The organism is Saccharothrix sp. CB00851 (assembly GCF_001905065.1).
Taxonomy (GTDB): Bacteria; Actinomycetota; Actinomycetes; order Mycobacteriales; family Pseudonocardiaceae; genus Actinosynnema.
In genome coordinates, this window is the sequence record NZ_LWLC01000064.1 from 9,942 (window position 1) to 67,612 (window position 57,671).

Genomic DNA, 57,671 nt, shown 5'->3' on the forward strand with positions numbered 1-57,671 from the left:
GGAGGGCGGGCAGTGCGGGGCGGGCCGTGGGGTGCGGGCGGAGGTGGGCGGGGTGGTGTGGGCGGTCGGGGGTGGTTCGGGGTTCCGCTGGTTTTCAACCGAGGTGGGGTAACGGTGTTTCCGTACAATTCCGGGCGATGATCACCCGATGGTGTGAGTGGTAGGTGTGCGGACCTGGTGGCGGAGGAGGGTGACGCCGTTGCCGAAGGTCCTGGTCTCGATCAGGTCCAAGTCCGTCTTCTCCTCCTCCGGGCTGAACCACGGCCGGCCTTGCCCGAGCAGGACCGGGTGGATGTAGAGGCGGTACTCGTCGATCAGGCCCAAGCGGCGGAAGGTGGTGGCCAGGTCGGGGCCGCCGACGACCAGATCACCGCGCGCCGATGCCTTCAGCGCCAGCACTTCCTCCCGCACCACCGAGCGCACGAGCGTCGCGTTCGGCCCCACCGACTCCGACGTCCGCGAGTACACGACCTTCGGCATCCCCCGCCAGATCCGCGCGAACTCGACCGTCGGCCCCGAAGCAGCGGGGTCCTGGTCGGCCGTCGGCCAGTACTCCTCCATCAACGCGTAAGTGCGCCGCCCCTCCAGGAACGCGCCCATCACCGCCAGGTCCGCGTTCATGTGCGAGTGCAGCTCGTCGTCCACCACGTGCCAGTCGATCGACCCGTCCACGCCCTCGAAGAAGCCGTCCAACGACACCGACAGCCAGAACACGATTTTCCCCACCGAACCCGCCTCACCAGTCGTGGAGTGTGCCGTCCGCCAGTCGGTTCACCGGCAGGTACGCGGCACGGTAGGGGAATCGGCCCGCCGCGTCCACGTCCAGCTCCACCCCCAACCCCGGCGACTCGGACGGGTGAAGCAGACCGTCCACGAACGTGTAAGACGTCCGGAACACCTCCAGCGTCTCCACCGTGTGCGGCATGTACTCCTGGATGCCGAAGTTGTGCACGGCCAGGTCGAGGTGCAGCGCGGCGGCCATGCCGACCGGCGAGATGTCCGTCGGCCCGTGCATCCCCGACTTGATCCCGTACACCGCGGCGAAGTCCAGCACCTTCTTCAACGCCGTCACCCCACCCGTGTGGGTGACCGCCGAACGCACGTAGTCGATCAACCGCTCGCTCAGCAACGTCGTGTAGTCGTGAATGGAGTTGAACACCTCGCCGATCGCCAACGGCGTGGTCGTGTGCTGCCGGATCAGCCGCAACGCCGCCTGGTCCTCACCGGGCGTGGCGTCCTCCAACCAGAACAAGTCGTACGGCTCCAACGCCTTGCCCAACCGCGCCGCCTCGATCGGGGTCATCCGGTGGTGGCCGTCGTGCAGCAACGGCAACGCCGGCCCGAACTCCGACCGCACCGCCTCGAACACCGAAGGCACGTGCCGCAGGTAAGCCCGCGTGTCCCAGCTCTCCTCCACCGGCAACGCCGTCGGCCGCGCCGGCTCGTAGTCGTACCGGTCACCGCCACCGGCCGCCGACGCCGCCACCCCGTACACCGTCTCCAGCCCCGGAATGCCGGTCTGCACCCGGATCGCCCGGAACCCGCGCTCCAGGTGCGCCCGGATCGAGTCGAACAGCTCCGGCAGGTCACGCCCGGACGCGTGCCCGTACGCCAACGCGCCGACCCGGCACGCCCCACCGAGCAACTGGTACAGCGGCATCCCCGCCGCCCGCGCCTTGATGTCCCACAAGGCCGTGTCGACGGCGGCGATCGCGGCCATCGTCACCGGACCGCGTCGCCAGTACGCGCCCGGTACAGGTACTGCCAGGTGTCCTCGATGGCTGACGCGTCCCTCCCGACCAGCAGCGGCACGACGTGCTCGCGCAGGTACGCCTCCACCGCCAGCTCACGTCCGTTGAGCGTCGCGTCACCCAGACCGGTGATCCCGTCCTCCGTGGTGATCCGGAGCGTGACGAAGTTCCGCCCCGGGCACGTCACCACGACCTCCACCGCCGCGATCCTCACGCCACGACCTCCCCGACCAGCACGCCGAACGCACCCAGCTCCACCGCGTCCCACGGCGAGCCGTCCAACCCCACCAACGATCCGCCGGTCACCAGCGGCGTCACCACGACAGGTGACGCGTGCTGGCTGACGAACCACGCGAACACCCGCCCGTCGACGGAGTGCTCCATCAACCCCGTCATCACCAACGGGTCGTCCACCCGCACCCGAGGCGGCACACCGGCCTCAAGAGCCAGCGCCGCGTACAACCGCCACGTCGGCTCCGGGTTCACCCGAGGGGTCCGCGCGGCCAGGTGCTCCAACGGGTACGTGCACAGCACCATCCACCCGTCACCCACCCGGTGGCGCAGCAACGCGGGCCGCCCACGCCCGTCCACCGCCAGCACCTCCGCGCCATCGGGCACCACCGGCAGGAACGCCCGCGACTCGGCCGTCCCACCGACCCGGAACACCAGCTCCTCCCCGGCCGCGATGCCGCCGAAGCCCAGCACGAACACCATCCGCACCACGTCGTCCTCGATCGGGTCGACCAGCCCGTACCGCGACTGCTTCACCACGCCGAACGTCTCGTCCAGCTTCGGCCACCACGGTCCGCGCTGCGTCCGGTGCTCGCCGACGAAGTACGACGCGTACACCACCGCACCCGCCGCCGCCCGCTCCACCAACGTCCGCCACGTCGGCGCGGTGAGCTGCTTGACCGACGGCACCAGGTACAGCGCGCAGTCGTCCGGCACGCCGTCCAGCTCGCGCGCCACACCCGCCGGCAGATCCGCCTCCCGTGCCGCGATGTAGGCCTGCCGCGCGTGGTCCGCCACGCTCGTCGCGTCCTCGGGCTGCGTAAACGGGTACCGCGCCTCCAGGAACGACGACACCACCAGGGCGATCCGCGTGTCCGGCCGCCGCAACCGCGCGAAATCCGTGCGCCGCAACACTTCCGTGAACGCGCGCACCTCCCGCAGCTGCGCCTTCGGCCGTCCCGCCGAATCCGTCAGCCCGAAGTGCATCTCGAACGGGTGGTGCCGGTACGGCTCCTGGTCGGCCAGGTCGTCGTAGTCGGTGTTGTTCCACGGTATCCAGCCGGTCGCGCCGGCCAGCAACGTCGTGTGCAGCACCTGCCGGTAGTAGTGCGCGGCGTTCTCCTCCGACACGTAGTCCGACGTCACGCCGAACTCCTCCACGATCACCGGCTTGCCGCCGAGGTCGAGCAGCTCGCAGACGAACGCCGCACCGAGGTGCAGCCGCACCTGGTCGTCCTCCATCCGGTACACGTGCGGCCCGTGGAAGTCGATCAGCGGCGTCAGGTCGCGGACCCGGAAACCGTTGTCCAGCCCGGTGATCTCCACGCCCCACGCGCCGTCGCCGACCGACACCGGCTGCGTCGCGCCCGCCGCGCGGATCTCGCCGATCAACGCCGCCGCCCACGCCGTCACCGCGTCCGCGTCCAGCGTGCCGATGCCGCGCGACCGCCAGTCGGCGTAGATCGGGATCTCGTTGCTCAGCAGCCACCCGGCCACGGCCGGGTGGTCCTTCCACCGGCCGGTCAGCTCGCGCACGTACCAGCGCTGCCGGTCCAGGAACGACTCGTCGGTGAAGATGTCCCGGCCGTCGCGCCAGGCCGGGTCCCAGTTCTGGCCGGACATGTGCCCGACCACGAACGTCGGGATCGTCCGCATCCCCACCGCGTGGTGCCGGTCGAGGAAGTCGTCGTAGCGGGCCAGCAGCACCGGGTCCAGCGAGTCCTCGGTCGGCATGAAGTCCGGCCAGAAGAAGAAGCTGCGGGTCAGGCCGATCCCGTGCGCGCGCATCACCCGCAGCTCCTCGTCCACCACGGACGGGTCGTAGTGGCGCCACATCAGCGGGCCGCCGGTCCGCGACCAGTAGTTGACCCCCACCCACACGTCGGGGCCGGTGAGCTTGGCGGAGTTGCGCTGCATGCAGCCAGGTATATCGTTTAACCACCGGTCTGTCGAGGCCCCCGGATCGACCGGTGTAACGTTTACCGAGTGGTGAGCCGCAAGCCCACGATCGCCGACGTCGCCGCCCTCGCGGGTGTGTCGGTGGCGGCCGTGTCGAAGGTCGTCAACGGCAAGGGCGGCATCTCCGCGCCCACCCGCGAACGTGTCCTCACCGCCGCGAGCAAGCTCCAGTGGACGCCGTCCGCCGCCGCCGTCGCCCTGCGCTCGGCCAAGACCCGCGCCATCGGCATGGTCGCCAAGCGGTCACCGGACCTGCTCAGCGCCGACCCGCACTTCACCCTGCTGATCTCCGGCATCGAGAGCGAGCTGTCCCCCCTCGGCTACGGCCTGCTGCACATCGTCGGCGAGGAGCCCAGCGCCGAGGAGGCCGCCTACCGCAGGCTCGCCGACGAACGCCGGGTCGACGGCGTGGTGCTCACCGAGAGCCGGATCGGCGACACCCGGTTCGAGCTGCTGCGGACCCTCGGCGTGAACACCGTGCTGATCGGCACGCCGTGGCGCGCCGACCCGGTGCCCTCGGTGCAGGCCACCGGCCCGGACCACGGCATCCGCGCCGCCGTCGACCACCTCGTCGGCCACGGCCACCGGCGCGTCGCCTACGTGTCCGGCCCCGAGGACCGCGTCCACACCCTCTACCGGCGGCGGGTGTTCGAAGACGCGTTGGCCGCGCACGACCTCGCCCCGAGCCACTCGGTCGTGTCCGACTTCACCGCCGCCGGCGCGGTCGACGCGATCGGCGGGCTGCTGGCGGACCGCCGCCGCCCCACCGCCGTGCTGTTCGCCAACGACTCCATGGCCGTGGCCGGGATGAGCGCGGCCCGCCGGCTCGGCGTGGACGTGCCCGGAGAGCTGTCCGTGGTCGGCCACGACGACCTGCCGCTCGGTGAACTCGTCTACCCGCAGCTCACCACCGTGCGCCAGGACCTGGTCGGGCTCGGACGCGCGGCGGCCAGGGTTCTGCTGGCGTCCTTGGGCGAGGTCGAGGGTGCTCCGGTCGACATCCGCCCGCCCGAGCTGGTGGTCCGCGAGTCCACGGGTCCGGCGCCCGACCGCACGTAAAGTGGAGGGCATGCGCACACGGCCGACGTTGAGCTGGACGCCGACCGGTGCGCCGCTGCCGCGCACCACCAGCCTGGACGAGGTCGTGCGGGTCGTCGCCGGAGGTCGGGTGCTGGTGCTCAGCGGCGCCGGGCTGTCCACCGAGTCGGGCATCCCGGACTACCGCGGCGCGTCCGGCAGCCTGCGCAAGCACACCCCGATGACCTACGACGAGTTCGTGAGCAGCGTCGAGGGCAGGCGCCGGTACTGGGCGCGCAGCCACCTGGGCTGGCGGACCATCGCCCGCGCCGCGCCCAACACGGGTCACCACGCCGTCGCCGAGCTGCACGCCCGCGGCCACCTGTCGGGCGTCATCACGCAGAACGTCGACGGCCTGCACCAGGCCGCCGGCACACCCGACGTGGTCGAGTTGCACGGTGGCCTCGACCGGGTGGTCTGCCTGGACTGCGGGGCGGTCAGCGCTCGCGAGGACCTCGACCACCGGTTCCGCGCCGCCAACCCCGGGTTCGAGGCCACCGCCACCCGGATCAACCCCGACGGCGACGTGGACCTGCCCGAGCCCGCGGTGCGCTCGTTCCGGCTGGTCGGCTGCGCCGCCTGCGGCACCGGCGTGCTCAAGCCGGACGTGGTGTTCTTCGGCGAGAACGTGCCCCGGCCCCGCGTGCGGCGGTGTTACGGGCTGGTGGACTCCGCCGACGCGCTGCTCGTCCTCGGCTCGTCGCTGACCGTCATGTCCGGCTTGCGGTTCGTCCGCCACGCCGCCACCGCCGGCAAACCGGTCCTGATCGTCAACCAGGGCGAGACCAGGGGCGACGTCCACGCCACCGTGCGCGTCGACCTGCCCCTGGGGCAGGCCCTGACCTCGCTGCTCGACCGGCTCTGACCGCCTAACCCCGCCTGAGCCGCAGCACGATGTCCGACCGCGTGCCGTGCTCGCCCTCCGGGCTCGTCAGCTCCCGCTCGACCGACTCGTCCACCTCCACGACCCAGCCCTTGCCCAGGTCCAGCGACGCCAGCACGTCGGCGTTGGTCGGGAACACGTAGTCCACCGGCGGGTTGTCGCGCAGCCACGTCGGCCAGCCCGCGTGCCCCACGACCAGCAGCACACCACCCGGCGCGACCGCCTCGGCCGCCCGCGCCAGGATGCCCTCCCGCTCACCCTCCGCGGCCACCGACGAGTGCAGGAACTGGGCCGAGACCAGGTCGAACACCCCCGTCGGGAACGAGCGCGCCAAGTCGTGCCGCTGCCAGTCGATGCGCGCGGCCAGGCCCAGTCCGGTGGCCCGGGCCGCGCCCCTGGCCAGGGCCACCGTCGACACGTCGACCGCCGTCACCTGCCAGCCCTGCTCGGCCAGCCACAACGCGTCACCGCCCTCGCCGCACCCCAGGTCCAGCGCGGTGCCCGGCGCCAGGTGGGCGACCTCGCGCACCAGCAGCTCGTTGGCCTTGCCGGTCCACACCTGGTCCCGGTCGCGGTAGAAGGTCTCCCAGTACTCCTCGGTTGCGTTCATGCCACGATCCTGCGGACCACCCCGGCGGATCGGCAAAGAAAGTTGCCGATCCGGCAACACCCGGGTCAGGCCTCGCCGACCTTGACCGCCGTCTCGTGCACCCCGATGTCCTCGCGGTCCACGCGCCACCGCGTCCGGCGTGAGCACCGCGGTGAACGGCCGCTTGTCGACCGTCACGCCGTTGTCGCGCGCGTACGCGTCCAACGCGTCGGAACGCGTCCCGCCGGCCACCGGGTCGCCACCGTCCAAGCCGGGCGCGCGGTCCACGACGCGCGGTGGCCGGGGCACGTCCCCACCTGACACGGCCGGCGTCGTGGCGAGCTGCCCCACCAGGGACTGGAGCACGGACGCCATCCGGCTCAGCAGCCGCTGCCGCTCAGCCACCAGCTCGGCCCGTTCCCGGTCGAGCCCGCGCTTTCGCTCGTCCAGGCGCCGTTGCTGGTCCTTGATCGCGTCGCCCTCGCTCGCGATCGCCTCCACCTCGGCCAGCAGTTGCTGCTTGGTCGAGTTCAGCGCGGTGGCCTGGGCGTTCAGGGCATCGGCGACCGCCGGCGGCGCGCCGTTGGGGTACCCGGCGACGGTGGCGTTGTGCTAGGCGATCCGGCGGGAGTTCTCGTCCAGCCGGGACAGCACACCGCGCGACCGCTCGTTGTAGGACTTGACCCGCCCGTCCAGCGCGGCCTGCCGGTCGGCGAGCTCGGCCTCCCGCTTCGGCCACGACTCGATCCGCGCGCCCAACTCGGTGATCCGGGCGTTCAGCGACGAGGAGTAGTCGCTGCTCGGGCTGAGCGGACCCGGTGCGACCGCGTCGGCGAGCGACACGCCCGGAGAACCGAACGCCAGGACCGCCACCACGACCAGGCACGCGGCCCGCCACGCCACCCCGCGCGCCATCACGACCGCACCCGGGCCACGACCCGGTCGGCGATGTCGGTCGCCGCCCGCCTGCCGTCACCCGCCTGGCACACCGCGACCTGGACGACCACGTCGTCCAGCACCCGCACCCGGCGGTGGCACGCCCACGCGTCACCGGTCTGCTGCACGGCCGTCCACGCCACGGTGTCGGAGGTCCGCGCGTCCACCGCGTAGAACCACTTCGGCGAGGTGTGCTCGTCACTCCCGACGCGCACGGCGGACCGGCATTCGGTGACGCCGGTGCCGAGCGTCCGGAACACCGCTTCGGCCTGTCCCCGATCGGGGTACCGGGCCACCACCTGGGTCACCACGTGGTCGGCGACGGCCTCGGACTCCTGGTGCGACACCGCCCAGAACGCCGTCCACCCGTCGCCGTACACCGAGCGCGTCATCGGACCGACCACCGCCGCGCACCCCGCGGGTTCCGCCCTCAACGCGGGCGGCGGTTCGCTCACGCCCTCCTCGGACCCCAGCGTGGTGCCGACGATCGTGCTCACCTCGTCCGCGGCCAGCACACCGGCCTGCAGCGTGCCGGGAACCAGCCGTGCCGCGTCGGGCCACACGAGGACACCGCCGAGCACCAGCGCCAGGCACCCCGCGACCGCCACCACGACCCACCGGCGTCTCCTCGTCGCGAACGGCCACGACACCGCCCGGCCCCAGCGCTCGGGGCGGGGCTCGTCGGTGGGCAGGGCGAACTCCCGGGTGTCCGGTTCAGCCACGGGTCCTCCGTCAGGTCACGGGACGCGGCACGGGCGCGGAGCACCGCCATGATCGGGGCGGTCACCCGAGGCTCCCACGACAGCCCGGCGCCCTGACCGTAAATGGGCGGAGAGCCGGAGACTGCCCGCGACACCGCGAAAAATCGTTGCGTAGTCGAAGGATTCCCTCGATCGGGTAATCACCTATCGCTCGAACGAGTCGAGGGTTTTCGGGTTCTACGCTGCCGTTCCGATATCCGGATCACACCGACCGCATTCGCGCGCCGGCTGTCTCCACGGGCTGTTGTCTGTCTGGGAAGGGTCGCGTGACTGGTTACCTCGAACTCGCCGCGTCCGCGGTGCTGTACGCGCTGGGCATCGTCGCCCAGTCGATCGCCTCCCGGCGCGCCGAGGGCGGTGTCGGCGTGCTCGGGCTGCTCGCCCGGCTCGCCCGCGACCGGCTCTACCTGCTCGGCTTCGCGGGCCAGGTGGGCGGGTTCGCGCTGGCGTTCCTGGCCCGCGCCGAACTGCCGCTCTACCTGGTGCAGGCCGGGTCGTCGTGCGCGGTCGGGCTGGCCACCCTGTTCGGCATCGCCGTGCTCGGCTGGCGCGTCCGCGCGATCGAGGTCGTGGTGCTCGTGGTGATGGCGGCCGGGCTGGTGCTGCTCGTCGCGGCGGCCACCCCGTCCGCCGCGCACGACGTGCCCCAAGGGCTCGGGATCGTCCTGTTCGGACTCCCGGTCGTCGCGCTCGTCCTCCTCCAGCGCCGGATCGGCGGCGTCGTGCCGCTGGCCGCGGCCGCGGGCGTCACGTTCGCCGTGGTCGCCATGACCAGCCGCACCCTCGCCGACGAACCGCTGCTCACCCTCCCGCTGTACCCGTTGGCGTGGCTGATGATCGCCGCCGCCGTGGTCGGCCAGTCCTACCTCGCGCTGGCCCTGCGCCGCGGCTCGGCCACCTCGACCGTGGCCACCATGGACGCCACCACCGTCGTGCTCACCTCGATCGTCGGCATCGCCGCCCTCGGCGACCGGATCACCCCCGGCCGCGAGTGGTGGGTGGCGCTCGGCGTCGCGCTCGTCGTGTCCGGCGTGCTCCTGCTCGGCTACGCCGACCGCTTCACCAAGGCGCCGGCGGAGGTGGCCCGGTGAACACCGCCAGCGTCTCCCTCGACCTCGACAACCTCTGGGCCTACCTCAAGACCCACGGTGACCCCGAGTGGGAACGCCGACCCAGCTACCTGCGCACCGCCGTGCCGCGACTGCTGGAGGTCTTCGGCACGCACGGCCTCACCACCACCGTGTTCGTCGTCGGCGCGGACGCCGAACGCGACGACGGCGCACAGGCCGTCGCCGACATCACCGCCGCCGGGCACGAGGTCGGCAACCACTCCTACCACCACGAACCCTGGCTGCACCGCTACACCCGCGACCGGCTCGAAGCCGAACTCGCCCGCACCGAGGACGCCATCGTCGCGGCCGGCGCGCCCCGGCCGACCGGCTTCCGCGGTCCCGGCTACAGCGTCACCCGCGACCTGCTGGAACTGCTCGCCGAACGCGGCTACCGCTACGACGCCAGCACCCTGCCCACCTGGATCGGACCGCTCGCCCGCGCCTACCACAACCGCACCGCGCCCACCGGCGGCGAACGCGACCTGTTCGGCGGCTTCGCCCGCGTCCGCGCGCCGAACGCCGCCTACCGCTGGCGCGTCGGCGCGGGCCTGGTCGAGCTGCCGGTCACCACCATGCCGCTGCTGCGCGTCCCGATCCACGGTTCCTACCTGCTCCAGCTGCACCAGCTCTCACCGCGGCTGGCCCGTGCGTATTTCAGTGCAGCCTTGCGTTTGTGCCGGGCGCGGTGCGTGCAGCCGTCGCTGCTGCTGCACCCCACCGACGTGCTCGGCGCGGCCGAGGCGCCCGGCCTGGAGTTCTTCCCCGGCATGGCGGTGCCCGGCGCGCGGAAGGTCGAGTTCCTGGGCTGGGTGCTCGGCGCGCTGCGCGACCACCACTTCGACGTGATCGGCACCGGCGCGCACGTCGACCGGCTCGACGCGGGCCTGCGCGAGCACGACACGGGACTGCTGGCGCGGTGCGGCGGATGACCTGGCTGGTGCGTGCCCTGACGTGCGCGACGGTGTTCGCCGCGCCACTGGAGGGCTACCTCCAGCAGGTCCACGGCCACCTGGCCAAGCTGCCGCCCGCGTTGCTGGTCGTCACCTGGGCCGTGGTGCGGGCGCGGCAACGCCGGGTACCCGAGCCGCACCCCGCGCACCTGGTCCTCGCCGCGCTCGCCGTCGTGCTGCTGGCGTCCTGGGCGGCGCACGCGGGTGGTGAGTACACGGCGACGTACGCCCTGCGCTGGCTGCCGTTCCTGCTGGTCACGGTCGTGCTGATCGACGTCGTCGCGCGGGAGGTGCCGATCCGTGCCGTACTCGCGGCGACCGTGGCGGGAGCCGTGCCGGCCGCCGTCGGAGCGCTGCACGGCATGGTCACCGAAGGGCAGACGCGGGCCGCCGGGCCGCTGGAGGACCCGAACGACCTGGCCTACTTCCTGGTCGCCGCACTGCCGCTGCTGCTCGCGACCCGGCACCGCGTGCTGCCCGCCGTGGCGGCCGTGGTCCTCGTCGCGGGCGCCGCGGCGACGTTCTCCCGGGGCGGCGCGCTCGCCCTCACCGCCGCCGTCGCCTGGCTGCTGGCCCGCCGCGCGCTGCCGCTCAAGGCGCTGGCGGGCGGGGTGGCGGCGCTGGCCGTGCTCGGCGTGGCCGCAGTCCTGCTCGCCGGACCGGAACTCGACCGGGCGCTGCGGGAGAAGTCCTACATCGCCGGGACCAATGTGGACACCCGCGAGCTGCGCTGGCAGGCCGCCGCGCGCATGGTCGCCGACCACCCCGCCCTCGGCGTCGGGCCCGGTGGGTTCCGCGCGGGCTACCCCGCCGCGTCGAACAACGCCGAGATCGACGAGCAGACCCCGGTGGCGCACAACATGTACCTGGAGGTCGCCGCCGAACTCGGCGTGCCCGGCTTCGCGTTGTTCGTCGCGCTGCTCGCGCTCACCGCGGTCGTCAGCGAACGCGTGCGCCGAACGACCCCCGATCCGGTGCCGATCCTCGCCGTGCAGGCGTCCCTGATCGCGGTCGTGGTCGCCTCCACCTTCCTGTCCCAGCAGTACTACCTGCCGTTGTGGTCGCTGGTCGCGGTCGTGGCCGCGGCCGACCTGCGTCTGAGGAGAGCGAGCGACGTTGCGTGTGCTCCACGTGATCAGTGAGATGGGAACCGGTGGCGCCGAAGCACTCGTCGCCGGGATGGCCAGGTCGGGCGCGCAGTTCGGCTGGCAGTCGGCGGTGGCCAGCGGCGGCGGGCACCGGGCCGAGGCGTTGCGCGCGTGCGGCGTGCCGACGTTCACCGTGCCGGTCGCCCGGCGCAAGGCGACCGGCGTGCTGCGCGCGACCACCGCCACCAAGGCCGCGATCCGCAGCTTCCGGCCGCAGGTCGTGCTGGCGCACAACGTGTCGGCCAGCCTGGTCGCGCGGCTGGCCGTGCTGCCGCGTCGGCTGCCGCTGCTGACCGTGTTCCACGGCGTCGCGGAAACCGACTACACCGGCGCGGCCCGCATCCTCAAACGCACCTCGCGCACGGTCGTCGCGGTCGCCGACGCCACGGCCGACCGGCTGCGGGCCGCGGGCGTGCCCGACCCGGTGGTGATCCCGAACGCGGTGTTCCCGCAACCCGAACGGGTGGACCGGGACGCGGTGCGCGCGGTGCACGGCGTCTCCCGCGACGTGCCGGTGGCGTTGTGCCCGGCCCGGCTGGAACCGCAGAAGCGGCACGACGTGCTGCTGGAGGCGTGGGCGAAGCTCGACGGCGACGCGGTGCTGTGGCTGGCGGGCGACGGCAGCCTCCGCGACGAGCTGCGGCTGCGTGCCGCCGAACTGGGCATCGCCGACCGGGTCCGGTTCCTGGGCAACCGCTGCGACGTGCCCGACCTGCTGGCCGCCGCCGACGTCACCGTGCTCACCAGCGACTGGGAGGGCATGCCGATCGCGGTGCTGGAGTCGCTGGCCGCCGGGCGTCCCGTGGTGGCGACCGATGTGGACGGTGTGCGGCAGGCGCTGGCCGGTGGCGGCGGCGTGGTCGTGCCGCGCCGCGACCCGGGCGCGACCGCCGAGGCGTTGCGGTCGCTGCTGTTCGACCCGCGAGCGCGCGCCGACCTGGCCGACGAGGGCCTCGCGTCCGTGCGGCGCGAGCACGACCCGCGTCTGCTGATGCGGTCCTACGACGAACTGCTGCGCACCGCGATCGGAGCTTCATGATGGACCTGAGCGTGTTGCGGTACCCGCGCGTCCCGGCCGCCCTGAAGCGCCCGCTGGCGCTCAGCCTCGGGATCGCCCTGCTCGTCGGGACCGCCGTGGTGGTCGCCGTCGAGGTGGCGGGCAAGGAGTACGCGAGCCGCGTCGGCGTGCTCGCGGTGCCGACCGTCGGCGAGCCCGACGAGCCGCCCGAGGCGAGCTTCGGAGAGGTCGTCGCGCTGTCGCTGCCCGCGCTGGTCGAACTCGCCCGGACACCGACGGTGCTGCGCGCGACCGCCGACGAGCTGGGCACCACCACCGACGACCTGGCCGGTCGCGTGTCCGTGGAACTGGTGCCCGCCTCCGGCCTGGCCCGGCTGTCGGTGCGCGCCGAGACCGCGGACCGCGCCGCGCAAGCCGCGACGCGGATCGCGCAGACCGTGGTGGAGGCCGACCTGCTCGCGCCCGTCGCCCGGCTGCGGCTGCTCGACCGGCCCGAGACCACTCAGGTCGCGCCGGACCGGCCGCTGGCGTACGGGCTGGCGCTGATCGCCGGGGTGCTGGCGGGCCTGGCCGCGCACGCCGTCGGCCACCTGCGCCGGACCCGGCCCCGTGACCGGGTGCGTGCCGCACTGATCGCCGGCGGCGTCCGGCACCCGGTGGCCGTGCTGCCGGACGACGGACCCGACCTGGCGCAGCGGTTGGCGCTGCTGTGCGAGGCGGCGGCACGGCCCGCGCGCGTGGTCGCCGTCGCGCCGGCGCTGGCCGACCGCGCGGAGGACCTGGCCGCCGAACTGCCGGACAAGACCGGTGAACCCGCCGACGGTGACGCGGTGATCGCCGTCGTCCCGGGCGGCGGCCCGCAGGACGAGCTGGCGACCGTGGTCGGCGCGCTGCCGTCCGCGTCGACCCTGGTGGCGGTGGTGACGTGCTGAAGACCGTGGCGGTGAAGGACAAGGCGCGGCTGTTGACCGCGCTGGTGGCGGTGGTCGGCGCCGTGGCGGCGTGGCGCGCGCTGCGGCCGTCGTGGCAGGTGCCGCTGCCGACGTGGGCGACCCTGCCCGAGGAACGCCTGCAGGACTTCCGGGACGCGCTGTACTTCCCCGTCCGCGAGTTCCTGGCGGGCGGCAACCCGTACCACCCGGCGGCGATGTTCGAGCACTGGCCGGTGCGGCAGGCGTTCAACCTCTACCAGCCCTACCACCTGCTACTGCACGCGCCGTTCGCGTTGCCGGAGTACCGGGTCGGCGCGGTGGCGTTCACGGTGGCCTCCCTGGTGCTGCTGGTGGTCCTGGCGCTGCTCGCGGCCGGACGGCTGCGCCCGCACGTGCCGTTGGCGCTGGGCACGGCGGTGATCGCGACCCTGCTGGTGCTCAGCCAGGTGGGCAAGGCTCAGCTGTACGTCGGCCAGGTGAACCCGCTGATCGCGGTCGGCGCGGCGGGCGCGTTGCTGGCCAGGCGGGACGCGCCGAAGTGGGCGTCGGTCGCGTTGGCGCTGGCGTGGCTCAAGCCGCAGTTCGGCCTGCCGCTGGCGGTGCTGCTGTTCGTCCGCGGGTCGCGGCGGGTGGCGTTGACCGGCACGGCGGTCGCGGCGGCGGCCAGCCTGGTCGTGGTGGTGCCGCTGGTGCTGCGCGGCGGCGGTGTCGGGCCGTTCCTGGACGTCGTCGCGGCGAACCTGGCGCACGCCGGGGAGACGGCGTACGGCGCGGTGGACTCGATGACGGCGCAGCGGGTCGACCTCGCGGCCGTGCTCTACCGCGTCACGGGCTGGCTGCCGGGCGGCGCGGAACCGCTGGCGCTGGTGGCCGTGCTGGTGGCGAGCGCGGTGCTGGTGCGCCGGCTGGACCGGATGGGCCAGCCCGCCGCGGCGGACCTGCTGACGTGCCTGGCGGTGGTGGCCGCGATGGTCCACCAGCCGGGTGATGTGCTGATCGCTGTGCCGTCGCTGGTCGCGGTCGGTGTGGTGTGGTGGCAGCGCCGGTGCGAGCGGGACTGGCGGCTCGGGCTGTCCGTCCTGCTGCTCCTGGTCCCCTTCGCGCACCTGCACTTCGTCAGCCAGGCCATCCGGGCGGTGGCCGGCGCGCGGGTCGACGTGACGGTCGACGGTGTCGCCGTCGTGGCGGCGTGGGTGCTGGCGACCGTGTTCGCCGCCACCCGCCGCTGCTCGGCCGTCGGCACGGTCCGGACGTGACACCCGTCGGGCAGCGGGCCGTGCGGGGCTCGCTGTGGCTGTTCGGGGTCAACCTGGTCAGCAAGGGCAGCCAGATGGCCGTCACGCTGGTGCTGGCCGCCTTCCTCACCGAGGAAGGGCTGGGGCTGGTGGCGCTGGCCGTGGCGCTGGTGAACATCGGCCAGGTCGTCCAGTCGATGGGCGTGTACGACGTGGTCAGCCGGACCGACCGCGACCCGCGCCGGGTGGCGGGCACGCTGCTCGTGCTCAGCGCGGGCGCCGGGGTGCTGCTGGCGGCGGTGCTGGTGCTCGCGGCGAACCCGATCGCGCAAGCGTTGGACGCGCCGTCGGCCGCACCGCTGGTGCGGCTGGCCGCGGTGAGCCTGCCGTTCTCGGCGGTCGCCGGCGTGCAGATGGGGTTGCTGCACCGCGCGTTGGACTTCAGGCGTCGGATGTTGCCCGACGCCGGTGGCGCGCTGCTCGGCGCGGCGGTGACGATCGCGCTGGCGGTGACCGGCGCCGGGCCGTACTCGCTGGTGATCGGCCTGCTGTGCACGGCGGTCGCGCAACCCGTGCTCGGTGTGGCGGTCGGCGTGCGGGTGCGGCCGGTGTGGGACGCGGAGGCGGTGGCCGAGGCGTCGCGGTGGATCGCGGTGGTCGGGCCGGGCGCGCTGGTGGCCGTGCTGCTGATCAACCTGGACTACCTGGCGATCGCCCGGGTGCACGGCCCGGAGGCGGTCGGCGTGTACTCGCTGGCGTACCGGATCGCGTGGGTGCCCTACATCCTGGTCGCGGTGGTGCTCGGCGGGGTCGTGCTGCCCTTGTGCGCCGAGCTGGTCCGCGCCGGGGAAGGACTGTCCGAAGTGGTCGGACGGTTCACCTCGGCCGCGCTGGCGGTGACCGGCGCCCTGTACGCGGTGACGGCCGTGCTGGCCGACCGGGTCGTGGTGTTCGGCGCCCGGTGGGCGGAGGCGGCCGTGCCGCTGGCCCTGCTGTGCCTGTACGGCCTGGGGATCAGCCTGCTGCACGTCTGGTACCAGGTGCTCAAGGCCGCCGGGCACGCCCGCCGCTACCTGGCGCTGGAGGTCACCCACCTGGTGCTGCTGGTCGGCGGGCTGCTGCTGTTCACCCGGCACGGCGTGGTGGCGGTCGCGCTGGTCCAGCTCACGGCGGCGTGGCTGGTGGTGCCGTGCACGTGGTGGGCGTTGGCCCGCCGGGGGATGGGGCCGCCGTGGCCCGCGCTCGCCCGCGGTGCTCTCGGCGTGGTCGCGGCGGCGGGGTGCGGCGCGGCGGTGGCGTTCGGAGTCGGTGACGTGTTCGGGCCGCCCGGTTCGGTGGTGGCCGCGCTCGGTGAAGGGGTCGTGGTGGCGGTGGTGTGCGGCGTGGTCGTGCTGGCGGCGAACCGGGAGGTGGTGCGCCGGTGAGGGTGGTGCACGTGAGCCAGCCCGTGACGGCGGGCGTGGCGGCGGTGGTGGTGGACCTGGCCCGTGCGCAACGGGACCTCGGCTGGTCGGTGACCGTGGTGTGCCCGCCGGGGCCGCTCGCCGACCGGGCGGGTGAGCTCGGCGTCGAGGTGCGCACCTGGCACGCCCGCCGGCACCCCGGGCCCGGGACGATCGCGGAGGTGGTGCGGCTGCGGCGCGTGCTGCGCGGGCTCGCGGCGGACGTCGTGCACCTGCACAGCTCCAAGGCCGGGCTGGTCGGGCGGCTGGTGGTGCGCGGACGGCGGCCGACGCTGTTCCAGCCGCACATGTGGTCGTTCCAGAGCGCCGGCGGGCCGGTGGGACGTGCCGCCAGGGCCTGGGAGCGGGTGGCGGCGCGGTGGACGCACCAGCTCGTGTGCGTGAGCGACGACGAACTGGCCGCCGGGCGTGCCGCCGGGGTGGGCGGTCCGGCGGAGGTCGTGTGCAACGGCGTGGACGTCGAGCGGTTCCGGCCCGACGACCGGGTGGCCGCGCGGTGGCGGCTGGGGCTGCCGGACGTGCCCACGGCGGTGTGCGTCGGCCGGCTGGTGCCGTACAAGGGGCAGGACCAGCTGCTGGCGGCGTGGCCCGCGGTGCGGGCGCAGGTGCCGGACGCGCGGCTGGTGCTCGTCGGCGACGGGCCGATGGCCGAGCGGTGGCGGGCGTCGTGCGACGACGAGTCGGTGCGCTGGTGGGGGCACGACGACGCGGTCGCCGACTTCTACGCCGCGGCGGACGTGGTCGTGCTGCCGTCGCGGGAGGAGGGGATGGCGCTGGTGCCGTTGGAGGCGATGGCGTGCGGGCGGTCCGTGGTGGCGTTCGACGTCAGCGGCGTGCGGCAGAGCGTCGGCGAGGCGGGTGCGGTGCTGCCCGCCGGTGACGTCGCCGGGCTGGCCGAGGCGGTCGCGGTGCGGCTCGCCGACCCGTCCGCGGCCGACCTGGAGGGCGCGCACGGCCGGCGGCGGGTGGAGCTGCTGTTCGACCGGCGGCAGGTGGCCGACCAGGTCGCCACCCTGGTCGACAAGCTCTTGGTGGGTGCCCGGTGAACCGGCGGCCGCGGGTCGCGTACGTGCTGACCCAGGACAGTGGGGGACCGGTGGACGTCACGGTGCGGCTGGCGCGGGCGCTGATCGCCTCCGGTGAGGCGGACGTGCGGGTGTTCGGGCCGGTGCCGCGGCGGGGCGCGGAGGCGTTGACCGGGCACCACGAGCGGGTGGAGGTGGGCGACAAGGCCGACGTGCGGGCCGGGTGGCGGGCACGGGCGGCGGTGCGGGCGTGGCGGCCGGACGTGGTGCACGCGCAGGACCGGCGGGCCGGGCTGGTCAGCGCCGGGTTGCGGTGGCGGCACAAGGTGATCCAGACCTACCACGGCGTGCCGGACGACGTGCGGGAGGACTGGTTCCGGGGCGTGCCGCGGGCGGCGGCGCCGTCGGCCTACACGCGCACCGTGCTGGCGGCGGACGCGGTGGTGGCGCGGACCGTGCACCGGACGGTGGTGCCCGCGCAGGCCATGGGCCGGTTCCTGGCGTCACGGCTGAAGGTGCCCGCGGGCCGGTTGGCGCACATCGACAACTGCGTGGAGCCGGCACACGTGCAGCCGCCGACCGGGCCGGTGCGGCGGTTGGTGTTCGTCGGGTTGCTGGTGGAGCGCAAGGGGTTGGCGACGTTGCTGGCGGCGTTGGCGTTGCCGGGCGTGATGCCTGCGGACGCCACGTTGACCGTGGTGGGTGACGGGCCGGAGCGGGCGAGGGCCGAGGCGCTGGCGCGGGCGTTGGGCGGGCGGGTCGAGTTCCTGGGGTTCCGGCCCGACGTGCCGGACCTGTTGCGGCACCACGATGCCCTCGTGCTGCCGTCCACGATGGAACAGCAGCCGCTGGTGGTGGCCGAGGCGATGGCGGCGGGCAAGCCCGTGGTGGCGACGGACACCGGCGGGGTGGCCGACATGCTCGGTGACGCGGGCTGGGGTGGCACGGGTGCGGGTGGCGCGCTGGCCGCACCGGGTGACGTCGACCAGTTGGCCGCCCGGCTGCGCGGGCTATTCGCCGAACCGGACCCGGCCCGGATCGGGCTGTCGCTGGCGGAACGCGCAAGGGAACGGTTCGCACCCCACGTGTGCGCCCGCCGCCACCTCACCCTCTACCGCGAACTCCTGGGCTGGACCCCGGTCACGACATAGGGGGTCGGGATCACCGGTGCCGGTTATGGCGCAGGGGGCGCTGACTCGGTCGTGGTCGGCTCGGTTGTCGTCGTAGTCGACTCGGTGGTGGTCGTTCCCGTCGCGGTGGTCGGCTCGGCCGTCGTCGTTGTCGTGGGCTCAGGGGTGGTGGTCGGTTCGGTGGTGGTGGGCGTGGTGGGGGAGCCGTTGGGGTTGACCAGGATCACCGCGTCACCGGAGGCCACCTCGATCGTGGCCGGTGCGGTGCCGCCGCCGTCGATGTCGACCAGCCCGGGCGGCGGGGTCACCTGCGCGGGTTTGCCGGTCGGGTTCACCGCCACGTACCCGCCGGTGAACCGCCGGTCCCACGCGCCGGACGGCAGCCGGTTGGCCGTCTCGGTGGCCTCGCCCAGCTTCGCGTCCTGGTACCGCGACCAGTCCGGGTTGCGGTAGTCCCTGGTGGTCGCACCCGACCAGCACGTGTGCGGGCTCGCCAGCAACGCGGCCGTGGCGTAGCCGACGCGTTCCTCCCGCGCGCCCTTGGTGTGGGTGATCAGCAGGAGCCACGTCTCGCCGAGCGCGGCCTGCGACCGCAGTTCCTTCCACTCGTTGCCCTTGAACGTCAGCAGCTCACCCGTTCCGGTGTCGCGCAGCCCGAAGTTCTCCTCCATGGCGCCGTCGTACCGCGAGTGCGCCGACCACCGTCCCGCGGTCAGGTGGGACTCGGACACGTTCGGGATCAGCATCTTCCCTGCCTTGCGCAGGGCGTCACCGGCCGTGGTGAGGAAGGTGTCCATGCCGTCGCGGATCAACCGGTCGGACTCGGCCGCGTTCGCCGTGCCCTTGAGCACGGCCGAGGAGTAGTACTTGAGGGAGCTGAAGTCGTTGTCGGCCAGCACGCCGTCCCAGCCCTCGCGCACGACCTCGGCGGTGACCGCCTCGCTCCACGCCTTCTGGTACGCCGGGTCCCACACGGTCATCTGCCAGTGCTTCGGGTAGGAGTTCCACTCGATCCGGTGGTCCTGGGTGTCCACCGCGAACCAGTGCGGGTGCTCGCGGTGCGCCCGGAAGTAGCCGATGCCGGTGGGCAGCAGCGGCGCGTCCATGTCACCGTCGACCGCGCCGGGGTAGTTGCGCGCGCTGGAGAAGTCCTTGTAGACCAGCACCTTGATCCGGGGGTTGAGCTGCTTGAGCTTGCGCAGCGCGATCGTCTCGGTCGCGTTGAGCACCACCAGGCTGTAGTGCCGGGCGGCGAACGCGATCTCCCGGTTCGTGGGCGGCTCGCCGATGCCGTACCACCAGCCGCACGGCGCGAGCGGCTTGGGCAGCGGGCCGAGCGGCTCCACCGGCGGTACCGGTCTGCCGGCCGCGGCACCCGCCGTGCACGCCGCGCCCGGGACCAGGAGCGCGGCGGCGCACAGCAGGCCGAGCAAGCGGCGGGATCGGCGTCGGTTCAGCGGTTCCTTCGGCACACCAGCTCACCCACCGTCTGCAACAGGATTTTCACGTCCAGCCACAACGACCAGTTGGCTATGTAGTAGTTGTCGTATCGGGACCGGTCGACAATCGAGGTGTCGCCCCGCAGGCCGTGCACTTGCGCGAGGCCGGTCAGCCCCGTCGGAACGCGGTGACGGGCCCAGTATAGCTCGTGGATAGCCGAGAACTCGCGGACGAAACCGGGCCGTTCCGGGCGCGGGCCGACGATCGACATGTCGCCCCGGATGATGTTCCACAACTGGGGCAGTTCGTCCAGCGAAGTGCTGCGCAGGAATCGGCCGACTGGTCCGACCCGGCGATCCCCGACCACCGACCAGGTGACTTGGGAATCGTCTTCGCCGTTCATTCTCACGCTGCGCAGCTTGTAGAGCACGAACGGCTGATCGTCCATCCCGACCCGCACCTGCCGGAAGATCACCGGCCGGCCGCTCTCCAGCAGCACGGCCAGCGCGCACAGCGCGATCACCGGCGCGAGCACCACCAGCGCCACGGCGGCCAGCAGCACGTCCATGGCGCGCTTGACCCACCAGCTCGGCCTGCTGGTCGGCGCGGTGCCCAGCCGCATCAGCGGGTAGCTGCGCAGCCGCTCGATGTCCGGCCCGTCCTGGTACAGCTCGAACATCCGCGGCACGACCAGGGTGGTGCAGCCCAGCCGGTGCGCGGTGATGGCCGAGTCGACCACCGACGACTCGCGCGCGTGGGAGAACGCCAGGACGACCGTGCCGACCCCCAACCGGGTGATGGCGGCGGCGAGGTCCTCGTCCATGAGCTCGACCGGCAGGGCGGCGCGGTCCAGCGCGGGCTCCGGGTCGACGAACCCGACCGGGCGCAGGCCGAACTCCGGGTGCGCCAGCATCGCGCCGACCAGGTCGACCCCGACCTTCCCGGCGCCGACCACGATCGTGCGGTCGCAGCGGTGGAACCTGCGCCGGCACCAGCGGCCGAAGGCGAACACGAACAGCCGGGCCGGTTCGCTCAGCGCGGCGAACGCCAGCACCGCCCACTGGGTGGCGAAGGCGGTCTCCGGTGGCGCGCCGCCGATCATCCCGGCCAGCGTGACCAGGGCGAACGCCACCGCCGTCGCACCCGCCGAGCGCGGCAGGTCGTGGAACCAGGACAGCCACAGCCGCCGTCGGTACAGCCGGCACGCGGCCCGCACGCCCAACAGCGCCGCCGCGACCACGGCGGTCCAGCGCGCGCCCGGCGAGTACCGGACCGCCACCGCGGCCACCGCCGTCACGTCGACCGCGACCAGCAGCACCGCCACCGCGTTCACCCGCCGCAGCAGGTCCGACCCCGACGCCTCGCGCGGCCTCGGGTGGCGCCACCGCGACACCAGGGTCGGGGTGGTCGCCGAGCCGACCCCGTTCACCTCAAACCACCCTTGCCAGGGACCGAGCGCGTCCCGTCCACGCCACACCACATCCGGACGACGTCCTTCCCACCATGAACCCGATTATTTGGTCACCCGTTCGAGACCATCCGAACGGGAAGCTCTGCTCACTCGGTGTGCATCAAGTGTGATTCATCGGCGCTAATTCACTCTTTCGGTGATCACTCTGCCCCTTTCTGGTGGCCCGGTGCTCCCTGTCCTTCGAGAATTCATCCTGACGTGCGACGAGATACCACCGGGGTGGTCGAATCCCGTCGCGGTCCGGAGGCGAATAATTCTGGACCGTCATCCGCCATCCAGTGAAATGGGGCCCATTGAGCGTCGATGAAGGCGACGTGCGCACCACGTCGGAACAGGGCGGACCGGCCCTCTCCGGCGGCGCGCGCACCCACGCCCGTGCCCACGTCGTGCTGCCCGCCTACAACGAGGCCGCCTCGCTGCCGCCGCTGCTCACCCGGCTCGCCGAGGTCGCGCGCACCGGCAAGCTCACCGCCTGGGTCGTCGACGACGGCTCGTCCGACGGCACCGCCGACGTCGTCGCCGGGGGCTGGCCGGGCCTGGACGTGCGGCTGGTCAGCCACCCGGTCAACCTCGGCCTCGGCCAGGCCGTCCAATCAGGACTGCGCGCGGTGCTCGCCAAGGCCGACCACGACGACGTCGTCATCGTGATGGACGCCGACGACACCCACGACCCCGCGCTGATCGAGCGGCTGGAGCGGGAGATCGAGGCGGGCGCGGACGTGGTGATCTGCTCCCGGTTCGTCGACGGCGGTGACGACGCGACGGCGCCCCCGCTGCGCCGGCTGCTGTCCCGGGGTGCCGCCGCGCTGTTCCGCCGCGTGCTGCGGTTCGAGGGCGTGCGCGACTTCACCAGCGGCTTCCGCGCCTACCGGGTCAGCCTGCTGGTCCGCGCCGAGCGGCACTGGGGCGAGCGGCTGATCGAGGAACGCGGGTTCGCGTGCATGGTCGAGCTGCTGCTCAAGCTGCGGCACTGCCGCCCGGTGGTCACCGAGGTGCCGCTGGCGCTGCGCTACGACCGCAAGCGCGGCCCGAGCAAGATCCGGATCGCCCGCACCGTCTGGCAGTACGTGAAGCTGCTGGTCCGCGACCGGCTCTCGCCCGCGCCGTACCGGGCGCTGTGATGCGCGCGGACCACGGGCACGTGGTGGTGGTCGGCGGCGGGATCTGCGGCCTGGCCACCGCGCACCGGCTGGTGCGGGCGGGCACCAGGGTGACGCTGCTGGAGGGCAGCGACCAGCTCGGCGGGCTGGGCACGTTCTTCGCCTGGCGCGACCGGTGGGTGGAGCGCTTCTACCACTGCGTGATGCCGACCGACGACCACCTGCTCGACCTGCTCGGCGAGCTCGGGCTGCGCGACTCGATCGCGTGGCGGCCCACCCGGATGGGCATGGTCGTGGACGGCCGCGCGTTCCCGTTCAACACGGCCCTGGACCTGCTCAAGTTCACCCCGTTGGGTGTTCTCGACCGGCTGAGGTTCGGCGCGGTCTCGGTGCTGCTGCGGCGGTTGGGGCGCGGCAAGGACCTCGACGGCACGCGCACCGAGGACTGGCTGCGCGGCCTGTACGGCGACCGGGTGTGGGAGCTGCTGCTCGCGCCGCTGTTCGGGGCGAAGTTCGGCGCGCGGTTCGGCGACGTGCCCGCGCTGTACCTGTGGCAGCGACTGGGCCGCGAGGGTGCCGTGTCGGTGCGCGGGTACCCGGACGGCGGCTACCGGGCCGTGATCGACGCGCTGAGGGCGTCCATCGAGGCCGGTGGCGGGGTGGTGCGGCTGGACGCGCCGGTGCGGCGGCTCGGCGTGATCGGCGGCCGGGTGCGGCTCGCCCTGGACGGCGGCGAGGCCGTGACGGCGGACCGGGTGGTGTCGACGTTGCCGCTGCCGTTGCTGCGGCAGCTCGCCGACGACGACCTGGCCGCGCGGCTGCCCGAGGTGCGGCTGCCGTACCAGGGCGTGGTGAACGCGCTGTTCTTCCTGCGCCGGCCGTTGTCGGGGCACTACTGGACGCCGGTGGTGCGGTCCGGCACGGAGTTCGACGGGCTGATCCAGATGACCCCGCTGGCCGGGGTCGAGCCGTACGACGGGCGGCACCTCGTCTACGCGATGCGCTACACCGACCGGGAGTCCGCGCTGTTCGGGGAGGACGAGGCCGCCGTCGCGGAGCGCTGGACCTCGCAGCTGCTGGCCCTGCACCCGTCGTTGCGCCGCGAGGACGTGGAGGACGTGCGGGTGTTCAAGGCACCGTTCGTGGAACCGGTGTACCCGCTCGGGTACCTCGCGCGGCGACCGCCCGTGGTGGTCGCCGGCACACCACTGCTGCTGGCGACCACCGCGCACGTCTACCCGGACGTCACGAGCTGGAATTCGAGTGTGGGACTCGCGCGGCGGGTCGTCGCGACGCTGGCGGGGGCACCACAACCCGTTCCGGGCTGAGCTGCCGGGCGTACCCCGGCTCGCCGCGGACCAGCTGCCCGAGCGCGGCGGCGATCCGGGCCGACGGCGAGCCGGTGCCGTACGGCGAGGGGATGTGCTCCAGGCGTGCCCGGTGGCCCGGCACGTCGTCCAGCCACCGCAGCACTTCCGCGCACAGGCGTGGACCCGGCGGCACGAGCGTGCCGAAGGTGCCCTCGATCTCGGGGCGTTCGGTGCTGCGGCGCACCACGACCACCGGCCGCTTCAGGACGCTGACCTCCTCCTGGATGCCGCCGGAGTCCGACACGACCACGGCGGCGCAGCGGGCCAGCGCCAGGAACGCCGGGTACGCCTGCGGTTCCACCACCTCCAGCCGGTGCAGCAGGGCGGTCAGGCCGAACGCCTCGACCCGCTTGGCCGTGCGCGGGTGCAGCGGCAGCACCACCGGCAGCGGCAGGCGGTTCAGCTCGCGCAGGATCGTCTCCAGGTTGACCGGGTCGTCCACGTTCTCCGGGCGGTGGACGGTGGCCAGCACGTAACCGTCGCGCCGCAGTTCGTGCGCGGCCAGCACGACGGCTTCCTCGTCGCGTCCGGGCAGCGCCGTGACGAGGGCTTCCACCACGGTGTTGCCGGTGATCGCGATGCGCTCGTCGGGGACGCTCTCGGCCAGCAGGTTGGTGCGGTTGAGGGGGGTCGGCGCGCAGCACAGGTCGGCGAGGTGGTCTATGGCCACCCGGTTGTGCTCCTCGGGCATCGCCCGGTCGAAGCTGCGCAGGCCCGCTTCGACGTGCACCAGCGGCACGTCGTTGGCGTTGGCGGCCAACGCGCCCGCGAGCGCGGAGGTGGTGTCGCCCTGCACGATGACCGCGTTCGTCGGGTGCTGCGCCAGCACCTCGTCCACCGCCGCGATGGCCGCGCCGAGCTGACCGCCGCGCCTGCCACCGCCCACGGCCAGCTCGTGGAACCGCCCCGGTCGGCCGATGTCCTGTCGGATCCGGTGGTACATCGAGGTGTCGTAGTGCTGTCCGGTGTAGACGACGGTGGCGTCGGCGCCCAGCACGCGGATCAGCGGGGCGAGCTTGATCAGCTCCGGCCTGGTGCCGCACACCATCGTGACGCTGCCGGGAACTCCCTGGTCTATCGGACCCACCTCCAGTCGCGGATGACGCGCGCCCGGGGCGCGATCGCGGTGAAGGTTAGAGTCCCGGTGGGAGATTTCCCTTGCGCCTCAGTCGATCGAGTGAACTTGGCGGCGCGCGTGGTCGAGTTGTCGGGGTGCCTCAGTAGATTGGTGAGTGGATCATTCTGGATTGGACGGTTTCGGTGATGCGAAGACACGTGGTCCTGTTCGCCACGGCGGTGCTCGTGGCGGTCGCGCTGGGTCCGCCGCCCGCGCGGGCGACCAGGTCGGTGCTGCTGCCCGACCTCCGGCAGGCGCCGGTGGGGTGCGCGGGCGGTTACTCCGGTGACGTGTCGCGGTGCGTGGACTGGGACGTGTGCCCGGTCGCGGACCCGGCCGCGCCGAACGGCGAGTGCGTGCGGAAGGGCTCGATCGGGGCAGTCCGGCTGAGGTTCACCACTTCGGCGGACAACATCGGCGACGGCCCGCTGCTGATCCACGGCAGCCGCGGCCATACCGGGCAGTCGCGGATGGCCGCGCGGCAGGCGTTCCAGTCCGCTGTGGACGGCTCGATCCCGATGTCGTACGAGGAGTCGCAGCGGCCCATCCCGGCGGCCATGTACTACGAGCCGGCGGTCACCCACGAGCACTGGCACCTGCTGGGCTTCGAGCACTTCCAACTCCGCACACCTTCGGGTGACACGGTGGTGACCGACCGGAAGAACGGCTTCTGCCTGGGCGACCGCTACGTGACGCCCGACCACGTGGCGAGCCGCCCGGCCGACGACGGCAGCCCGCAGGGTCGGCTGTCGGCGTTCCTGCGCCAGAACCGGTGCGGCCACCACGCGCCGGAGGCGTTGAACGTGGTGCAGGGCATCTCGGCCGGGTACGGCGACGACTACGTGTACACGGTCGACTTCCAGTGGCTCGACATCAGCAAGGTGCCGTCCGGCGTCTACGACCTGGTGAACATCGTCAACGCCGACCGTTCCCTGCTGGAGAAGTCGTACACGAACAACGCCTCCTCCATGGCCATCTCCATCCGCTGGCCGAGCCACGCCGCCAGCCCCCCGGCCACGATCACCCAACTGCCGGAAGTCCGACTCATCCGCAACTGCCCGGGCACCGACCGGTGCGCCCAGCTCCTCCAGCTCACCCAACTCGGCCACTGACCGACCCCTCCACCACGCGCCCGGTCCGCCGCCGGTCTGCCGCGCCCGCTCGGCCGCCGGTCCGCCTCACGGCCGCCGCTCCGCCGCGTGGCCGGTCCGCCGCCGGTCTGCCGCGCGCCCGCTTGGCCGTCGGTCCACCACACGGGCGCTCCACCGCCGTCTGCCGCGCGCCCGGTCTGCTGTCGGTCCACCACGCGTCCGCTGTGGGGCCGGTTCGCCGCGTGTCTGCTGAGCGGCCGGTCCACCACGCGTCCGCTCCGGCGCCGGTCCGCCGCCCCGTCTGCGAAGTCGGTGCTGAGCGGCCGTTGGGTCGCTGCCGAGTTGTTGTCGAGCTGCTGTCGAGGCCGGGTGCCTGACCGGTGCTGAGGTGCTGTTGTGCCGTGCGTTCTCCGCCGTTCCGCCGAGCGACCGCACCTGCGGGGTGCACCGCGCGGGCGCCGGCCCTGGCTCGACGTGCTCTGACGGGAGCCGGCTCGGCGGTTTGGCGAGGTCGTGGTCCGGGAATTCGGGGGCGTCCGGATCGGCGACCCGAAGGGTGGGGCCATGTCGTTGGCCACCGAGCAGCGCGTTCTCGCCGGGCGCTACCAGTTGACGGGCAAGCTCGGCGCGGGCGGTGCGGCGGAGGTGCACCGGGGGTGGGACGTGCTGCTCCGGCGGTTCGTCGCGGTCAAGGTGTTCCGGGGCGGGGAGGTGGACGAGCGCCGGTTCGACAACGAGGTGCGGACGTTGGCCGGGTTGTCGCACCCCGGGCTGCTGTCCGTCTACGACGTCGGCACGTGCGGTGAGGTGTCGTTCGTGGTCATGCAGTTGGTCGAAGGCACGACGCTGCGTGACCGGCTCGTGGACGGCACGTTGACGCCCGTGCGGGTACGCGCGCTCGGCCACCAGGTCGCCGACACCCTCGACCACGTGCACGACCAGGCGATCGTGCACCGGGACCTGAAGCCGTCGAACGTCCTGCTCGACGACTCCGACACCGCCTACCTCGCCGACTTCGGCCTGGCCCGCTCGCTCGGCTCGACCCGGCTCACCAACACCAACGAGGTCGTCGGCACCGCCGCCTACCTGGCACCGGAGCAGGTGCGCGGCGAGGACGTCGGCCCGCCCGCGGACGTCTACGCGCTCGGCCTGGTCCTGCTGGAGTGCCTCACCGGCTACCGCGAGTACCAGGGCAACCGGGTGGACGCCGCCGTCGCCCGCCTGCACCGCCCGCCCGAGGTCCCCCGGGACGTGCCCGCCGGCCTGGCCCGCCTGCTGACCCTGATGACGTCCCTCTCCGCCCGCCGACGCCCCACCGCGGCCCAGGTCGCCGACCGCCTCCGCCCCGCCCCGGCCGCCCTGCCCCGCGACCGGCTCCTGTGCGGCGGCCGCACGCCGTTCACACCGTCGCGAGGAACCGCTCCAGCGCGTCGTTGAACTCCTCGGGCCGTTCGAGGTTGGGCAGGTGGCCCGCGCCGGGGATCACCGCGAGCGTCGAACCCTGCATGATCGAGTGCATCTTCTCGGCCACGGCCACCGGCGTGTACTCGTCCTCCTCACCTACGACCACCAGCGCGGGCACGGTGGTGCGGGCAAGAGAGTCCACGTAGTCGGGCCGTTCCGCCCGCCCGCGCAACGCCGCCGCGGCGCCCTCCGGCGACGTGCCGCGCATCATCCGCAGCACGTGGTCGGCCACGTCCGGCAACGCGACGACGTTGTGCGGCGAGATCATCTTGTCCAGCACCTCGTCGGCGTAGGGGCCCATGCCTTCCCGCACCAGGCGCCCGGCCATCCCGTACCGCATCTCGCGGCCCTCCGGCGTCTCGCCCTCAGGGAAGGTGTCCGCCAGGACCAGTGCACGGACGCGTGACGGGCGCGCGCGGTGCAATTCCATCACGATCTGGCCGCCCATCGACAGCCCGCACAGCACCACCTGGTCGAGCCCGAGCCCGTCGAGCAGCCCGATCAGGTCGTCCGCGAACACGCCCAACGGCGTCGTGCCGGGCACCACCGTCGTCTCCCCGTATCCACGCAGGTCAGGGGTGATGACCTGGTAACGCGCACGAAGGTGCTCGACCTGGGGCCGCCACAGCGAGCGGTCGAACGGGTGGCCGTGCACGAACAGCACCGGAAGGCCGTCCCCCTGGTCGTCGTAAGCGATGTCGATGCCGTTCACGCGCATGCCGTCCCCCTCGATCCGTTGACGACAGCAGCCTAGGAACGCCACCATCCTCGGTGCAATGAAAACAATGCTCTCGGTGCAATATGAGGTGCCCGCGTGGACTACCGCCTGATCGCGGACCGGATCGCCGCCGACATCGCGGCCCGCCGGCTCAAGCCCGGCGACCGCCTCCCGCCGCAACGCGCGTTCGCCCGCCGGCACGGCATCGCCGGCTCCACGGCCGCCCGCGTCTACGGCGAGCTGATCCGGCGCGGCCTCGCGGTCGGCGAGGTCGGTCGCGGTACGTTCGTGCGGGCCGCGCGAGCCGAGCCCGAACTGCCCGAACCGGGCGGCGCGCGGATCGACCTGGAGCTGAACTTCTGCGTCCTGCCGGACCAGTCCGACCTGCTGGCGCCGGGCCTGGACCGACTCCTGCGCGACGGCCTCGACCGGGCGCTCACCCCGATCGGTGTCCGCGGCACGCCGGAGGCACGGGCCGCCGTCGCCCGTGCGTTGGCCCGCGGCGGGTGGACGCCGGACGAGGACCGGGTCCTGTTCACCGGCAACGGCAAGCAGGCGATCGCGGCCGTGGTGTCGGCGCTGGTGCCGGTCGGCGGACGGCTCGGGGTGGAGGCCGTCACCTACCCGGTGGTGAAGGCGATCGCGGCCAGGCTCGGCGTCACGCTCGTGCCGCTCGCCGTGGACGACGCGGGCGTGCTGCCGCAGGCCGTCCGCGCCGCCGACGTGCGCGCGGTCTACCTGCAGCCGACCCTGCACAACCCGCTCGGCACCACCATGCCGGACCACCGCCGCACCGAACTCGCCGACACCGTGCGGGACCTGGATGTCCAGGTGGTCGAGGACGCCATCTACGCCTTCCTCGGCCCCGACCTGCCGCCGCTCGCTCCCGAACGCACGACCGTCGTGGACAGCCTGTCCAAGCGCCTCGCGCCCGGTCTGGCGGTCGGGTTCGCCGTCCCGCCGGGGCACCTGGTCGACCGGGTCGCCGCCGCCGCGCGCTCGGGCGGCTGGGTGGCGGGCCACTTCGCGCTCGCCGCGGCCACCGGCTGGCTCACCGACGGCACCGCCGAGTCCATTGTGGACCGCAAACGCGCGCTCGCCGCGGCACGGCAGCGACTCGCGCGGGAACGCCTGTCCGGTTTCGACATCCGCGCCGACCCCGGCGCCTACCACTGCTGGTGGCGGCTGCCGGACCGGTGGCGGGCCGAGACGTTCGTGGCCGCCGCGGCACGGCGCGGCATCGCCGTCACGCCCGCCGCCGCGTTCGCGGTCGTGCCCGGCCACGCGCCGAACGCCGTCCGCCTGGCCCTCGCCTCCGTCCCCACCGACACCCTGGCCGCCGCGCTGGACGTCCTGGCCGCCGTCGCCGAAGGCAGCCCGGAGGACGAGCAGGTCGACTAGTGCCGCGAGGCGCCCTGCTGAGCGCCGGAAGACGCGGTGAAGGCCGCCGGTCGCGGCACTATAGTCACGTCATGGTGACCAGGGTCTCGTGGCTCCTCGACTCCGATCCGGCGCTGCGCTGGCAGGTCGAGCGCGATCTCCTCCACGAACCGCCCGAGGTCTGGGAAGCGACCCGGGCGAAGGTCGCGACCGAGGGTTTCGGCGCACGCCTGCTCGCGCTGCAGGACCCGGACGGCCAGTGGGCGGGCGGCGCGTTCTTCCCGGCGGGCTTCGACTTCCACGGACCGGAAGCGGCCGAGGGTGCGGGGCAGCCGTGGACGGCCACGACGTGGACGCTGAACTCGTTGCGCGAGTGGGGACTCGACGCCGAGGTCCTGCGCGGCACGGCCGAGCTGCTCGACCGGAACTGCCGCTGGGAGTATGACGACCTGCCCTACTGGGGTGGTGAGGTCGACTGCTGCATCAACGCGTGGACGGTGCAGAACGGCCTGTGGCTCGGTGCCGACATCACCGGCATCGTGGACTGGTTCGTCGAGCACCGCCTGCCCGACGGCGGCTGGAACTGCGAGTGGGTCGAGGGTTCGACGCGCTCGTCGTTCCACTCGACGCTCAACTCGCTCAAAGGCCTGCTCGACTTCGACGCCGCGACCGGCGGCACGGACGCGACGCGAGCCGCCCGCCGTGCCGGCGAGGAGTACCTGCTGGAACGCGGCCTGTTCCGCCGGCTGTCCACCGGCGAACCCGTGGCACCGTGGGTGAACCGCTTCTCCTACCCGTTCCGCTGGTACTACAACGTCCTCAACGCGGCCGAGTACTTCCGCCGGGCGTGCCTGTTCGACGGCACGCCGCCGGAACCGCGGATGGCCGACGCGATCGAGCTGATCCGCGCCGAGAGGCAGCCGGACGGCACCTGGCTGCAAGCCCGCCGCCACCCCGGCCGCGTGTGGTTCGAGGTCGACGTGCCGGCGGGGGAGCCCTCGAAGTGGCTGACCCTGTCCGGGACGCGGGTCCTGGACTGGTGGGACGACCGCCGCTAAGCGAACACGACCACGTACGTGGCGACCACCGCGAGCAGGTACCCGGGGTAGCCGACGCGGGCCGCCCTGGCCAGCCGTCGTTGCCTCGCGGACGATCTCCTCAGCGATCCGCTCGGCCCTGGTCGACCTCGTCGGCGTCGTCGTAGACCAGCAGCTCGACCGGGTGGCCGTGGACGCCGCCGTCGTCGTTGATCTCGTCCAGGCGCATCCGCACACCGCGTTCGAGGTCGGCGGCGGCGGTGGCCGGGTCGCACCCGGTGAGGCCCGCGACCAGCGTGATGTGCACCGGGGGACTGGTGGCCTGGCCGACCGTCGTCCACACGCCCACCGCGGTCAACGCCACCAGCACCACGGGGCGGCCGCCGCGAGCAGCGCCTTGGGCTTGCTCTTCCGTCGTGGGGTGGAGGCGACCGGGTCGGGGCGCGGCGGCTCGACCACGTCCCGGGCTTCGGGCGGGGGAGTCGGCTGGACGCCGCGCAGCGCTTTCCGGGCGCGGTCGGTGGCCGGGTCGGCCTTGACCGCGTAGGCCCGGTTCAGGCAGAAGAGGCGTTCGGCGTCGTCGGTGACGAGCTCGGCGAGCCGGCGCCAGGCGGGTTCGTACTCGTCGTCCTCGGCGAGTGCCACGCCGAGCAGGTTCCGTGCCGCCGCCGGTCCGTGGTGCGCAGGGCGAATCGCCCGGTGCGTGAGCGTGACGGCGGTGTCGGGCTTGGCGGGCTTCTCGTTCTCGGACACGAGCCGGACGCTGGGCAGGTCACCCGGAGCCCGATGGAGAATGACCTGACCGGGAAATGATCAGGTCATTCGAGCGGGCGGCCGTCCTCGTCCTCGATGTGCATGGCGGCGTCCTCGGGGCCGAGCAGGTTGTCCGATCCGGCCTCGTCGGCGATGGCCGTCGCCTCGTCGTCGATGAAGCTGCCGTCGCCGCCGGGTGCGGTGTACTGCGGGCCGACGTTCTCGGGGGCGCGACCGCGGTGGATCGTGCCCCATCCCGGTTCCAGCTCTTCCTGCTGCTCGGACATCGGTCCGCGGGCGGGTCGCGCGCGTTCGTCGGCCATGGTCGCTCCTTCCGCGCCGGCACGCGGACGGCCGCACCGGCACACCGACGGGTTACCCGTTAGCCCGTTCGGGACACGGCTCGTTTGTGCGTGGGTGCGGCGGTGAACCCGGTGGGCATGACGAGGAGCGGCACGATGGCGGTGTCGGTCGACGCCTGGGGTGTGGACCTGGCCGCTGACCTCGGCGTACCCTCCGAACCGGCCGGTGTGGTGGTGTTCGCGCACGGGTCGGGCAGCTCGCGGCACAGCGGGCGGAACCGGGCCGTGGCGGAGTCGCTGCGCCGGGACGGGTACGCGACCCTGCTGCTCGACCTGCTGACCGAGCGCGAGGAGCGGGAGGACCGCGTCACGCGGCGGCTGCGGTTCGACATCGGGCTGCTGGCGGAGCGGGTGGCCGCGTCGGTGGAGTGGGCGTCGCGGGCGCCGGCGACGCGGGGGTTGCCGATCGGGCTGTTCGGCGCGAGCACGGGTGCGGCGGCGGCACTGGTCGCGGCGGCCGGGACGTACCTGGTGAGGGCCGTGGTGTCGCGGGGTGGGCGGCCGGATCTGGCGGGACGTGCGCTGGGCCGGGTGCGCGCGCCGACGTTGCTGGTGGTCGGTGGTCGTGACGAGGAGGTGCTGGCACTGAACCGTGCGGCGGCGGAGCAGTTGGCGGTGCTGTGGCAGCTCGAGGTGGTCGAGGGGGCGACGCACCTGTTCGAGGAGCCCGGGGCGTTGGAGGAGGTTTCCCGCCTGGCGGGTGCGTGGTTCCGAGACTTCCTGTGACTTCCGGCTTCGGCGCGGCGGGGTTCAGGTCGGGCGGGGTTGGGGACGGGGGTTGGTTGCCGGCCTCGTTGTTTCAACCGACGTTTCAGGTTGAGTATAACGCCGTTTTGTTTGATGCCTCTTCCAGAACCACTCGATTGGGGGACCTGGCCCGGCCCGGGTAGGTCGGACGGTGAGGTCTCCTACCAGGCACTTTACCAGGCGCCGGAGGGCTCGTGGCCGGGATCGTGCCGGCGCGAGTCGGACGCGGCGCAGTGGGATGTCCGCGCCGCGTCCGACAGTTGCCCGATCACGACCGCCAGGTCAGCCGCGCCGCCACTTCTGGTTCGCCGTGCCGCCGCACTCCCACAGTTGCAGGACCGCGTCGTTGTTCGGGTTCCAGTCGGCGATGTCCACGCACTTGTTCGCCTGCGGGTTGACCAGGTCGCCGGCGGCGGTCAGGACGAACTGCTGGGCCGGGTTGCCGCTGCACCTCGCGATCTGGATCGGGGCGCCGTTCGCCGTCGAACCCCAGGCCACGTCCATGCACATGTTGTTCTGCGTGCGCAGCGTGCCGCCGGTCGACTCCCACTTCTGGTTCGTCCCACCGGTGCAGTCCCAGACGATCAGGCGCTGCCCGTCGGCGAAGTTCCAGTTCGGCACGTCGACGCACTTGCCGTGCCACGCGCTGACGATGCTGCCCGACGGCGGAGGGGGAGTGGAGCCGCCGGTGAACGGGGTCAGGATGATGCCCGCCGAACGCGGGTCACCGTCGTGCACCAACGACTCCTGCGCCTGCACGTCGTCGAACGCGAACCCGTACGCCTTGCCGTCCACCATGTTCTGGTGCACGAGCCGCGAGTAGTGGTTGGTCAGCGACCCCTGGTAGAAGTCGGCGGGACCGCCGCCGGGCTGGGTGTCGATCCGGCCGAGCGTGGAGCGGTGCAGGGCGGCGCACAGGGTGCGTGCGATCGGGCCGACGACCTGGTCGTTGGGCGCGTGCAGGGCGCCGTCGCAACCCCACACGTTCGACGTGGTCGGCTTGGCGAACGACGCCACGTGCTGACCGGCGGAGTTGGTGAAGTTCATCGTCGTGCCGGACGTGCGGCCGAAGTAGCGGATGTCCGGCCGATTGCCGAACGGCACCACGGTCAACGTCTTGGTGGTGTAGGCGTTCCACGCCTGCGTGATGTACGGGTCGAGGTAGGCGCGGTCGAACAGGCCCGCGTCGGCGGCCTTGCCGGGCGCGAGCACGCGCACCACCGTGCCGTCGGCGCGGGTGCGGACGCTGTTCGCCCAGCCGGCCTGGTCGCGCACGCCGTTGATCACGTTGTCCCGGCCGTTCGCGACCAGTTCGCCGGTCTTCTTGGTCACGCCGCTCGCACCCGTCACGGTGACCGCGTGCGGCACGGCGAACATGTCCACCTGCGAGCTGTTCAGCCACAGGCCCGCGTCGTTGTAGGTGAACTCGCTCCAGTCGAACAGGATGTCCCGGTTCGGGTCGCTCGGCGACCACGGCGCGGGCTGCACCAGGCCGTCCGGGGTCAGGAAGAACTTCAGCTTCTCCCCGAACGACATGTAGACGCGGCCGGAGATGAAGCGCGGCACGCGCAGGGTGACGCTGCCGCCGTTGGCCGGACCCGCGATCGACACGTCCGGCGCGGGCGCGGGCGGGTTGGCGCCGGCGGGCCACGGGGTGAACGTGCCGGACTGGTTGACGTACCCGAGCCGGCCGCCCGGCCGGATGTCGGTGCCCAGGACGTACAGGTGGACGGCCTCGGAGCGGCCGCTGTTGTTGGTGACGGTGAGCGGCAGCAGGTCCGGTCCGATGGCGGCGGCCGGTGTGGCGGCGGCCAGTGACGCGGACGTGGCGAGCGCGGCGAAGGCGCTCAACCACTTCGTCAGGGTGCGCATGGGTGCGACTCCTCGGTGCAGGGCAGGTTGTGCCGACCTCCCGGCCGGTTCCAGGGCGGCCGGGAAGGCGGGCGCTCACGCGGACAGGGCGTCGTGAGAGCGCTTCCATAGGGTTGTGCGATGGTTGAACCAATGTCAAGCCCGGAACGTGACGCGGGCCACTGGAGTCCCGTGTGGAGGGCGACCAGAGTGGTGCCATGACCTACGACGTCGAGTCCGTCCGCGCCCGCTTCCCGTCCCTGGGCACCGGCACCGCCCACTTCGACGGACCGGGCGGCTCCCAGGTGCCCGCCGTCGTCGCGGACGCCGTGCGTGACGCGATGGTCTCGTCCCTGGCCAACCGGGGCGTGGTCACCGCCGCTGAACGCGCGGCCGACGCGATCGTGCTGGACGCCCGCCGCGCCATGGGCGACCTGCTGGGCGCACCGCCGGAAGGTGTCGTGTTCGGGCGCAGCATGACGCAGCTGACCTACGACTTCGCCCGCACGCTGGCGCGCACGTGGCAGCCCGGTGACGAGGTCGTGGTGACCAGGCTCGACCACGACGCGAACGTGCGGCCGTGGGTGCAGGCGGCCGAGGCGGTGGGCGCGGTGGTGCGGTGGGTCGGGTTCGACCCGGCGACCGGTGAGCTGGACGACGTCGCCGACGCGCTGTCGGACCGGACCCGGCTGGTGGCCGTCACGGCGGCGTCGAACCTGATCGGCACGCGTCCGGCGGTGGCGGAGATCGGGGCCGCGGCGCACGAGCGGGGTGCGCTGTTCTACGTGGACGGCGTGCACCTGACCGCGCACCACCCGGTCGACGTGGAGATGCTCGGCGCGGACTTCTTCGCGTGCTCGCCGTACAAGTTCTTCGGGCCGCACTGCGGTGTGGTGGCAGGGCGGCCGGAGGTGTTGGCGGACTTGCGGCCGGACAAGCTGGTGCCGTCGTCGGACGCGGTGCCGGAGCGGTTCGAGCTGGGCACGTTGCCGTACGAGGTGCTGGCCGGCTGCACGGCGGCGGTGGACTTCATCGCCGACCTGGCTCCCTTCGCCGGTTCCCGTCGCGAACGGATCGTGGCGTCGTTGGCGACGGTGGGCGAGCACGAGGACCGGTTGCGGGAGAAGGTCGAGGCGGGGCTCGCGGAGCTGCCCGGGACGGTCGTGTGGTCACGGGCCCGGCGGCGCACGCCGACCGTCCTGGTGACGTTCACCGACCACGCGGCGGCGGACGCATACCGGTACCTGGCCGGGTTGGGCGTGAACGCGCCTGCCGGTGCGTTCTACGCGGTCGAGACGTCCCGGTGGCTGGGGCTGGGCGACACGGGCGGGCTGCGGATCGGGCTCGCGCCGTACTCGACCGGAGCGGAGGTCGACCGGCTGCTCGACGGGCTGGCCGCGTTCCTGCGTTCGGCGTAGCGCGAACCGGCGGCCGTCCGGCTGGACCTAGCGGCGGCGCGGGCCGAAACGCAGTCGCATCCGCCGGACGGCGACGCTGATCAGCGGTCGGTGGGGGAGCAGCCACGCCAGCGGACCGGACGGGTCGACGTGCCAGGTGGCGCGGACCGGGGCGACGCGGCCGGTGGCGCGCAGGGGTGTGCGGGCCAGGCCGTCACCGAACGCCTGCCACGTCGACCCCACCACCGGCAGCAACAAGCCGAGCCGGGACGCCCCGACGCGGACCGACGCGATGGGACCGCGCGCGTCACGGGCGGCGAGATCGCGACCCCGGTCGAACTCGGCGAGCTCCTTGGGAATGCCCCACAGCTGACGGCCACCGGCCCGGGAGGTCTCGCTGTCCACCCAGATCCGCGCGATCGACACCCCCAGCCGCGCACCGCGCCGCACCAGCACGGCGGCCAGCAGCTCGTGGTACACCAGGCCGGGCGGCCGGTAGTCCACGAACGCCGTACCGACCACAGCCCACCCGAACACCGTCACCGGCCGCACAGGCAGCGGTGGCAGCGCCGTCGCCCGGACCAGCCACACGGACACGCACGCGCGACCGTGCAGCTCCCACGGTTCCGGCGGATAACTCACCATCGGACGTCCTCACCACGGCGTGCTGGAACGCCGTCCACTTCGGACTCGCACGCCGGCTCTCTCGACTTCGTAAACCTTCCGGTGCGTGTCGGGTGGCACATGTGCGCTTGGCTGACCGTCACCGGGCGCTGCCCAGGCCACGGCGGGTGCGCTTGGGCGGTGGCGGCGGGGTGTGGTCGGTGGTCGGGGCGAGGGTGGTGTAGGCGTCGAGCCAGCCGGTGACGCGGTAGTCGCCGCGGCGGGTGAAGACGGCTGCTCCCACGGTTTCGTCGTCGTCGTCCGATGACGGGTACGCGATGGTCGCGGCGGTGGTGGGTGCGGTCCAGGTCCGGCCGCGCCAGGCGATCGCGGTGGCGCCGGTGCCCGTGCCGCCGGTGACGGTGGCGTTGTCGGCGTGCGCGGTCGGGGTGTGGTTGGTGGTGCGTTCCCGCAGCAGAGCGGTGTAGCCGGCGTGGTCGAGGACGCAGCCCGCCGGTGAACGTCCGGGTGGCCAGTCGGGCGAGCGGAGGCCACGGGCGACGGCCGAGCGCCACAGGTCCGGCACCACGGCCTTCAGGTGTGCGCGAGTGGCCATCTCCTCGCACATCCACAACAATCGGCCGGCGCCGCGGCCCGGTGCGAGACCACGCCAGCGGACGCGGTGGTCCAAGTCGGCGGCCACGATGGCGATCCACGGGTGCACGGTGCCCAGCACACCCTGCGCGGCCAGCCACGCCAGGAACCGCGGCGCCTGCTCGTACACAGGGTGCAGCGTGGCCATCGGGATGCCGCCGGCGACCCGCCGCTTCGAGTCGAACAGGTGCGGTGACCGTGCCGCGAGCAGCAGCGCCGCCCACGCCAGGTCACCGGGAGCGGTCGTCGTCTGCGAGCCCAGGCCCTTCACCGACGTCGTGTTGGTGATCTGCGACGTCTTGCCACCCGCCTTGATCACCGTCGCCACGGCCGGCCGCACCGGTTCCGGCACCGGGATGCCCGCCAGGTCACGCACCGCCACCGACAGCACGAGGCTGAGCGCGTTCTCCGCCTCGTCCGGGTCACGCGGCACGGGCAGCAGGCCGAGCGTGCGGCGCAACCGGTGCCCGGTGTGGGTCGACACCATCATCCGCGCGGTCAACCGGCCCAGCTCGGTGATGGCGAGGCGCCCGTCGGTCGACGTCAGGTGACCCTCGTCCACCAGGAACTGAACGGCCTCCTGCACCGGTTCCAGGTCATCGTCGCCTTGCGCGTGCGCCAACGTCTCCACCCACCACGCCTGCGCGTCGTCCACCGTGCCGATCCGGCCCTGCAGGACCTCGGCCAGCACGTGGTCGGGCAGCGAGTCGCGGATCCGCGAGTAGACCGAGTACCCGGCCACCAGCCTGGTCTGCCAGTCCGCGCGTTGCGTCTCGTCGACGACCAGGTACGACCAGCCCTCGGTCTCACCCGCGCCGATGCGTCCCGCCCGGCCGAACATCTGCAGCACGGTGGACGTGTCGATCGGTTCACCGCCGATCGACACGTCCCTGATGATCACGGCCCGGGCCGGCAGGTTCACGCCCGCGGCGACGGTGGACGTGGCGACCAGGACGTCCGCCTCACGTGCCCGGAACGCCCGTTCGGCGGCGTGCTTGTGCTCGTAGTCGGCGTAGTGCAGGCGGACGCCGACCTCCGCGCACGCCTTGGTGAGGCCGTCGACGTCGTCGGGGGCGACGGTGTGCACGGGCGCGCCCCGGTCGGCGGCGATCGCCATCGCGGTCGAGCGGACGTTGCGCTTGGAGCCGCAGAACACCAGCACGCTGCCGCCCTCGGTGGTGTGCCGGTGGGTCAGGTCGAGCACGATCTGTTCCCGCAGCCGGTTGTTCGCGGTGAAGCCGGACGCGGCGGGGATCGTCGGCAGCTGCCAGGTCACCGTGGACGGACGCCAGGTCGTGGCGACCAGGTCCGCTTCCAGCCACTCGGCGACTTCGGCGGCGTTGGAGACGGTCGCCGAGAGGCCGACGATGCGGACCGGCGAGTCGGTGCCGCGGACGCGCGCCAGCAGGGCTTCGAGCAGCGCGCCGCGGTTGGGGCTGCCGAGCAGGTGGATCTCGTCTACCACCAGGCAGCCGACCTCGCCGAGGGCGGCCTGCAGGGAACTGGCGCGGCAGATCGCTTCGAACTTCTCCGTGGTGGCGACCCACAGGTCGGCCGCCTTGACCGCTTCGACGTCCACGGCGTACTCGCCGGACAGGCGTTCGACGCGCAGGCCTTCGTCGCGCCACGTCTCCAGTTCGCGGTCGAGTTCGTCGGTCAGGGAGCGTTGGGGTACCAGCCAGGCGGCCTTGCGGCCTTCGTGCAGGATCGCTTTGAGGACGGCCAACATGCCCATCGCCGTCTTGCCCGCGCCGGTGGGTGCGGTGATCAGGACGTGGGAGTCGCCGTCCACCAGGTGGGGCGCGGCTTGGGCTTGGGCGGGGTTGAGGACGGGGAACGGCAGGAACCGCGCCCAGTCGTCCGGGACGAAGCGCGTGATCGGCACCGGGTCGGGCACGTCGGCGGTCGGTTCGTGCAGGTCCCACAGCATTTCGAAGGCCAGGCGCGCCGCCCGTGCCCCCTCGCCGACCACCGACTCGCACCGCTCCGGCACCACCCCGCCGACGTCCGACAGCCAGGCCGTGGCGGCGGTCGCGGACACTTCCTCCTGCTCCAACCAGTGCCGCACCGCTCGGTACGGCACTCCCGCTGCCTCAAGCCGCGCCCGCACCTCGTCAAATTCGGACAAATCGGGCAAAACGACCCGCGCATCCACCCCGGCCGGCACCTCCGGCACCTCGAACCCGGGGTCGACCGTCTTGCACCACCACACGAGCCGCGACCCCAGCGCCGCCAACGCGGGCGGCAACACCGCAACCCCGACCGAACGCGCCGCCGGCGCCACCTCGGACCCACTGAGGATGGACCGGATCCGCGCCGCCATCGCCACCGTCGACACCCGCCGCCTCGGCTGGTGCTCGGGCGCGTCGACCGCCGGTGTGACCTGCTCTTCCTCCTCGACCTCCGCGCTCGTCCGCGCCCGCCACCCCACCGCTCGCGCCGCGACCTGCGGCTCGCGTTCGACGGCTCGTGCCTCGGCCTCCGGTCCACCGCCGGCCGCCGCGATCCGCGACTCGTGCTCGGCGGCTCCGCCTGGAGCCTCGGCCCCCGGCCCACCGCCGGCCGCCGCGATCCGCAGCCCCGTCCCGAGCTCCGCGCCCGCCCGTGCCTTCGACGCCGTGCGCCCGCCCGTGACCCGCCGCTGCGAGTTGGCCTGGGTTCGACCGCGCGGCTCGCTGCCTGCCTGCGGCTCGGGTTCGTCGTCGATTCGCGGCTGCGGCGCGCTGCCGGCTGCCCCGGCTCGCGGTTCCGGCTCAGCGTTCGCGCTGGCCAGCGCCCCGGACTCCGACCGCCGCCCCGGCGCCTGCCGCCCCGAGCCGGGCCGCCCTGACCCGGGCTGCCCCGATGCCTGCCGTCCCGACCCGGGCTGCTCCGACCCGGGCTGCTCCGACCGCAGGTCCCCCGTCCCGGCCCGTGGGCGTGTCCCGGGTTCGGGCGCGGTGACCGCGGTGCCTTGGCCGGCGCGGGAGTTGCGGGCCAGGGCTTCCAGCTGGGCGTCCTCCGCGAGGCGGCGGGACACGGCGTCCGGGCGGAGGTCGCCGAGGACCGAGCGTTGCGCGAGCTTCAACTCCCGCAGCGTGAACGACGCCGGGCACGTGGGGCAGGCCACGGCGGCCTGCAGCTGCTGCCTGCCGCGGTCCGGGTGGGCGCGGTACAGGCCGTGCAGTTCGCCCTCGCACTTCGGGCACCGGCGGTCGATCGGCACGGGTGACAGTTGCCAGCCGGGCTCCGCGTACCGGGCGATCGCGGGCTCCGGGCGGACTCCCCACCCGGCCTCCACGACGCCCGCGACCGACGTGTCCACGACGGGCGACCCGTGCTCCACTCGTCGCCCTCCCGTCCCGGCCGCAGGTCGTCGGCACCCCTGGCGGCCGACACGTGATGCTATGCCGAACCGCGTCCCGGGCGGCCCTGTGGTGGTGGGGCGGGGTGGTCGGCGCTCCGTCTCATTCAACCGAGGTACGAGAACAGTGTTTCCGTACATTTTCGGTCCATGATCACCCGATCGTGTTCAGGATCGGGATGTGCTGCTCCTCCTCCGTCAGGGATCCGTGGTGCCCGACAAAGGTAGTGAGTCCCGGCTCAACCGTCGAACGCACGACCGCCAGCGAACCCTTCGCCGCCACGACCAGGTCACCGATCCGCGGCAGCACGTGATCAGCCACCCGAGGCCCGAACCACCCCGCCGCCACGGCCTCCGCCCGTGACGCGATCCACGCCCGGTCGCCCAACCGCTCCACCCACCGGGCCCGCACCGCCTCCGGATCCTCCGTGTACACGTGCCGCACCCGCGCCTCGCCACCGAGCAGCCGCACACCGTCCCGCAGCACGTCATCCGTGTCGAAGTCGACCCGGTCGTCCGCCGCCACCATCCCGTGATCCGCCGTCACCACCAACGCCCCACCAGCCGGCAACCCGTCCGCCACCGCCGCCGCCAACCGGTCGACGAACCGCAACTGCCACCGCCACGCCTCACTACCCGGCCCGTACACGTGCCCGAGCGCGTCCAGGTCGGCGTGGTAGGCGTAGCAGAGCACCCGCTCCGCCGACCGCAACGCCTCCGCCACCCGCGTCACCAGGTCACCGAGCCCGAGCACGCCCTCGAACCGCCCACCCCGCAGCACGGCCCGCGTCAGCCCGCTGCCCCTCTGGTCACGCGGCAGCACGAGCCGCACCGCCACCCCCGCGTCGGCCGCCACCTCGAACGCCGTCCGCCGCGGCTGCACGTCCTCCGGCACCAGCACGTCCCGCAGGTCGACGTGCGACCCCGCCCCGTACCGCGACCACCGCAACGCGTTCAACACCTCACCGCGATCGGCGAACGAGTACCCGACCAGCCCGTGCTCACCGGTCGGCACCCCGGTGCCCAACGCGGCCAGGCTGGTCGCCGTGGTCGACGGGAACCCGGCCGTGATCGCCGAACCCGCCAACGACGCCAGGAACGGCGCGTCCGCCTCGTGCTCCCGCAACAACCGCCACCCCAGGCCGTCCACGAGCAGCACGCACACCCGTGACGGACCGGACAGGCCGAGCACGTCCACCATCCCCGGCACATCCAGCCCGGAAAGCAACGACGGCACGACGTCGGCGAGCGATCCGCCCCCGTACCGGGGCACCAGCGGGTCCATGGCACCCGACCCTAGCCCGAGACCGGAGCTCGGCGGGGAAAGGAGACGATGTACCCATGACCACCGAACGCATCGGCCCACCCCTGCGCGCCGGCGAACGGGAGACGTTGCGCGCGTTCCTCGACTACCACCGAGCCACCCTCGCGATGAAGTGCGACGGCCTGTCCACCGAGGACCTGCGCCGCCGCTCCATGCCGCCGTCCACGCTCACCCTGCTCGGCCTGGTACGGCACCTGGCCGAGGTCGAGCGCACCTGGTTCCGCCGGGTGATCAACCACGAGGACGTGCCGCTGGTGTGGTCGCCCGACGGCGACTTCCAGGTCGCCTACGACGCCTCCACCGCGACCAGGTCCGAGGCGTTCGAGGCCTGGCGGACCGAGGTCGAGCACGCCCGCCGCATCGAGCGCGAGGCCGAGTCGCTGGACGTCACCGGCCACCACGAGCGCTGGGGCGAGGACGTGTCGCTGCGCCTGGTCATGCTCCACGTGATCCACGAGTACGCCCGGCACAACGGGCACGCCGACCTCCTGCGCGAGGGCATCGACGGCACGGTGGGCGCGTAACGCCGCTTCTCCGCCGAACCGCGGTGCGCGCGGCCCCGGCGCGGGGAGTGGATGGACGGGTGGACGCCCCCAACCCGAACGTCATCGCGGGCGGAGGCGAGGACGAGCACGCGTCGGCCCTGTGCGGCGATGTCGGCGGCACGTCCGGGCCGCGCTCCTCCGCCGGGGAACACCATCTCCGGCGCGCCGAGCACCCACGTGCCGTGGTTGTCGATGTCCACAGAGGACCACTTCCGGCTTGACGAGAACGGCACGCCACCCGCGCGGTCGAGGCGAAATCCTCGACCAACGCGGCGGAGGTGGCGTTCGCGTCCGGTGTGGTGGCCGGCACCCGACCCCGCCGACGACAGGTCTTGTCGATTCCGCGCCCACGAGGGCGGCGGGCCACGCCGTAGATCGGCGCGGTCCGAAACCGGAGTACGGATGTGCTCTTGCTGGCCCGCTCGGGACTTCTCTTACGCCGCGAGGTACCGCGAGGAGGGGTGACAAGGCACCTCGGTGGAGTGATGGGCAGGCCCGAGCGGTGGCGTGAGCGGTGGAGGCGGCGGTAAGCACGGGTGGTGTGCGGCATAGACGGCTTCGCCGAAGCATTGCGCGCGGTGTTCCCCTCGGTGCTCACGGCGGTGGAGGAACTGCGCGACGCTGGGCGGCTACCCGCCCGGCTCCGAGCCGGAGTTCATCGGACTGGGCCTGCCACCGCTGACACCGCCCGCGCGCGGTGACCCGACTACCCGTGGAGTCCACAATGTTCGACAACCGACAGGTGTTTCTCGGCATCACCCCGACCTGCTGGAGCAACGACGACTTCCCCGACGACGAGGAACTGGGTCGCGACATCCCCTTCGAGCAGTGCGTCGACGAGATAGCCCTCGCCGGGTTCCAGGGGTGCAGCATCGGCCACAAGTTCCCAAGAACGCCGACCGGCTCGTCCACGAGCTCGGCCGGCGGCAGATCCGCGTCTCCGAGCCGTGGGTCAGCACCTTCTTCACCGAGCATGACGGGTTCGAGCGGACGGTGGCGGAATTCCGGCAACGTTTGAAGTTCGTGAAGAAGGTGGGTGGGCAGGACATCGGCGTGGCCGAGTTCGGCAACTCGATCCACCTCGACCCGCACGCGGACCTCGTCACCGCCAAACCCCGGTTCACCGACTCCCAGTGGGACGACCTGACCCGCGGTCTCGACGTCTTGGGCAACCTCGCCACGACCGAGGGCATGCGCCTGTGCTACCACCCGCACATGGGCACCGGCGTGCAGACCCACGACGAGGTCGACCGCCTCATGACCGGCACGAACGAGAACGTGCACCTGTTGCTGGACACCGGCCACCTGACGTGGGCGGGCGCGCGCGTGGTCGAGCTGATCAGGAGCTATTCGCACCGCATCGCGCACGTGCACCTGAAGAACATCCGCGACGAGCCGGTCACCAGCGGCAAGAACCACAGCTTCTACGAGCACGTCAAGGCGGGCGTGTTCACCGTGCCCGGTGACGCCGGGGTCGTCGACTTCCCGGCGATCCTGGCCCGGCTCGACCGCGAGGGCTTCACCGGGTGGCTGGTCGTGGAGGCCGAACAGGGCCTCGACCAAGGCGAACCGCTGACGTTCGCCCGCACGGCCCGCCGCTACCTCAGGCAGGTGACCGGCCTGTGAACCTCACCGACCCCGGTATCGGCTTCGTCCCGCACCTGGTCGACGCCGACCCGCAGGACGGCTACTGGATCCAGGCCGCGGACGTCGACGGCGACGGACGGCTCGACCTCGTCACCTCCGGCCTGACCACGGGACGGGTGAGCTGGTACCGCAACCCCGGTGAACCCCACGGCCCCTGGCGCAAGCACCCGATCATCGAACTCGACAAACCCGTGGCACTGGACTGCGGCGACATCGCGGGCGAGGGCCGGGCGGACATCGTCATCTGCCACGACTACGGCAACTGCATGTTCGGCTGCGGCGAGCACGACGGCAAGATCTCCTGGCTGCGCAACCCCGGCGACGGGTCCACGCCCTGGGAGAAGCGCGAGATCGGTGAACTGGTCGCCACGCACCGGCTGGCCCTCGGCCACTTCACCGGCACGACGGGCGCGCAGCTCATGGCCCTTCCCGTCGTCGGCCCGGCGGGCGGGTCGGCGGGCGTGGACCAACCCGTGCGGGTCACGCTCTACGACCGGCCCGCCAACGTCCTGGCCGGCACGCCGTGGCCGTGCACCACGCTCAACAACACGGACTTCCGGATCGTGCACGGCGTGGTGGTCGAACGGTTCGCCGGCACCCCTTACCCCGACCGGGACTCGCTCCTGCTGGCCTGCGAGGAGGGCATCCAGTGGTTCGGCCCGGGCCCGGACGGGGCTTGGCGCCGCATCCCGCTGCACCCCGGCGCACCACTGCAGAAGCCGCCCGCGGGCATGACACGCGGCTTCCGGGGCAGCGGCAACCTGGCGGTGGGCCGCCTGGGCGACCACCAGTTCGGCTACATCGCCGCGATCGAACCGTTCCACGGCAACACCCTGGCGGTCTACACCCGCCGTGCCACCGACACCGGACCCGGTGGCGGGGCGTGGCAGCGGACTGTCCTGGCGGTCTTCGGCGATCCCGAAACCCCCGGCCACGCGGTCGGCCACCACGTGGTGGCCGCCGACTTCGACGGTGACGGCAACGACGAGTTCCTGGTCGCGCTGCGCGGACCCGCCCCGTGGCAGGGGGTGTTGTACTACAAGATCGACGTGCGCGACGGCGCCGTGGCGCAGTGCACCAGCGCCACGGTGTCCACGCACTCGGCGGCGCGCATCGCGGTGGCCGACTTCAGCGGTGACGGCAGGCTCGACTTCGCCGCCACCGGCTACTTCACCGAGGGCTACTACAAGGCGAAGGACCCGCGGATCATGCTGTTCCGCAACGAGTTCGGCAAACCGCTGTTCCCACCGACCCCCAGGGCGGTGAACGGCTGAGCACCGCACTGAAGGACGGCCCGGACGTCGCGCACGGCGTCCGGGCCGTCCTCGTCATCGGGCCGGGGACCCGGTCACCCTCCGGTAGAGGGCGGCTGTCGCCGCGTCCTCGGTGTCGTGCTCCTCGAACGGGTCGTACTCACCGCGCTCGTACACGCCGACCTGCCAGCGATCACCGCGCCGCCGCAGGAAGTAGAAGTCGGTCGGCGGCACGTCGCCGAACTCGCGCACCCCCTCGACCTCGTACATCACGCGTGGGATGCCCGCTCGGTCCAGCGCCTCGACCAGGGCAGCCGAATCCACGACGGCCGTCAGCCGACGATCGGGGTGAGGTAGTTGTTCTTGACCAGCCAGGCCACGTTCCACCGCTCCGGGGCGCCCACCGGCGTGAGGATCTTGAGCTGCGTTCCGCCTCCGGGCTGCCCGAACCAGCCCGCCGTGATCCCGCTCAGCACCGTGATGGGCAGCTCCACCTTGTACCGGTAGTAGCCGTTGGGTTGCCACACATTCGGCTCGTACTCGCAGGTGTTGAGGCTCTGCGGCGGCAGCGAACGCTGCTCGAACGGCGTGCCGATCAGCGCGAGGAAGGTCCCGGACGGGCCGCCGAAGCGGTCGACGACATCACCTGGTTGTAGCTCGGTCATCGACGGCTCGCCGACGAAACCGTCGTTCGGGGGGTACTTCCACTTGTTGTCGCCCCAGTACTTGGCCAGGAATGCGATGTGGTTCGGTTCGTCGCCGAATCGCTTGTACCCGTACAGCAGTTCCTTGACCACTTCGGGGACATCGTCGAGATCCTCTGGGCCCAGGCGTTCGTCGCCGAAATAGAACGGGGGCACGCACTCTAGGTCAACGGCGGTCGTCGATGACGTGGCCTGCGCGGCAGGGGCCACGACCAGGCCCGACACGGCGAAGATCAGCGCGAGAAGAGAAATAAAACGTTTTCGTACAGTCATGGCATTTCCTTCGGGGTTGATCGATAACGGCAACGCTCGCGTTACGTTGTCCAAGTCGTGCCTACCACAGGGCAGACGCACGGGAAATTCCTGCGGTGAAGCAGCACTCGACAAGGGGACAGGGTCACTCGCCCGTGCGCGGCTGTTCACGCGAGCGGTCGATTCAAGGATCGGCTCAAGTGCAGTTCCGGCGGCGCGGGATCACCTTGTCCCCGCCGAAGCGGCTTCCCCTGTCACCCACCGAGGGCAAAGGTCTTCATCGGCCACCTCGGACAACACCTGCCCGAGGGCTCAACCGGGTGGTCTCATCCGCCGCCGTCGCCTCTACGGGGGGCGCTCACCCCGAAAACCCCAGTTCAGCGCGTTGCTGTCCGACTGCGCAATTGCCCTGCGTCGTCAGGCAACGCTGAAAAGGCTCTTTTAGTACACCCGAACGGTGGGTTCACCGACAAGACGCACTGCGGAAGGCAGCGCCACATGCAAACCTCTTGCTGAGGCCCTTGCCGCGATCCCGGCGGATCGGCGAGCGGCGTCACCTGTGGTCAATGGCAAAGCGAAGGGTGGTCCTCGTATGCGGCGCAGGCGGACGTGTCGACAACGCGGGGAGTGGCCGCAGTCGACGGCGGGGCCCCGCCGGGGATCACGGGAATTGCTCAACATTTTGTCGGTGGGCGACGCGATGCCTGTCCGCCCCAGCTGGTCAGCCTGAACTCGGATTTTCTGCCCGCAACCGGGTTAGGTCACCCCGGACGCGGAAAGGGGTATCAATGACATTTCACGATGATGCAGGCCAGACGATCTTCCCGGCCGGTGCCGCAACGCAGACCAGCGCCGCAGAGGCCGCGCAGGGCGAGTGGGACGCCGTCATCGTCGGTGGCGGCATGGCAGGTTCCATCGTCGCCGAGCGGCTGAGCCAAGCAGGCTACAGCGTGCTGATCCTCGAAGCCGGCCCGGGCAAGGACCTGGACCTCGCCGAGTACGAGTCGTACCTGTCGCGGTTCTACGGCGCGGTCGTCAAGGACAACCAGTCCCCGTACCCGTTCAACCCGAATGCCCGGATGCCCAGGAGCACCGACACCATGCCGGTGCATCCGGGCACGCCCAGAGATGACTTCTACCTCGTGCAGGAGGACAAGTACTGCACGGACACCACCTTCACCCGGGTCCTCGGCGGCACCTCCATGCACTGGGAGGGCAAGGCGCTGCGCATGCTTCCCGAGGACTTCAACCTGCAAACCAAGTACGGCCAAGGCCTGAACTGGCCGCTCGGCTACGACGACCTGGAACCCTACTACCGGCAGGCCGAGGCCGAACTGGGCGTGGCCGCCGAAGTCGAGGACCAGGCGTACCTGGGGATGTACTTCCCCGAGGGATACGTGTTCCCGATGCACCGCATGCCGCTGTCCTACCTGGACCAGACGGTCGCCCGAGGTGTCGACGGCATGCGGGTCGACCTGGCGGACGACGAGTACACACTCCGGGTGCGGAGCTTTCCCCAGGCCCGCAACGGCGTGCCGAACGCCGCGTACGACGGCGGCAAGGGCTTCGTCCCGGTCGGCGCGGTGAGCACGAGCCAGGCGGAGGAAGGCGAGCGCTGCCAGGGCAACACGAACTGCGTCCCACTCTGCCCCGTGCAGGCCAAGTACCACGCGGGAAAGACCCTGGCCAAGGCGCTCCGCAAGGGCAACGTCAAGATCGTGACGCAAGCCGTCGCGTCCAAAGTGGAGATCGACGAGCACAACCGACGAGTGACCGGTATCACCGTCAAGGAATACCAGTCGCTCTACTCCAACAGTTACGAGACGTACACGGTGAAGGGCGCCGTCTACATCCTCTGCGCGCACGCCATCGAGAACGCCCGGCTCATGCTGGCCTCCGACATGCAGCGGATGAGCCGCAGCAAGCTGATCGGCCGCAACCTGATGGACCACGCCTACCTGCTGTCCTGGGGCCTGCTGCCCAAGCCGGCCGGCACGATGCGGGGCACCACCTGCACCGGCGGGATCACCGACCTGCGCGGCGGGCGGTTCCGCAAGACCCAGGCCGGATTCGGCGTGGACATCCACAACGACGGCTGGGGGTGGGCAACCGGCTCGCCCTACACAGACCTGGTCGAACTCGTCGACAAGCAGGGCCTGCGCGGGTCGGAGCTGCGCAGGACGCTCGGGAACCAGATCTCCCGACAGCTCCTGCTGGCGTTCATGATCGACCTGCTGCCGGACAAGAACAACACGGTCACCGTGGATGAGCGGTACAAGGATGCCATCGGCAACTTGAAACCGGTCGTGTCGCTCAAGATCCCGCCCTACACCATGCGGGGCGCCGCGTTCGCCCGCAAGCTCGCGGCCGACATCTTCGAGAAGCTCGGCGCCGAGGACAGGACCCAGTACGACGAGAAGAGCTACAGCGCCGTCGAGCACGACGGCCAGTGGTACAACATCGTGGGCGGCAACCACCTGGCGGGCACCCACATCATGGGAACCGACCCGACGAACTCGGTGGTCGACCACACCCAGCATTCGTGGGACCACGACAACCTCTACCTCGTCGGTCCTGGCAGCCTGCCGTCCATCGGGACTTCCAACATCAGCCTGACCATGGCGGCGCTCGCCTTCCGCAGTTCGACCCACATCGTCAGGTACCTGCGTGCCGCGAAAGCGCCGGCCACCGTGCACGGCTAGACGGCCAACAGATCGGCGGGTCGCACGCGACACCGGCCGCCACCACCCATTCACCCACCCACGATCGGGAGATCATGTCCGTTCCAGTAGTGGAGCAGTCCCAGGGCTCCAAGATCAAGACCATCGAGGAGCTACACGAGTACCTCCACAAGGGGCTCCAGCTGGAGCATGCGACGCTCCCGCCCTATCTGACCGCCCTCTACTCGCTGAAGCCCGGGACGAACTCGGATGCCTGGCACGTCATCAGGGTCGTGGCCGTCGAGGAGATGCTGCACCTCACCCTGGTCGCGAACGTCTTGAACGCCGTGGGCGGGACGCCGGACCTCACCAAGCGCGGCTTCGTGCCGAACTACCCGACGCGCCTGCCGAGTGGTCCGGATGACTTCGAGGTGCATCTCGGACCGTTCTCGCGCGAGGCTCTCCACACGTTCCTGAGGATCGAGAAGCCCGCGCCGGCAGTGAGCGAGGCGGACAGGTTCGTCGCGGTGGACTGGGCGGCCCTTGGGATGACGTTCAACGGCTCGGCGCCGCCACCGGACGAACTGGCGGAACTCGAGGAGTCCGGCGCCATCCTCGGGCTCGTCCCCGGACAACCCACCCAGCGCTTCGCGAGCATCGGCGAGTTCTACGAGGAGATCATCCGGGGAATCAACCACCTGGAGGACCAGGCCCGCAAGGTGGGGAAGACGATCTTCACCGGCAACCCCGCTCACCAGGTGACCCCCGAGTACTTCTACTCGGGTGGTGGCGATGTGATCAAGGTGACGGGGCGGGACACCGCGGTCGCGGCGCTCACCCTCGTCGCGGAGCAGGGCGAAGGGCTGCACGGCGGCATCTACGACAGCGAGGACGAAATCGCCCACTACTACCGGTTCCAGCAATTGGAGAAGGGGCAGTACTACCAGAAGGGCGACAAACCGAACAAGCCTTCCGGTCCGAAGCTGAACGTCGACTGGCAGGCCGTCTACCCGGTGAAGCAGAACATCAAACTGGTGGACCTCGAGCGAGACCCGGATATCCGGGCGGCGGCCATGGAGTTCAACCAGTCCTACGCCACCTTCCTGGCCAATGTCAACCTCGCCTACAACGGGCAGCCCGACCTGCTGCTCAAGGCGGTTTGGGAGATGTTCCGCATTCGCGACACCATGAACCTCCTCATCCGAAACCCGCTCACCGGGCATCCGGGGAAGAACGCCGGCCCGACGTTCGAACTCTACCCGCCGAAGGAGGAAGCACCGTGACACAGGCAACGACCACGGAAGAGAAGGTACGCGAATTCGTCAAGTTCTCGGCCACCGTGACCGGGTTCAGCGAGTTCGACCTGTGGGGAACCGGTCAGGCGGAGGCGTACTACGAAACGGTCGTGAATCAAGAAGGGAAGGATGCGATCCAGAAAGCGATCTCTTCCGATCCCGTCGGCGTCCGCCCCGATCCACTGGTGCAGAGCATCATCAAGCTCTGGTACGTCGGCGTCTGGTACGGCCCGGAACTGACGGGACGTGCGGACGTGGCGGCCTGGACGGCACCCGGCCGCAGCGGTGCGAAGCCCGCCGTCCCGGATGACAGCCAGCCCGAGGACAGCGGGCCCTGGCAGGCCGTGCCCGGACCGCAGGCCGGGGATAACGGCGCGCACGCCGGAGACGGACGCAAACCCTTGTTCGTCGTCTCCCCCGACGCCTACACCGAAGGGCTGTTGTGGCGGGCGATCGGTGCCCACCCGTCCGGCGCGAAGGCGCCGGGCTACGGGTCGTGGGTCAATCCGCCCACGTTCGAGGGCTAGCAGAAGGACCGAGGCGATGAACAGCACTGTCTCGAACCTGTGACTAGTCCGCTGGAGCCGCGGAAGCAGAGGACGCGGCGGAGCGCGTCGCGTACGCCGTCTCCCATGAGGTGAAGGCGGTCGGCTCGGCCGCGTCGGGGTCGTGAGTCGCACCGGCCGAGTCGTCCCGGACCGCGCGTCGGCCACGGCGGCCGACGCCGTTCGAGTTTCGGACCACCGTGATCAGAGCTAGCGTCGGAGCCATGCCGTCCACCGAGCACCTCACGGACGACCTGGACCTGCTGGACGCCTACTGGCGTGCGGCCAACTACCTCTCCGTCGGGCAGATCTACCTGCTCGACAACCCGCTGCTGCGCGAACCGCTGCGCCCCGAGCACGTCAAGCCGCGCCTGCTCGGCCACTGGGGCACGACCCCCGGCCTCAACCTGCTCTACGCGCACATGAACCGGGCCATCCGGCAGCGCGACCTGAACGCCCTCTACGTCACCGGACCGGGTCACGGTGGCCCCGGGCTGGTGGCCAACGCCTACCTGGAGGGCACCTACAGCGAGGTGTACTCGGGCATCGGCGAGGACCTCGACGGCCTGCGCGCGCTGTTCCGCCAGTTCTCCTTCCCCGGCGGCATCCCGAGCCACGTCGCCCCGGAGACACCCGGCTCGATCCACGAAGGCGGGGAGCTCGGCTACGCCCTCCTGCACGCGTACGGGGCGGTGTTCGACAATCCCGATCTCCTCGCGCTGTGCGTGGTCGGGGACGGTGAGGCGGAGACCGGGCCCCTGGCCGCCAGTTGGCACTCGAACAAGTTCCTCGACCCCGCCCGCGACGGTGTGGTGCTGCCCGTGCTGCACCTCAACGGCTACAAGATCGCCAACCCCACCGTGCTGGCCCGCATCCCGGACGATGAACTGGCCTCGCTGCTGCGCGGCTACGGGCACACGCCGCACTTCGTCGTCGGCGACGAGCCCAAAGCGGTGCACGAGCAGTTGGCGTCCACATTGGACACGGTGCTGGACGACATCGCCGAGATGAAGCAGTCCAGGCAACGCCCGCCGTGGCCGATGATCGTGCTGCGCACCCCGAAGGGTTGGACCGGGCCGCGGGAAGTGGACGGCCGGCAGGTCGAGGGCACGTTCCACGCACACCAGGTCCCGCTCGCCGCCACCCGCACCGATGCCGGGCACCGCGCGCAGCTGGAGGAGTGGCTGCGCGGCTACCGGCCCGACGAGCTGTTCGACGACAACGGCACGCTGCTGCCGGAACTGCGGGCCCTGGCGCCGACCGGCGACCGGCGGATGAGCGCCAACCCCCACACCAACGGCGGACGGCTCCTGCGCGACCTGCGGATGCCCGACTTCCGCGACCACGCGGTGACCGTCGAGCAACCGGCCGTCGAGAGCGGCGAGGCCACCCAGGTGCTCGGCGCGTTCCTCCGGGACGTGGTGCGCCTCAACCCGGACAACTTCCTGGTCATGGGCCCGGACGAGGTCGCGTCCAACCGGCTGTCGGCGCTGTTCGACGTCACGGGGCGCAAGTGGGGCGCGGAGACCGTGCCCGGCGACGACCACCTCGCACCGGACGGCCGCGTGCTGGAAGTGCTGTCCGAGCACCTGTGCCAGGGCTGGCTGGAGGGCTACCTGCTCACCGGCAGGCACGGCCTGTTCACCAGCTACGAGGCGTTCATCCACATCGTCGACTCGATGCTCAACCAGCACGCCAAGTGGCTCAAGACGACTCGCGCCATCCCGTGGCGCGCACCGCTGGCGTCGCTGAACTACCTGCTGTCCTCGCACGTCTGGCGGCAGGACCACAACGGGTTCAGCCACCAGGACCCCGGGTTCCTCGACCACGTCGTGAACAAGAAGGCCGAGATCGTCCGCGTGTACCTGCCGCCGGACACCAACACGCTGCTGTCGGTGGCGGACCACTGCCTGCGCAGCAAGCACTACGTGAACGTGATCGTGGCGGGCAAGCAGCCGGCGCTGACGTACCTGGCCATGCCGGACGCGATCGCGCACTGCGCGCGTGGCGTGGGCATCTGGGACTGGGCGGGCACCACCGAGGGCGAGCCGGACGTGGTGCTGGCCTGCGCGGGCGACATCCCGACGTTGGAGACCCTGGCCGCCGCGAAGCTGCTGCGCCACCACCTGCCCGACCTGAAGGTGCGCGTGGTCAACGTCGTGGACCTCATGCGCCTGCAACCGGACACCGAACACCCGCACGGCCTGTCGGACCGCGACTTCGACGCGCTGTTCACCACCGACAAGCCGGTGATCTTCGCGTTCCACGGCTACCCGTGGCTCATCCACCGCCTCACCTACCGCCGCACGAACCACGTCAACCTGCACGTGCGCGGCTACAAGGAGGAAGGCACCACGACGACGCCGTTCGACATGGTGATGCTCAACGACCTCGACCGGTTCCACCTGGTCATGGACGTCATCGACCGGGTGCCGTCGCTGGGCGGTGCGGCGGCGTCGTTGCGGCAGCGCATGTCCGACGCCCGGCTCGCCGCCCGCCAGTACACCCGCGAGCACGGCGAGGACGACCCGGCGATCGCCGGGTGGACGTGGAGCTGACGTGCGGGTCCTGGTGGTCAACGCGGGCTCGTCCAGCCTGAAGCTGCGCCTGCTGGCGGCCGACGACGAGGTGGAGCGCACCGCCGACGTCGAGCCGGAGCCGGAACGGCTCGGCGACGTGCTGGCGGACTGGCCGACACCGGACGCCGTCGGCCACCGCGTGGTGCACGGCGGCACGCGGTTCACCGAGCCGGTCGTGCTGGACGACCTGGTGCGGCAGGCGCTGGTCGACCTGACCGCGCTGGCACCGCTGCACCAGCCGAAGTCGTTGGCGGGCCTGGACGCGGTGCACCGGTTGCTGCCGCACGTACCGGCGGTCGCGTGCTTCGACACCGCCTTCCACACCACCATCCCCGCCGCGGCGGCCACGTACGCCGTGCCGCGGGAGTGGCGGGACCGGTACGCGATCCGTCGCTACGGCTTCCACGGCCTGTCCCACGCCCACTGCGCGCGACGGGTCGCCGAACTGGTGTCACCCGGGCTGCGGCTGGTCAGCTGCCACCTGGGCGCGGGCGCGTCGTTGACGGCGATCGCGGACGGCCGCAGCGTCGACACCACCATGGGCTTCACCCCGTTGGAGGGCCTGGTGATGGCGACCAGGTCGGGCACCGTCGACCCCGGTCTGGTGCTGTGGCTGGAGGAGCACGAGGACCTGTCGCCGCACGAGGTCGCGACGGCGCTGGAGAAGGAATCCGGTCTCACCGCGCTGGCCGGCACCGGCGACCTGCGCGAGATCGACGCGGCGGCGGCCGAGGGCGACCCGGATGCCTTGCTGGCGCTGGACGTCTACACGCACCGACTGGTCGGCGGCATCGCCTCGATGGCCGCGGCGCTGGGCGGTCTCGACGTGCTCGCGTTCACCGGCGGTGTCGGCGAGAGATCGGCCACGGTGCGCCGCCGCGCGGCCGAGCGGCTGGGCTTCCTCGGCGTCACGGTCGACCCCGAGCGCAACCAACAAGTCGACGGTGACACGGAGATCACCGGTCGGGACGCACGCGCCCGAACCTTCGTCATCACCGCGCGCGAAGACCTGGAGATCGCGCGCGGCACCCGCGCGGCCCTGGCTGGTTCCTGACCTCCACACCGCGCGGCTAGCGCGGCGTGATGCCGTGCAGCACGGTGGCGACCAGGGCGTCCACGTGACCTGGCGGCACTTCCGGTGGTTCGGTCAGGCCTCGGAAGACGCGGGGGAGGACCAGTTCGTGGCACGCGCCCACGACGAGGGTGGCCACGGCGTCCGGGTCGGTGTCGGCGGTGATGCGGCCGTTGGCCTGTTCGGTGTGCAGGTAGTCGGCCAGGGCGGTGTGCAGGCCGCGTCCGTCGGCCATCGGGTTGGGCAGGGCGTCGAACCGGGCGAACACCTCGGGGTGGCCGATCAGGCCGGCGAACGCGGGCAGGAACGCGGTGTGCGCGGCCAGCGCGTGCGCCACGAAGGCGTGCAGGTTCTCCGCGAGGGTGCCCTCGGTGGTGGGTCGGCCGATGCGCCGCTCCACGTCGCGGACGTGCTGGTGCAGGGCCAGCGCGAGCAGTTCCTCCTTGTCCGCGAAGTGGTTGTAGAGCACGCCGACCGCGACGTCGGCCGCGCGGGAGATGTCGCGGACCGTGAGGCCGGCGGTGCCGCGTTCGGCGATCAGGCGGGTGGCCGCGGCGATCAGGTGGTCGCGCAGGCTCACGTCGCCGTCACGCAGTGCTGCTGCTCGTCGCGGTGCCATCGTGTTGCATCGTAGGGGGTAGGTGGAGGCGGAAGCCGTGGGCCGCGACCTCGGTCAGGAACTCGACCGGGCTGACGACCTGGTCCACGTGCCACACGCCGTGCGGCAGCGTGGTCAGTCGGTCGACGAGCAGCGCCGCGACGACACCGGTGGCACGGCTCTGCCGCCGTCCGCTGAACGCGCCCGTCACCCCGCCCGCCGACACGGCCACCGCGAACCCGTCGCCGCCGACGTGCGCGCGGGCCAGCGGGCCGAGCCGGTGCGCGAACCGTGCGGCGGTGGGCAGCAGGGCGGTGATCAGCCGTGAGTCCAGGCACAGCCCGGTGCGCACGCGGTCGACGTCGAGGGTTTCGCGCAACGTGTGCTGGTCGGAGAACGGGAACCCGTGCACGGTCCGCGTGCCGTACGGGGCGGGGAACTCCGCCCGCCACGACGGCCCCAGGTCGGCGAGGCCGTCGAGCGTCCACGCGACCGCCGCCGCGCCGTGCCGCTCACCGCCGCCGAGCAGCACGCCGATCTCGACGTCACGGGCACCGGTCAGCTCGACGCAGTGCCGGGCCAGCAGGTTCGTGACGCCGGGCGCGAGGCCGACGCTGAGCAGCGCGGTCGCGCCACGCTCCAGCGCCTGGATCGAGGCGATGACGTCGGGCGACGCCGTGACGTCCAGGTAGTGCACGCCGCGTGCCAGGCACGCGCGGGCGATCCGGGCGTTGTCCACCTCCGCGCACATCAGCACGGCGTAGGCACCGTCCAGCACGTGGCGCACGTCGCCGCGGAGGTCCACGCGCACGGCGGTGGCGCCCGGGACGGTGGCCGGCGGGTTGCGCCCGGCCACCACCACGTCGTACGACGGGGACAGCACGGCCGCCGCCTCACGGCCGACCGCGCCGTACCCGCCGAAGATCACCACCCGGCGCACGTCACGCCCTCGCCGTGACCAGCCGGGCGGTACCCCGCAGCCGCACCGCGTCACCGTCGGCGTGCGGGACGAGCGCGGCGGCCACGGAGTCCCGGACGCGCGCCATGGTCGACGGCGAGGCGTCGCCCAGCGCGAACCGGACCGGGCCCCAGCCCATGAGGAACTCCGTCGCGTCGGCCACGTCGCTGCCCCACACCTGCTCCGCGTCCACCGCCTCCGCCGTGACGTCGGTGAAGCCCGCGCCGGTGAGGACCCGGTCGATCACGGCCGGGTCGGACAGCGACAGCGGTCCCGTCCCGGTGGACGTGGACGTCGGTGAGCTGCCGAAAGCCGCGAACACCTCGGCCAGGTCGCCGAGGTCGCGCATGGACAGGAACACCAGCCGCCCGCCCGGCCGCAGCGCACCGTGGATGTTGGCGAACGCCGCCACCGGGTCGGCGAAGAACATGACCCCGAACCGGCTGACCGCCACGTCGAACGCGTGCGGCGGGAACGGGTACACCTGCGCGTCCCCCTGGACGAACGTCATGTTCGGCGCGCCCATCGCGGTCATCCGGGCGCGGGCCAGCATCGGGCCGGACAGGTCGATGCCCGTGACGTGGGCGGCGTCCCGGGCCGCCAGCCAGCTGATCCTCCCGTTGCCGCAGCCGATGTCGAACACCCGGTCCTGCGGCCCGATGGCGGCCGCGCCGAGCAGCGTGTCGTTGAAACCGCTGTTCACGGCGTCGTAGCGGTCGTGGTTCTCGGCCCAGTGCTCGCCCTCGTACCCGTTCCACGCCTCGAACTGGTGGGTGTTGACGATGTCCGGCACGGTGTCGCTCCCGTCGTTATGAACGCCTGTTCATGAACAACTGTTCATGACCTGCCCGAGCGTGTCAAGGGCGGATGCCGGCTATCGTCGCGATCATGGCCGTGGTCCGCTCGGTGGTGTTGGCCGCGCTCGCCGAGATCGGTGGCGCGTGGCTGGTCTGGCAAGGCGTCCGCGAACACCGCGGCCTGCTGTGGATCGGCGCGGGCGTGGCGGCGCTCGGCGTGTACGGGTTCGTGGCGACGTTGCAGCCGGACACCCACTTCGGCCGCATCCTCGCCGCGTACGGCCCGGGTGTTCGTGGCCGGTTCGCTCGCCTGGGGCGTCGTGGTGGACCGTTTCCGCCCCGACCGGTGGGACTACGTCGGCGCCGCGATCTGCCTGGTCGGCGTGGCCGTGATCATGTACGCGCCCCGCGCGTGAGGCCGGAGGAACCTCGGCGCGGCGCAGCCCGTGGCGTGATCCGTTCCGGTCAGGCCGGACGTGGGTTGCCGCGCGGGCGGAGGCGGCCCATCGGCAGTGGTGGGGCCGGGAGGCGGTCGCCCGGGTAGCCGTCGACTCGGCCGAAGCGGTCGGATTCGGTTTGCCACTGGTCGCGGAAGGTGGCGATCTCGTCGTGGGTGCGGCCGACGAAGTTCCACCACATCACCAGATCCTCGCCCAGCGGTTCGCCGCCCAGCAGCACGACGCGGGCGGGCGCGTCGGTGGTGTTGGCCAGGTGCAGGGTGGTCGCGCCCAGGCCGACGTAGCCGAGGGTGCCGTGGGTCAGCGCGGTGCCGTTGAGGTCCACCGCGCCGACGTCGACCAGCACGCCGTGCTCGAACGCCGGGTCCACGTCGAGCGCCGGCCGCGCGCCCGGTTCCAGGACGAGCTCCGCGCCCAGCAAGGGCGTGAACGTGCGCACCGGAGACGTCCGTCCGGCCACCGTGCCCAGGAAGACCCTGGCGGTGGCGCCGTCCAGGGTCGCCACCTCGGGCACGTAGTGCTGGAAGTCGCGCGGTGCGTCGCGGTGGGCGTCGGGCAGGGCGATCCACAGCTGCACGCCGTGCAGGACGGTCGTGCCCGGGGTCGACACCTCGGAGTGGCAGATGCCGTGCCCGGCCGTCATCAGGTTCAGCTCGCCGGGCCGCACCATCGCGTGCACGCCGAGGCTGTCGCGGTGCTCGATCTCGCCGCTGAACAGCCAACTCGCCGTTTGCAGGCCGGTGTGCGGGTGCGGTGCGACGTCCATGCCGCCGCTGACCGACACGTCGTCGGGACCGTAGTGGTCGGCGAAGCACCACGCCCCGATCAGCGACCGCGACCGCTGCGGCAACGTGCGTCGCACGGTCATCGCCCGCGGACCGCCCAA

General features: G+C 72.2%; 49 protein-coding genes and 2 pseudogenes (1 of these 51 only partly in view). 28 read left to right on the top strand and 23 right to left on the bottom strand.

Annotated features, from left to right (window positions below; translation table 11 throughout):
- Positions 1-141: 141 nt before the first annotated feature.
- From A6A25_RS38580 to A6A25_RS38590, 3 genes and pseudogenes are all read right to left on the bottom strand, one after another.
- On the bottom strand, positions 142-726 hold the full coding sequence (locus A6A25_RS38580) for a dihydrofolate reductase family protein (protein WP_073899007.1): 585 nt from the start codon (positions 724-726) through the stop codon (positions 142-144).
- Between the two features lie 10 nt (positions 727-736).
- Positions 737-1,965 (bottom strand): annotated as a pseudogene (manD, locus tag A6A25_RS38585) (D-mannonate dehydratase ManD).
- Entirely contained in the window at positions 1,962-3,899 is a 1,938-nt protein-coding gene (locus A6A25_RS38590) for a cellulase family glycosylhydrolase (RefSeq protein WP_073899009.1), read from the bottom strand. Before A6A25_RS38590 ends, manD begins: the two are co-directional and overlap by 4 nt.
- A gap of 69 nt (positions 3,900-3,968) precedes the next feature.
- Here A6A25_RS38590 and A6A25_RS38595 point away from each other — a divergent pair, with 69 nt between their 5' ends.
- Entirely contained in the window at positions 3,969-5,000 is a 1,032-nt protein-coding gene (locus A6A25_RS38595) for a LacI family DNA-binding transcriptional regulator (protein WP_073899011.1), read from the top strand.
- Positions 5,001-5,010: 10 nt separating this feature from the next.
- Entirely contained in the window at positions 5,011-5,883 is an 873-nt protein-coding gene (locus A6A25_RS38600) for an NAD-dependent protein deacetylase (RefSeq protein ID WP_073899337.1), read from the top strand.
- A gap of 4 nt (positions 5,884-5,887) precedes the next feature.
- On the opposite strand, the gene A6A25_RS47035 is transcribed toward A6A25_RS38600, so the two are convergent.
- From A6A25_RS47035 to A6A25_RS38615, 3 genes are all read right to left on the bottom strand, one after another.
- Entirely contained in the window at positions 5,888-6,991 is a 1,104-nt protein-coding gene (locus tag A6A25_RS47035) for an SAM-dependent methyltransferase (RefSeq protein ID WP_380733518.1), read from the bottom strand.
- A 111-nt stretch (positions 6,992-7,102) separates the two neighbouring features.
- A complete protein-coding gene (locus tag A6A25_RS38610; RefSeq protein WP_073899013.1) occupies positions 7,103-7,405 on the bottom strand; it encodes a hypothetical protein in 303 nt (100 codons plus the stop codon).
- Positions 7,405-8,148: a sensor domain-containing protein gene (locus A6A25_RS38615; protein ID WP_073899014.1), complete on the bottom strand. Its 744-nt coding sequence runs from the start codon at positions 8,146-8,148 to the stop codon at positions 7,405-7,407. Before A6A25_RS38615 ends, A6A25_RS38610 begins: the two co-directional genes overlap by 1 nt.
- A 305-nt stretch (positions 8,149-8,453) precedes the next feature.
- On the opposite strand from A6A25_RS38615, the gene A6A25_RS38620 reads away from it, so the two are divergent.
- From A6A25_RS38620 to A6A25_RS38660, 9 genes are read left to right on the top strand one after another with little or no spacing between them, the layout of a single operon-like run.
- Positions 8,454-9,278 (top strand): hypothetical protein, encoded by an 825-nt coding sequence (locus tag A6A25_RS38620; RefSeq protein WP_073899016.1) that lies wholly within the window; start codon positions 8,454-8,456, stop codon positions 9,276-9,278.
- A complete protein-coding gene (locus tag A6A25_RS38625; protein ID WP_073899018.1) occupies positions 9,275-10,228 on the top strand; it encodes a polysaccharide deacetylase family protein in 954 nt (317 codons plus the stop codon). Before A6A25_RS38620 ends, A6A25_RS38625 begins: the two co-directional genes overlap by 4 nt.
- Positions 10,225-11,391 carry an O-antigen ligase family protein gene (locus A6A25_RS38630; protein ID WP_073899339.1) on the top strand — a complete coding sequence of 389 codons (1,167 nt, stop codon included), beginning with the start codon at positions 10,225-10,227 and terminating at the stop codon, positions 11,389-11,391. The genes A6A25_RS38625 and A6A25_RS38630 overlap by 4 nt, the downstream gene beginning before the upstream one ends.
- Before the next feature lies 1 nt (position 11,392).
- Positions 11,393-12,436 carry a glycosyltransferase gene (locus A6A25_RS38635; RefSeq protein WP_073899338.1) on the top strand — a complete coding sequence of 348 codons (1,044 nt, stop codon included), beginning with the start codon at positions 11,393-11,395 and terminating at the stop codon, positions 12,434-12,436.
- A complete protein-coding gene (locus tag A6A25_RS38640; RefSeq protein WP_241829149.1) occupies positions 12,436-13,347 on the top strand; it encodes a hypothetical protein in 912 nt (303 codons plus the stop codon). Before A6A25_RS38635 ends, A6A25_RS38640 begins: the two co-directional genes overlap by 1 nt.
- Entirely contained in the window at positions 13,341-14,603 is a 1,263-nt protein-coding gene (locus A6A25_RS38645; protein WP_241829150.1) for a glycosyltransferase family 87 protein, read from the top strand. Before A6A25_RS38640 ends, A6A25_RS38645 begins: the two co-directional genes overlap by 7 nt.
- The gene (locus A6A25_RS38650; RefSeq protein WP_241829151.1) at positions 14,600-16,006 is read left to right on the top strand and encodes an oligosaccharide flippase family protein; all 1,407 of its coding nucleotides are present in this window, start codon (positions 14,600-14,602) and stop codon (positions 16,004-16,006) included. The genes A6A25_RS38645 and A6A25_RS38650 overlap by 4 nt, the downstream gene beginning before the upstream one ends.
- Positions 16,007-16,017: 11 nt before the next feature.
- Entirely contained in the window at positions 16,018-17,091 is a 1,074-nt protein-coding gene (locus A6A25_RS38655; protein WP_241829152.1) for a glycosyltransferase, read from the top strand.
- The gene (locus A6A25_RS38660; protein ID WP_073899022.1) at positions 17,088-18,221 is read left to right on the top strand and encodes a glycosyltransferase family 4 protein; all 1,134 of its coding nucleotides are present in this window, start codon (positions 17,088-17,090) and stop codon (positions 18,219-18,221) included. The genes A6A25_RS38655 and A6A25_RS38660 overlap by 4 nt, the downstream gene beginning before the upstream one ends.
- 23 nt (positions 18,222-18,244) lie before the next feature.
- On the opposite strand, the gene A6A25_RS38665 is transcribed toward A6A25_RS38660, so the two are convergent.
- Together A6A25_RS38665 and A6A25_RS38670 are read right to left on the bottom strand one after the other, a co-directional pair.
- Positions 18,245-19,672 (bottom strand): putative glycoside hydrolase family 15 protein, encoded by a 1,428-nt coding sequence (locus A6A25_RS38665; RefSeq protein ID WP_241829153.1) that lies wholly within the window; start codon positions 19,670-19,672, stop codon positions 18,245-18,247.
- Positions 19,654-21,069, bottom strand: coding sequence for a sugar transferase (locus A6A25_RS38670; RefSeq protein WP_083669017.1), 1,416 nt, complete (start codon positions 21,067-21,069; stop codon positions 19,654-19,656). The genes A6A25_RS38665 and A6A25_RS38670 overlap by 19 nt, the downstream gene beginning before the upstream one ends.
- 335 nt (positions 21,070-21,404) lie before the next feature.
- Here A6A25_RS38670 and A6A25_RS38675 point away from each other — a divergent pair, with 335 nt between their 5' ends.
- Positions 21,405-22,232, top strand: a complete 828-nt coding sequence (locus A6A25_RS38675) for a glycosyltransferase (protein WP_073899024.1) — start codon at positions 21,405-21,407, stop codon at positions 22,230-22,232.
- Positions 22,232-23,539, top strand: coding sequence for an FAD-dependent oxidoreductase (locus A6A25_RS38680; RefSeq protein WP_073899349.1), 1,308 nt, complete (start codon positions 22,232-22,234; stop codon positions 23,537-23,539). The genes A6A25_RS38675 and A6A25_RS38680 overlap by 1 nt, the downstream gene beginning before the upstream one ends.
- Here A6A25_RS38680 and wecB read toward each other — a convergent pair.
- Complete coding sequence (wecB, locus tag A6A25_RS38685) at positions 23,457-24,629, bottom strand: non-hydrolyzing UDP-N-acetylglucosamine 2-epimerase (RefSeq protein ID WP_073899026.1); 1,173 nt, start codon at positions 24,627-24,629, stop codon at positions 23,457-23,459. The genes A6A25_RS38680 and wecB overlap by 83 nt on opposite strands.
- Positions 24,630-24,844: 215 nt before the next feature.
- Between wecB and A6A25_RS38690 the strand changes: the two genes are divergently transcribed.
- Positions 24,845-25,810 carry a lysyl oxidase family protein gene (locus A6A25_RS38690; RefSeq protein ID WP_143193695.1) on the top strand — a complete coding sequence of 322 codons (966 nt, stop codon included), beginning with the start codon at positions 24,845-24,847 and terminating at the stop codon, positions 25,808-25,810.
- A gap of 543 nt (positions 25,811-26,353) precedes the next feature.
- Positions 26,354-27,226, top strand: coding sequence for a serine/threonine-protein kinase (locus tag A6A25_RS38695; protein ID WP_143193696.1), 873 nt, complete (start codon positions 26,354-26,356; stop codon positions 27,224-27,226).
- Here A6A25_RS38695 and A6A25_RS38700 read toward each other — a convergent pair.
- Positions 27,189-27,971, bottom strand: coding sequence for an alpha/beta fold hydrolase (locus A6A25_RS38700; protein WP_073899032.1), 783 nt, complete (start codon positions 27,969-27,971; stop codon positions 27,189-27,191). The genes A6A25_RS38695 and A6A25_RS38700 overlap by 38 nt on opposite strands.
- Before the next feature lie 96 nt (positions 27,972-28,067).
- Here A6A25_RS38700 and A6A25_RS38705 point away from each other — a divergent pair, with 96 nt between their 5' ends.
- On the top strand, positions 28,068-29,372 hold the full coding sequence (locus A6A25_RS38705) for an aminotransferase-like domain-containing protein (protein WP_073899034.1): 1,305 nt from the start codon (positions 28,068-28,070) through the stop codon (positions 29,370-29,372).
- 71 nt (positions 29,373-29,443) lie between these two features.
- On the top strand, positions 29,444-30,409 hold the full coding sequence (locus tag A6A25_RS38710) for a squalene cyclase (protein WP_073899036.1): 966 nt from the start codon (positions 29,444-29,446) through the stop codon (positions 30,407-30,409).
- A gap of 100 nt (positions 30,410-30,509) precedes the next feature.
- On the opposite strand, the gene A6A25_RS44450 is transcribed toward A6A25_RS38710, so the two are convergent.
- The 3 genes from A6A25_RS44450 to A6A25_RS38725 all read right to left on the bottom strand — a co-directional run bounded on the left by A6A25_RS44450 (position 30,510) and on the right by A6A25_RS38725 (position 31,464).
- Complete coding sequence (locus tag A6A25_RS44450) at positions 30,510-30,752, bottom strand: ABC transporter substrate-binding protein (RefSeq protein ID WP_073899038.1); 243 nt, start codon at positions 30,750-30,752, stop codon at positions 30,510-30,512.
- Positions 30,743-31,141, bottom strand: coding sequence for a hypothetical protein (locus A6A25_RS44455; RefSeq protein ID WP_073899040.1), 399 nt, complete (start codon positions 31,139-31,141; stop codon positions 30,743-30,745). Before A6A25_RS44455 ends, A6A25_RS44450 begins: the two co-directional genes overlap by 10 nt.
- Positions 31,142-31,206: 65 nt before the next feature.
- Positions 31,207-31,464: a hypothetical protein gene (locus A6A25_RS38725; protein WP_073899042.1), complete on the bottom strand. Its 258-nt coding sequence runs from the start codon at positions 31,462-31,464 to the stop codon at positions 31,207-31,209.
- 135 nt (positions 31,465-31,599) lie between these two features.
- Here A6A25_RS38725 and A6A25_RS38730 point away from each other — a divergent pair, with 135 nt between their 5' ends.
- Positions 31,600-32,229: a dienelactone hydrolase family protein gene (locus A6A25_RS38730; protein WP_143193697.1), complete on the top strand. Its 630-nt coding sequence runs from the start codon at positions 31,600-31,602 to the stop codon at positions 32,227-32,229.
- Positions 32,230-32,532: 303 nt separating this feature from the next.
- Here the strand turns inward: A6A25_RS38730 and A6A25_RS38735 are convergent, their stop codons facing one another.
- Positions 32,533-34,122, bottom strand: coding sequence for a beta-1,3-glucanase family protein (locus A6A25_RS38735; protein WP_073899044.1), 1,590 nt, complete (start codon positions 34,120-34,122; stop codon positions 32,533-32,535).
- Positions 34,123-34,319: 197 nt separating this feature from the next.
- Between A6A25_RS38735 and A6A25_RS38740 the strand changes: the two genes are divergently transcribed.
- Complete coding sequence (locus A6A25_RS38740) at positions 34,320-35,519, top strand: cysteine desulfurase-like protein (RefSeq protein WP_073899353.1); 1,200 nt, start codon at positions 34,320-34,322, stop codon at positions 35,517-35,519.
- 27 nt (positions 35,520-35,546) lie between these two features.
- Here the strand turns inward: A6A25_RS38740 and A6A25_RS38745 are convergent, their stop codons facing one another.
- The 3 genes from A6A25_RS38745 to A6A25_RS38755 form a co-directional block, all read right to left on the bottom strand.
- On the bottom strand, positions 35,547-36,143 hold the full coding sequence (locus A6A25_RS38745) for an acetoacetate decarboxylase family protein (RefSeq protein ID WP_073899046.1): 597 nt from the start codon (positions 36,141-36,143) through the stop codon (positions 35,547-35,549).
- A gap of 118 nt (positions 36,144-36,261) precedes the next feature.
- On the bottom strand, positions 36,262-40,080 hold the full coding sequence (locus A6A25_RS38750) for a DEAD/DEAH box helicase (RefSeq protein ID WP_073899048.1): 3,819 nt from the start codon (positions 40,078-40,080) through the stop codon (positions 36,262-36,264).
- 172 nt (positions 40,081-40,252) lie between these two features.
- Positions 40,253-41,383, bottom strand: coding sequence for an alkaline phosphatase family protein (locus A6A25_RS38755; RefSeq protein WP_073899050.1), 1,131 nt, complete (start codon positions 41,381-41,383; stop codon positions 40,253-40,255).
- Positions 41,384-41,439: 56 nt separating this feature from the next.
- Between A6A25_RS38755 and A6A25_RS38760 the strand changes: the two genes are divergently transcribed.
- The 3 genes from A6A25_RS38760 (at position 41,440) to A6A25_RS38770 (ending at position 44,888) form a co-directional block, all read left to right on the top strand.
- Entirely contained in the window at positions 41,440-41,946 is a 507-nt protein-coding gene (locus tag A6A25_RS38760; RefSeq protein ID WP_073899051.1) for a DinB family protein, read from the top strand.
- Between the two features lie 885 nt (positions 41,947-42,831).
- Positions 42,832-43,593 carry a TIM barrel protein gene (locus tag A6A25_RS38765; RefSeq protein ID WP_198933017.1) on the top strand — a complete coding sequence of 254 codons (762 nt, stop codon included), beginning with the start codon at positions 42,832-42,834 and terminating at the stop codon, positions 43,591-43,593.
- Positions 43,590-44,888, top strand: a complete 1,299-nt coding sequence (locus A6A25_RS38770) for an FG-GAP repeat domain-containing protein (RefSeq protein WP_073899053.1) — start codon at positions 43,590-43,592, stop codon at positions 44,886-44,888. Before A6A25_RS38765 ends, A6A25_RS38770 begins: the two co-directional genes overlap by 4 nt.
- A gap of 54 nt (positions 44,889-44,942) precedes the next feature.
- Here the strand turns inward: A6A25_RS38770 and A6A25_RS38775 are convergent, their stop codons facing one another.
- Both A6A25_RS38775 and A6A25_RS38780 read right to left on the bottom strand, forming a co-directional pair.
- Entirely contained in the window at positions 44,943-45,191 is a 249-nt protein-coding gene (locus tag A6A25_RS38775) for a hypothetical protein (RefSeq protein WP_143193698.1), read from the bottom strand.
- A gap of 8 nt (positions 45,192-45,199) precedes the next feature.
- Positions 45,200-45,898, bottom strand: coding sequence for a TNT domain-containing protein (locus A6A25_RS38780; RefSeq protein ID WP_198933018.1), 699 nt, complete (start codon positions 45,896-45,898; stop codon positions 45,200-45,202).
- Between the two features lie 713 nt (positions 45,899-46,611).
- On the opposite strand from A6A25_RS38780, the gene A6A25_RS38785 reads away from it, so the two are divergent.
- The 5 genes from A6A25_RS38785 (at position 46,612) to A6A25_RS38805 (ending at position 53,956) form a co-directional block, all read left to right on the top strand.
- Complete coding sequence (locus A6A25_RS38785) at positions 46,612-48,525, top strand: GMC family oxidoreductase (protein ID WP_073899056.1); 1,914 nt, start codon at positions 46,612-46,614, stop codon at positions 48,523-48,525.
- 89 nt (positions 48,526-48,614) lie between these two features.
- Entirely contained in the window at positions 48,615-49,766 is a 1,152-nt protein-coding gene (locus tag A6A25_RS38790) for a ferritin-like domain-containing protein (protein WP_198933019.1), read from the top strand.
- Positions 49,763-50,305, top strand: coding sequence for a hypothetical protein (locus A6A25_RS38795; RefSeq protein ID WP_073899060.1), 543 nt, complete (start codon positions 49,763-49,765; stop codon positions 50,303-50,305). Before A6A25_RS38790 ends, A6A25_RS38795 begins: the two co-directional genes overlap by 4 nt.
- Before the next feature lie 242 nt (positions 50,306-50,547).
- The gene (locus A6A25_RS38800; protein ID WP_073899062.1) at positions 50,548-52,881 is read left to right on the top strand and encodes a phosphoketolase family protein; all 2,334 of its coding nucleotides are present in this window, start codon (positions 50,548-50,550) and stop codon (positions 52,879-52,881) included.
- Between the two features lies 1 nt (position 52,882).
- Entirely contained in the window at positions 52,883-53,956 is a 1,074-nt protein-coding gene (locus A6A25_RS38805) for an acetate/propionate family kinase (RefSeq protein ID WP_073899064.1), read from the top strand.
- Between the two features lie 16 nt (positions 53,957-53,972).
- On the opposite strand, the gene A6A25_RS38810 is transcribed toward A6A25_RS38805, so the two are convergent.
- The 3 genes from A6A25_RS38810 to A6A25_RS38820 are packed head-to-tail and all read right to left on the bottom strand — an operon-like array spanning position 53,973 to position 56,323.
- Positions 53,973-54,593 (bottom strand): TetR/AcrR family transcriptional regulator, encoded by a 621-nt coding sequence (locus tag A6A25_RS38810; protein ID WP_073899066.1) that lies wholly within the window; start codon positions 54,591-54,593, stop codon positions 53,973-53,975.
- Positions 54,562-55,512: a saccharopine dehydrogenase family protein gene (locus tag A6A25_RS38815; RefSeq protein WP_073899068.1), complete on the bottom strand. Its 951-nt coding sequence runs from the start codon at positions 55,510-55,512 to the stop codon at positions 54,562-54,564. Before A6A25_RS38815 ends, A6A25_RS38810 begins: the two co-directional genes overlap by 32 nt.
- Position 55,513: 1 nt before the next feature.
- Positions 55,514-56,323, bottom strand: coding sequence for a class I SAM-dependent methyltransferase (locus tag A6A25_RS38820; protein WP_073899070.1), 810 nt, complete (start codon positions 56,321-56,323; stop codon positions 55,514-55,516).
- Between the two features lie 95 nt (positions 56,324-56,418).
- Here A6A25_RS38820 and A6A25_RS38825 point away from each other — a divergent pair.
- Positions 56,419-56,743: pseudogene (locus A6A25_RS38825) on the top strand (YnfA family protein).
- A 49-nt stretch (positions 56,744-56,792) separates the two neighbouring features.
- Here A6A25_RS38825 and A6A25_RS38830 read toward each other — a convergent pair.
- Positions 56,793-57,671, bottom strand: the 3' portion of a protein-coding gene (locus A6A25_RS38830; RefSeq protein WP_073899072.1) for a pirin family protein. 93 nt of this gene lie beyond the right edge of the window; only the last 879 of its 972 coding nucleotides appear in the window; the start codon falls outside the window, past its right edge; it ends in the stop codon at positions 56,793-56,795.

What these genes read in the sequence shown, in the direction of transcription:
- A6A25_RS38690 (WP_143193695.1), top strand. Translation starts at nt 24,845, where the DNA reads ATGCGAAGACACGTGGTCCTGTTCGCCACGGCGGTGCTCGTGGCGGTC.
- A6A25_RS38760 (WP_073899051.1), top strand. Translation starts at nt 41,440, where the DNA reads ATGACCACCGAACGCATCGGCCCACCCCTGCGCGCCGGCGAACGGGAG.
- A6A25_RS38600 (WP_073899337.1), top strand. Translation starts at nt 5,011, where the DNA reads ATGCGCACACGGCCGACGTTGAGCTGGACGCCGACCGGTGCGCCGCTG.
- wecB (WP_073899026.1), bottom strand. Translation starts at nt 24,629, where the DNA reads ATGGTGTGCGGCACCAGGCCGGAGCTGATCAAGCTCGCCCCGCTGATC.
- A6A25_RS38800 (WP_073899062.1), top strand. Translation starts at nt 50,548, where the DNA reads ATGCCGTCCACCGAGCACCTCACGGACGACCTGGACCTGCTGGACGCC.
- A6A25_RS38630 (WP_073899339.1), top strand. Translation starts at nt 10,225, where the DNA reads ATGACCTGGCTGGTGCGTGCCCTGACGTGCGCGACGGTGTTCGCCGCG.
- A6A25_RS38745 (WP_073899046.1), bottom strand. Translation starts at nt 36,143, where the DNA reads ATGGTGAGTTATCCGCCGGAACCGTGGGAGCTGCACGGTCGCGCGTGC.
- A6A25_RS38740 (WP_073899353.1), top strand. Translation starts at nt 34,320, where the DNA reads ATGACCTACGACGTCGAGTCCGTCCGCGCCCGCTTCCCGTCCCTGGGC.
- A6A25_RS38755 (WP_073899050.1), bottom strand. Translation starts at nt 41,383, where the DNA reads ATGGACCCGCTGGTGCCCCGGTACGGGGGCGGATCGCTCGCCGACGTC.
- A6A25_RS38590 (WP_073899009.1), bottom strand. Translation starts at nt 3,899, where the DNA reads ATGCAGCGCAACTCCGCCAAGCTCACCGGCCCCGACGTGTGGGTGGGG.
- A6A25_RS38700 (WP_073899032.1), bottom strand. Translation starts at nt 27,971, where the DNA reads ATGCGCGTGAACGGCATCGACATCGCTTACGACGACCAGGGGGACGGC.
- A6A25_RS38730 (WP_143193697.1), top strand. Translation starts at nt 31,600, where the DNA reads ATGGCGGTGTCGGTCGACGCCTGGGGTGTGGACCTGGCCGCTGACCTC.
- A6A25_RS38710 (WP_073899036.1), top strand. Translation starts at nt 29,444, where the DNA reads ATGGTGACCAGGGTCTCGTGGCTCCTCGACTCCGATCCGGCGCTGCGC.
- A6A25_RS38695 (WP_143193696.1), top strand. Translation starts at nt 26,354, where the DNA reads ATGTCGTTGGCCACCGAGCAGCGCGTTCTCGCCGGGCGCTACCAGTTG.
- A6A25_RS38725 (WP_073899042.1), bottom strand. Translation starts at nt 31,464, where the DNA reads ATGGCCGACGAACGCGCGCGACCCGCCCGCGGACCGATGTCCGAGCAG.
- A6A25_RS38610 (WP_073899013.1), bottom strand. Translation starts at nt 7,405, where the DNA reads ATGGCGCGCGGGGTGGCGTGGCGGGCCGCGTGCCTGGTCGTGGTGGCG.
- A6A25_RS38635 (WP_073899338.1), top strand. Translation starts at nt 11,393, where the DNA reads ATGGGAACCGGTGGCGCCGAAGCACTCGTCGCCGGGATGGCCAGGTCG.
- A6A25_RS38735 (WP_073899044.1), bottom strand. Translation starts at nt 34,122, where the DNA reads ATGCGCACCCTGACGAAGTGGTTGAGCGCCTTCGCCGCGCTCGCCACG.
- A6A25_RS38680 (WP_073899349.1), top strand. Translation starts at nt 22,232, where the DNA reads ATGCGCGCGGACCACGGGCACGTGGTGGTGGTCGGCGGCGGGATCTGC.
- A6A25_RS38810 (WP_073899066.1), bottom strand. Translation starts at nt 54,593, where the DNA reads ATGGCACCGCGACGAGCAGCAGCACTGCGTGACGGCGACGTGAGCCTG.
- A6A25_RS38640 (WP_241829149.1), top strand. Translation starts at nt 12,436, where the DNA reads ATGGACCTGAGCGTGTTGCGGTACCCGCGCGTCCCGGCCGCCCTGAAG.
- A6A25_RS38785 (WP_073899056.1), top strand. Translation starts at nt 46,612, where the DNA reads ATGACATTTCACGATGATGCAGGCCAGACGATCTTCCCGGCCGGTGCC.